The organism is Campylobacter concisus (assembly GCF_002914005.1).
In the GTDB taxonomy this organism is placed as follows: domain Bacteria; phylum Campylobacterota; class Campylobacteria; order Campylobacterales; family Campylobacteraceae; genus Campylobacter_A; species Campylobacter_A concisus_N.
Genome location: NZ_POZU01000069.1, coordinates 1 through 57,671 on the forward strand (window position 1 = coordinate 1; position 57,671 = coordinate 57,671).

Here is a 57,671-nt window from a genome sequence, read left to right on the forward strand (position 1 = left end):
GTGTACAATGAAAGTAAATATGACTCAGAAGAAACAATTCAAAAATCTCAGTCTAGGGAAGCAATAATAAAAAAGATAGGCAAGTTATCTAAAAAGCCAATTATAAAATTTGGTTTAGAAGATTTTGAGCAGTATTGTTTTAAAAATGTTTTTACATATTCAGAAGTAGAATTTGAAAAAAATTACATTCAAAAATATGGACTATAAGGACGTAAAATGAGTAAAATTTACAATCTAAACGCCGATACGAAAGTCGTCGCGAAAAGCGTCGTTAGCAAGAGAATTTTTGATTGCGAGAACGCTCACGTCGACGTATTTGCTTTCGATACGGGCGAGGAGCTAGATCATGAGATGCTGTTTTGCGACAGCCTCGCATGGGTTGTAGAAGGCGGCGCTAGCCTATACTACGGCGAAAAGCAGATGCATATAGGCAATGAGCAAGCTTGCCTGATAGAGAAAAAAGTGTGGCGCAAGCTAGTTTTTAACGAACCAACGAAATATATTTCAATTGATTTTAAGGAGGATTTAATGATAGATCATTTACCTAAGGCAGCTATTTTTAGCTTAGTTGATGAAGTCGAATACGAAAAAGGCAAAATCGTGAGCAAAACGCTCGTAAAGAACGAAAACGGCTCAATGTCATTGCTTAGTTTTGACACAGACCAAGAGCTCTCAACCCACGCAGCACCAGGCGATGCCCTACTTATCGCACTTGATGGCGAGATGAAGCTAACTATTGGTGATGAACATTTTGATATCAAAAAAGGCGATACCATCGTGCTTCCAGGCAAAATACCACACGGACTAAAGATAAAAGATAAATTTAAAATGCTCTTAATCGTCACTAAAGACAAAATGTAATACTAAGCCCTAATTTTAGGGCTTTTATATTTTATAAATCACGTTAAATTTACCCTTAATAACCCAAAAAGCAAAGTCATAATATAATCTCTTTTAAAATTTAAAGAAAAACTATGAAAAAAGAAAATTCCAAGCTATTTTTGTTGCTATTTTTAGGTGCTCTCTCTGCCTTTGGACCATTTGTTACAGACCTTTATTTGCCAGCACTTCCGGCTATTACTGAGTGGTTTAAAACAAGCGTCACAGCTACACAATTAACGATCACGACATCGATGGCAGGCTTAGCCATAGGTCAGCTCATAGTTGGCCCAATAAGTGATAAATTTGGCCGAAAACTGCCACTTACCATTTCGCTCATCGTCTATACGATAAGCACTATTTTTATATTTTTCTCGCAAAATATCCAGTTTTTTATCTTTATGAGAATTATTCAAGGGCTTGCGAGTGCTGGTAGTTTGGTTATTTCAAGGGCTGTCGTGAGTGATTTATATAAGGGTCATGAAATGACCAAATTTTTTAGTCTTATGATGGTCGTAAATGGTCTAGCCCCGATACTCTCGCCAATTGGCGGCAGCTTACTACTTAAATTTACCGACTGGCGTGGTATCTTTATGGCACTTACTATCATTGGTATTTTGCTTTTTATTGCAAATTTTTATTTCAAAGAGAGCTTGAGTCAGTCAAATCGCTTAAAAATGCCTTTGCTAGTGACTTATAGTGTTTTTGGCAAAATTTTAAGAAAGAAAAAATTTATGCTTTTTGTAAGCATTCAGACATTTGCGATGGGTGCGATGTTTGCTTATATAGCGTCATCTTCGTTTATCTTTCAAGAATTTTATTCTCTAAGTCCAGTAAGTTATAGCTTTTGCTTTGCTTCAAATGGTTTAGGGCTTGTTATAGGAGCAAGGCTTGCCAGTCTTTTAAATGAGAGAAAAGCGCTCAAAACTGGGCTTTTTGGCACCTTGTTTGCTAGCATTTTTATTGCTTTCATGCTTTGTTTTAAATTTGAAGTAATCGGCGTCATTATCGCATTTTTCTTATTACTTCTTTTTACAGGATTTATCTTGCCAACTGCTTCATCGCTAGCTATGAACGAAGGCAGAGAATACGCAGGTTCAGCCTCAGCGATACTTGGATTTTGCCCATTTTTCTTAGGCGGTGTAGTTTCTCCGCTAGTTGGGCTTGGTGATATATTTTACTCGACTTCTATTGTTATTTTAGCTTGCACATTACTTGCTTTGATATCTTTTTTAAGGTTAAAAAGGGTTGCGTAAAATTTATCTTATTTCAAATACAAAAACGACTGATGAGAGTGTTATAAATTTAAGCGTAAGCAAGATCGAGTTTTTAAAATTTGAACTAAATTTAAGTGACTATGATGAGCTGGTAGCCACTTCTAAAAATACTTTTAATGCATTAAAATTTAATGGCATTTCGCCTATAAATTTGCCAGTCTTTGTCATCGCAAATAGTTGTGCGTCGGCTGCAAGAGAGTTTGGATTTGGCGAAATTTATACCGGAAAGAACGCTCACGGAGATGACTTTGCAAGAGAAATTTTGCCACTTTTAAAAGGTAAAAAGGTTATTTATCTAAAAGGTAAAGATAGTGCTTCAAATTTCTTAGAAATTTTGCAAAATGGCGGCATAAATATAAAAGCGATCATCGCCTATGAAAATGTCTTAAATCCTTGCAAAATGGAGCTAAAACCACCAAAAAATAGTATCTTGATCTTTGCTTCTCCACTAAATGTCAAAAATTTTCTTAGTAATTTTGGCTGGGATGAGAGTTATCAAGCGATAAGCATTGGAAAGGTCACTGCAAAAGAGCTAAAATTTACCGAGCCAATAGTGAGCCAAAGTCAAGATATAAACGCCTGTATCGCGCTTGCCAAAACATTACTTTAAGCAAAGAATTTATATAATTTTATTGCCTGAGTGAAGCGAGTCAGCATTTTACGGGGTCCAACACTTTTTTGTTAGCGAAAAGGTATGGGTGCCTTGTGATGTGGCTTCGTTTGAGTCTGAAAAGGCGAGAAGTTGCAACCGTTTGGTATCCATCTATTTGCAAGATTGGCTTTGTTTATGGGCCACTCTTCTATGCGACGCCCACTCGGGTTTTTTAAATTTACGGAGATGAAATGAATATTCTCATAATAGGAAGTGGCGGCCGCGAATACGCCATTGCTCTAAAACTAAAAAACGAAAAAAATATAAATTTATACTTTGCACCTGGAAATGGTGCGACTTCACGCCTTGGCGAGAATTTGAAGATAAAAGATTTTTATGAGCTTGCAAAATTTGCTAAACAAAATGATATTGCTCTAACTATTGTAGGCCCTGAAGCGCCGCTTAGTGAAGGCGTAGTGGATATCTTTAAAAAAGAGGGCTTGCTTATATTTGGACCAAGCAAAGCAGCAGCTAGACTTGAAGCTAGCAAGGCGTATATGAAAGACTTTTTAGCTAGAAATAATATAAAAACTGCAAGATATTTAAACACAGACGATAAAGAAAAAGCATTTAAATTTATTGATACCTTAAGCGCGCCGATGGTCGTAAAGGCCGATGGTCTTTGTGCCGGCAAGGGCGTAATCATCGCAAACTCCAAAGAAGAGGCCAAAGAGGCAGTTAGCGACATGCTAAGTGGAGCTAGCTTTGGCGAGGCTGGTAAATTTGTGGTGGTTGAAGAGTTTTTGGATGGCTTTGAGCTTAGCTTTTTTGCTATTTGCGACGGCGAAAATTTTGTAAGCTTGCCAGTGGCGCAAGACCACAAACGCCTACTTGATAACGATGAGGGTCCAAATACTGGCGGTATGGGCGCTTATGCTCCGAGTCCGCTTGCTTCAAAAGAGCTGATAAAAAGAGTCGAAGAAGAGATTGTAAAGCCAACTTTAAAAGGGATGAAAAACGAAGGCAGTCCGTTTTGTGGAGTGCTTTTTGTAGGGCTAATGATCGTGAAAAATGAGCCTTATGTGCTTGAGTTTAACGTAAGATTTGGCGATCCTGAGTGCGAGGTATTGATGCCATTAATTGATGGAAATTTAAGCGAAATTTTACTAAACGCTGCAAAAGGCGAGCTAAAGCCTATTAGTTTAAAAGATGAATTTGCAGTTGGCGTTGTGATGGCTAGTAAGGACTATCCGTATAAAAGTAGTCCAAAAGCTAAAATTTCAGTTTTAAATGATGTAAAAGATGCTCACATCGCTTATGCTGGTGTTAGCGAGCAAGATGAAGAAATTTATGCAGATGGTGGCAGAGTATTAGTCTGCGTGGCCACTGCGAAGAGCATAAAAGAGGCACGTGATAGAGCTTATGAGCTTTGCGAAAATGTAAAATTTGACGGAGAACATTATAGAAAAGATATTGCCTGGCAGGCATTAAAATGAGTATGCAGATAGTTGAAAAACTTGAAAAAGAAGAAATTTCGCTAGCGCCATTTTCAAAAAGAGTACTAGCTTACTCAATTGATGAATGTATTGTTTCTTTTTTGTTTTTGATCATTTACTGGGATGCCTTTTTGTCGGTTATGAGCTATGATGAAGCCAGAAATTTGACTTTAAATTTCTTTTGGCAAATAGTCGCATTAAAGATTATATATCATGCATTTTTTGTTTGGTATTATGGTGCGAGCCTTGGACAAATGCTAACAAAGACGATGTGCATTAATGTAGAAATTTTAGATAGACCAGATTTTATTTCAAGCTTGGTAAGAGCGATTTTTAGGTTAGTTAGTGAAGCTTGTTTTTATCTTGGTTTTGCATGGGTATTTGCAAATCCAGCTAGGCAAACTTGGCAAGACAAAATAGCAAAAACAGTGGTGATAAATGCGTAAAATTTTATTTTTAGTTCCGGTTTGTATTTTAAATCTAAGTGCAGCTGTGCAAGATGTACAGCTTTTAGCCGATGATGTAAAGCAAGATAAAGGCATCGTCACGGCCAATAAAAATGTTGTTGTGTATTCACAAGATTACCTTGTGACAGCTGATTGTGCAGTTTATGATCAAAATAATTCGGTTATAGAGCTTTTTGGTAACGTCAACATGATGAAGGGCAAGAGTGAAGTCTCTCGCTCAAACTATGCAAAGCTAAATTTAAAAAATAATGACACTGCTTTTGAGTCGCTTTTTATGATGAATAAAGACATGGAAGTATGGATGAGAAGCGATGAAAGTAGCTCTGATAGTGAGTACTATAGAGTAAAAAAAGCGATGGTTTCAAGCTGTAATGTCCAAGATCCTGACTGGAGTATCACTTCAAGCTCAGCTATGCTAAATAAACAAAGCAAATTTTTACACCTTTTTAACCCAGTCTTTCGTATAGCTAATGTGCCAGTTTTTTATTTGCCATATTTTGGTTTTTCAACAGATACCACAAGAAGAACAGGCCTTTTACCGCCTGAGCTTGGATACGGAAAATCTGAAGGTTTTTATTACAAACAGCCGATTTATTTTGCGCCTTATAATGAGTGGGATTTCGAGCTTGATCCGCAGATAAGAACAAACAGAGGTGCTGGAATTTATGGTGCGTTTAGATTTACTGAGTCGCCTGATTCAAGGGGCGAAATCAGCTTCGGGTCATTTACTGATAAAAGCAGCTATCAAGCCAAGCAAAAAGGAGAGACTTCAAATAAGGCTGAACTAAAAAATAAAACACATAAAGGCATTGGACTAAAATACGAAAGAGATAAGCTTATAAGATACCTTAGTGAAGCGGATTTGCAAGAGGGAATTTGGATAGATGCAACGAAGCTAAATGATATAGATTATTTAAATTTAAAGGGCAGAGATGATGATTATGATTCGCTTGTAACTTCTAAATTTAACTATTTCATCGCAAACGACGATCATTATTTTGGTGCTTATGCAAAATACTACATAGACACTGAAAAAATTGGCTCAAAAAATGAGAATAAAGACACGCTTCAAGAGCTTCCATCGCTTCAGTATCATAAATTTACAGATGATATTGTCTTGCCAAATATCTTATATTCATTCGATCTTCAGTCACATAGATATGATAGAAAGATAGGCGTTAGAGCGACTCAGTATGAATTTACGCTGCCAGCTTCAGTGCATGTGCCACTGTTTGATGATAGCTTAACGTTTTCATTTTACGAGTATCTATACGCTTCAAGAATAAATTACGAGAATAAGATAAATTCATTTGATGATAAAAGAGAAGATAAGCATACAAATTTTGTAAATAATTACCACAAATTTGCCCTTCACACTGACCTTGCAAAAGCGTATGAAAGCTTTTATCACACTCTAAATTTTGGAGCCGAATACCTACTACCAGGTTATAGAAAAGGAAATTTAGATGATGAGTTTATCTATGATAAAAATCTAAATGAATATGAAAATTTCTTGGCTCAAGAGCAGAGTAAGGAAGAAATTTCTGGTTATTTGACACAGTATTTATTTAACTCTAATGGTAGAAAGATTATAAAGCTTAGTATTTCTCAAGGATATTACACAAAAGAAGATGAATATTCGAATTTAAAAAATGCTATCTATCTATATCCATTTGAAAATTTAAGCCTTTATAATAAGCTTGAATATTCACACAAGAGTAAAGAGCTTAAAAAGATACAAAGCGGATTTTCATACGCGAATGATCTATTTTGGCTAAATATGCTTCACACCATGAAGAAAAATGATAGCAAAATAAAAAATAGTGCGACAAAAGATAGCTATTTTACAAGTGGTCTTGGAGTAAAATTACCTCATCAATACAGCCTTATTGGCGGCTGGCAATATGATATTGAGCGAAGCTACACAAAAAGCTGGAGAGTTGGCGTGCTTCATCAAAGAAAATGCTGGAATTACGGGATAATTTATCAACAAGATGTCGAGCCAACAACAACAATAAACGGCTCAGCATCAACTAGAAAAAATGGTATTTATTTCACGATAAATTTCTATCCAATGGGCGGTTTGCACTATGACTTTTCGCAAAGCAGTACAAAATCGAGTGCCAACTAAATGATAACGGCTAAATTTAAGGATCAATTAGAAGCAGCTAGCAAACTAATTGAAATTTTGCCAAAAAAGGAGCTCGTAGATAAAAAAACGATAGTTGTTTGTATGTCGCTTGAATCAGTTATACTCACAGATGCAGTTTGTAGAAGTTTAAATTTAAGCTACGAGATGCTCTTTAGCGAGCCAATACCTGCGCCAAATAATAGCGAATGCGACGTTGCAATAGTTAGCGAGACAGAAGATATAGTATTAAATGATAAACTTATAAAAGCTTTTAATATAAGCTATGACTATATTTATGGCGAAGCACATAGAAAATATGAAGAGAAAATTTTAAAAAACGTTTATAAATACCGAAAAGGAAATTTGATAGGAGAGCTAAAAGATAAAAATATTTTACTAATCGATGAGGGGTGCGAGACTGGTATGACGGCACTCATTTGCATAAAGACGTTGCTTGATGTGAAGGTAAAATCCATCTCATACGCAACGCCAGTGATTGCTACTGATGTCTTTACAAATTTAAATGATATGGTTGATGAAATTTACACGATAAATAAGATCGTTGATTTTATTGAAGTGGATTCGTATTACGAAAAAAAGATCGAAGCTACGAGTGAGCGTATAATGTCAATATTAGAAGAGAGCCCTTATTATTTGCCGTTACAAAAACAACAAGGAGATAAAAATAATGCAATATAGTATAGAAGTCAATAATCAGGTTGAAATTTTTGACCTTAATAAAGTAGCGAAACAAGCTAGCGGAGCAGTGCTTTTAAGGGTAAAAAATACCGTAGTTTTAGCAACTGTTGCAAGAGAGGACACACAAGTTGAGGAGGATTTTTTACCTCTAACGGTGCAGTATATAGAAAAAGCCTACGCCGCTGGTAAAATTCCAGGTGGATATGTTAAGCGCGAGACAAAGCCAGGCGACTTTGAAACGCTAACAGCTCGCATCATTGATAGATCTCTTAGACCACTCTTTCCAAAAGGTTACGCATATCCAACTCAAATAGTTGTAATGGTACTTTCAGCCGATCCTGAGGTTGATTTACAAGTTGTAAGTTTAAATGCAGCCTCAGTTGCACTATATCTTAGCGACATCCCAGTAAATCGCCCAGTTTGTGGCGTGAGAGTTGGTTACATAGATGAAAAATTTGTGATCAACCCAAGCAACTCTGAACTAAAACAAAGTGCGATCGATCTATACGTGGCTGGCACAAAAGATGAGCTTTTGATGATCGAGATGAGAAGCTTACCTCAGCAAACTACGCAGCTCATCCCGATGGTTGCGATTGAGCCGATGATAGATCCGAGCTTAAGTGATAGTATGGCTCAAAAACAGCTGATGAATGAATTTAGCGAAGATATGATGGTTGAGGCGATTGATTTTGCTGGTAAGGCGATATTAAGAGCTAGCAGTGCTTACGAAGAAGCTTTCAAAGAGCATAAGAAAGAGGACGCTGCGCTTGAGCTAAAACCTGAGATAGAAAACGAAAATATCGCTATTTACATCGATAAATTTTATAAAGCTGAAGTCAAAAATGCTATCAATCAAATGGCAAAAAGCGAGCGCGCAAGCGAACTTAGCAAGATCGCAAAACAAATTTCAAGCGATGAGGTCGCTCAAAAAGAGGGCTGGGACGAGTCTGTCATTACAAATGTCCTTGGCAAATATAAAAAGAAAATCGTAAGAGAGCAGATCATAAACGAGGGCGTAAGGGCCGATGGACGTGGTCTTGAAGAGGTTAGGCCTATTAGTATCGAAACAAATGTGCTTCCAAATGCACATGGCTCATGCCTCTTTACAAGAGGACAGACACAAGCCCTAGTTGTCACTACTCTTGGCACTGACAGCGACGCTCAAATGTATGACATCCTCACTGAAAAAGTACCTTTTGTAGAGAAATTTATGTTTAACTACAACTTCCCAGGCTTTAGCGTAGGTGAGGCAAGCCCACTAAAAGCTCCTGGTAGACGTGAGCTTGGACATGGAAATTTAGCCAAGCGTGCCCTTGCACCAAGTATCGATCTAGCTTCACCATACACAATAAGAGTCGTTTCAGAAATTTTAGAGAGCAACGGCTCAAGCTCGATGGCTAGCGTTTGCGGTGGCTCTCTCGCACTTAGAGCAGCTGGCGTAAATACTTTAAAACTTGTCGCAGGTGTCGCTATGGGTCTTATATTTGAAGGCGATAAGCATGCAGTGCTAACAGATATCATGGGGCTTGAAGATCATGACGGCGATATGGACTTTAAAGTAGCAGGCACAAGTGATGGCATCACAGCACTTCAGATGGATATTAAGCTTGGTGGCATTAGTTTAGAAGTGCTAAAAGAGGCACTTTATCAAGCGAAACGTGGTAGAGAGCATATCTTATCTTTGATGACAGAAGCGGATAAAAATATAGAAATAAATGAAGATGTGCTTCCAAAGCTTGAATTATTTAGTGTCGATCCAAGCAAGATCGTAGATATCATCGGACAAGCTGGCAAGACCATAAAAGAGATCATTGAGAAATTTGAAGTCTCAATCGATCTTGATAGAGAAAAAGGCGAGGTGAAAATCGCAGGTGGAGCAAAGAAAAATGTTGATGCTGCAAAAGACTACATCATCTCTATAACCTCAAAAGATAATGGACGTTCATTTGGCAAAAAGCCGTTTAAACACGACAAAGAGCGTTCAAAACCAAATTTTAATATCGGTGATGAGTTTTTAGGAACCGTAAAGAGTGTGGTTGATTTTGGTGTATTTATCGAGCTAAAAGATGGCATTGATGGTTTGCTTCATATCTCAAAGATAAAAACTCCATTAAATGTAGGTGATCAGGTCAAAGTGTGTGTGAGCGAGCAAAAAGGAAATAAAATTTCGCTCTCTTTGGTTGAATAAATTTTAAAGGACAGATGATGAAATACAAAAAGTTGCTTTTTCCAATAGGAGCAGGAGACGATATCGAGCCAAGAATTTATGGTGCCCTAAAGGTTGCTCAGTGGTTTAACACACATATGGAAATTATGACTTGTCAGCTTGACCCAAGCGTAGTTTATAATATGAAAATGACGCTTCGTGGAGGAGTGCTTTTTGAAGAATTTCTAAAATCAGCTAAATCTGAACTAGCTGTCGAGCATGAAGAGAATGAGAAAATTTTCAATAAAATTTGTGCTGAGCTTGGCATAAAAGTAACTAGTGAAATCATTGAAGATGTTTGCACTGCAAATTTTACGATTCACAGTGGCAAAAGAAGCGCGATAGTGGAGCAAGAGAGTAAATTTTGCGATCTAGTGGTGGCTGCTGTGCCACTTGATGGAAAGATCACTGGTACATTTGAGTCAGCTGTTTTAAAAAGTGGTAAAAATGCGATTGTAATCCCTAGAAAAATGCGTGAGTTTAAAGCCGATAATATCCTTGTTAGCTGGACTGGTACGACGCAAAGCTCAAGGGCATTAACAGGCTCGATAGATCTTTTAAAAAAGGCGAAAAAGGTTCAGTGCATTACCTCAAAAGCAAGTCTTGGCGATAATGCCGAGCTAAATCTTAAAAAGCTTGAAGAGTACTTCAAAATTCATGGCATATCAGCCACTTTTGAAGTGATCGCTACTACGATGATACCTGGTGAAGCACTTTTAAAAGCAGCTATTGATAGAAGTGCCGATCTTATCGTTGCTAGCAGATATGGTGAAAATGGTCTTATGGAAATGGTGCTTGGCGGCACTTCGAGATTTTTCTTAGAACACACAAATATCCCAGTTTATCTATAATGGATTGCGGCTTAGTCCGCGATCTAATTCTTTTAAATTAATCTAATTTTTACTCATTCGCAAGACTTGACTACTAAAATTGTTAAAATCTCTTGACTTCTATCTTAAAATCTTGGCTTCACTGACCGCTTAGCTTAAATTTTAGAGCTGAAATTACTCGTTTAAAATTTACAAGACTTTAATAGCATAGTGCGTCAGATGGCAGCGCGCTTCGTTCTTAGCCATAAACTACAAATTTTATAAATTTTTAAAGCTCACATTAAGTTTTCATCAAGCACCTTATTAGCCAAAATTTTGTAAAATCCACTCATTAAAAAAGGATAAAAAATGAGTGAAAATTCTAGCTTTACACATCTACATTTACACACCGAATACTCCCTTCTTGACGGAGCGAACAAGATAAAAGAGCTAGCTCACGTGCTTCATGATAGAGGCGACACAGCAGCGGCGATTACTGATCACGGCAATATGTTTGGAGCGATAGATTTTTACAAGGCGATGAAAAAAGAGGGGATAAAACCGCTAATTGGCATCGAAGCTTATGTGCATAATGGCGAGCAGCTTGATGACAAGAGCACCAAGCAGCGTTTTCACCTTATACTAATCGCCAAAAACGAGACTGGCTATAAAAATTTAATGTATCTTAGCTCTATGAGCTACATCGAGGGCTTTTACTACTATCCTCGTATAAATAAAAAAATTTTAAAAGAGCATAGCGAGGGCTTGGTTTGTAGCTCTGCTTGCTTGCAGGGTGAGGTGAGTTGGCACTTAAATTTAAGCGATCGTAACGTCAAATTTGGCGCAAAGGGCTATGAGAGAGCAAAAGAGGTCGCACTTGAGTATAAAGAAATTTTTGGAGATGACTTTTATCTTGAGATCATGCGTCACGGCATCGGCGATCAAAAACGCATTGATGATGATATTTTGCGCATCGCTAAAGAAACTGGCATAAAGGTCATCGCCACAAACGATACTCACTACACTTTTAAAGAGCGAGCCGACGCGCATGAGGTTTTTATGTGTATCGCGATGAACAAAACTTTAGATGATCCAAACCGACTTCGCCACAGCGTCCATGAGTTTTTTGTAAAAAGCAAAGAGCAGATGAGTGAGCTATTTTTAGATATCCCTGAAGTGATAGAAAACACCCAAGAGATCGTGGATAAGTGCAATCTTGAGATCAAGCTTGGCAACCCAACTCCGCCAAATTTTAAATTTACACTTGAGTATGCTAAAGAGAGAAATTTAACACTTCCAGAGCCTGAAAATAGATATAGCTTTAAAAATGATGCTGTGTTTTTTGAATATGAATGCAGAAAGGGGCTTGAAGAGAGGCTAAAATTTGTCCCTGAAAATTTACATGACGAATACAAAAAGCGCCTTGAGATAGAGATTGGCATCATAAATAAAATGAATTTCCCAGGCTATATGATGATCGTTTGGGACTTCATAAATGAGGCTAAAAGTAGAGGCGTGCCTGTTGGTCCAGGACGTGGTTCTGCGGCCGGTAGCTTGGTCGCTTACTCGCTAAAGATCACCGACCTTGATCCGATCCCATACAACCTACTTTTTGAGAGATTTCTAAACCCGGAGCGTGTTAGTATGCCAGATATCGACGTGGACTTTTGTCAAAGTAGGCGTGGCGAGATAATTGACTATGTTACGCAAAAATACGGAAAATTTAACGTTGCTGGCGTTATTACATTTGGTAAATTGCTTGCAAAAGGTGTCATTAGAGATGTTGCTAGGGTTTGTGATATGCCTTACGCCGAAGCCGATGCGATGGCAAAGCTAATACCTGATGAACTTGGTATTACGCTAAAAGATGCTTATGAAAAAGAGCCAAAGATAGCTGAGCTCATCAGCCAAAATCCAAAGGCAGCTAAAATTTGGAAATTTGCACTTGATCTTGAGGGGCTAAATAGAAACGCTGGTCAGCACGCAGCAGGTGTCGTTATCTCAAATGAGGAGCTGTGGAACAAAACCCCGCTATTTCGTCAGCCAAACAGCCCAGAAGATCGCTATGTTACGCAGTATAGCCTTAAGTATCTTGAGGATGTGGATTTAATTAAATTCGACTTTCTTGGACTAAAAACACTAACGGTTATCGATAATGCCATAAAGCTGGTAAAACAACGAACTGGCAAGGATATCATTTGGGAGCAGATCGATAAAAACGATTCTAATGTTTATAAAATGATACAAAGCGGACAAGCGATAGGAATTTTCCAAATCGAGGGCGAGGGCATGAGAAAGCTAGGAACTAGCTTGCGTCCAGACTGCTTCGAGGATATCGTCGCGATGCTAGCACTCTACCGACCAGGACCGATGGAGAGTGGCATGCTCGATGACTTTGTCAAAAGAAAACATGGCGAGGCAGAGATAACCTACTCATTTAAAGAGCTTGAGCCGATCCTTGCGCCAACATACGGCGTCATCGTCTATCAAGAGCAAGTTATGCAAATCGTTCAAGCCATAGGCGGCTTTAGCCTTGGCGGGGCGGACCTTGTACGCCGTGCGATGGGTAAAAAGATCAAAGAAGAGATGGATAGGCTAAAGGGTGAGTTTGTAAAAGGTGCTGAGGCAAAAGGGCTAAATGGACAAAAAGCAGACGATCTTTTTGAGCTAATTGTAAAATTTGCAGGATATGGCTTTAATAAATCTCACTCCGCAGCTTACGCTTATGTTACCTTTCAAACAGCTTATCTTAAGGCTTATTACCCGGCTGAATTTATGGCGGCACTTCTTACGAGCGAAGAGAGCAACGTCGATAAGATCGTTCGCTATATCGATGAGATAAAACGCATAAATATAGACACTTTGCCACCATCTATCAACAAATCAACTAAAGAATTTAGCGTTGTTAAAAATGGCGATCATGACGGCATTATCTTTGGGCTTGGTGCGATTAAAGGTGTTGGTGGAGCGGCTATTGAAAACATTATCACTGAGCGTGAAGCAAATGGCGAATTTAAGAGTATGGACGACTTCGTCTCAAGGATCGATCCATTTAAGGTCAATAAAAAGGTCTTTGAAAGCCTCATAAAAGCTGGATGTTTTGATGAGTTTGGCTTTAGTCGCAAGATGCTTATGCAAAATGTAGAAAATATCATAGAAGCTTGCAAAAGTGCAGCTCAGATCCGTAAAAATGCTGTTGAGAGCTTGTTTGGTGAAGATGAGAGCATGAACGATGTGAAGATAAATTTTGTCACGATAAATGACGAATTTGACATCAAACAAATTTTAAAATTTGAGCAAGAGAGCGTTGGTATCTATCTCTCAGGCCACCCGCTTGATGATTATAAAGATGAGATTAATAAGATAAAATACACTCTAAGTTCAGAATTTGAGAGCTTGCCACAAAGCGCTGAAATTTTAGTCGTTGGTAAGATCGAGGACTTTAGCACAAGGATAACCAAAAGTGGCAAGAAAATGGGCACTATAAACGTGCTTGATTTTCACGGAAATATCGAGATCGCAGTCTTTGAAAGAGAGCTTGGTAATATCGAAGATATAGTAAAAGATGAAGCAAAACGCGACCTGCCTTATGCTTTTAGGATAAATATCACAAAAGATGATCAATTTGTAAGGACAAATTTAAACGAGGTTTATAGCCTAGAAGATGCACAAAATTTAGACTTTAAGACAAGAAAGCTAAAACAAAACTCTAAATTTTCTAAAAATGAAGAAGCTAGCACGCCTCAAAGAGCAAGAGAGTATGCTGAGCTAGAGGTGCTTTTATGCCTTAGTGAGCTTAGCAAAGATAAGATAACTAGCCTTTATAATCTTGGTTATAACGAACATATAAAAAGTGGTACACACAACGATAAACGCCTTGTTATTAAGATAAAAAATGAAAATACGGCTCAAATTTTTGTCTATAAGACAAAATTTGTTGTAAATGATAGCTTTAAAGAAAAAGCACTTCAAGCAATAGCTTGCTAAGGCTTGGAAAGCGATGTTTTTAGATAAGCTTGGCATAGATAAAAGTAACTGGAGCGAGCTTTTTAGCGCATGTGTCGGCAAATCGACATTACTTCAAAAACGTGCATTTAAGCTACTTGTTGAAGGTAGCAATTGGCAGGTTGATTTTGATAGTGGCAAAATTTACTTTGATGGGCGTGAGTTTGACATGCAGTTTATCGGCTCTGAAAGCTTCTCGTCAAATACGTGGCTTTGGGGTTATGAAAATATAAATGGCTTTGATGAGCGGTTGCTCAAGCTTGCAAATAAAGCACGTGAGTTTGGCGAAAAATTTGGACTTAGTGCATTTAGCACGCCACGATTTGAGCTGGATGAAAATTTTAATGGTCACACGATTAGTATGGTTCTTTGCGCCGCTTTTGATGAACAAAATTATTATAGGATAGAGTACGAGGGAGGAGCAGCGTATGTGGCTTTTAGATCAGATGTGGTCTTTAAAGAGCCAGTGCTAGCAAATGAGCTTTTAGGCGCAGTAAATGAGTGTTTAAGCACTTACGAGCTAGATCATAAAATCTTTATAAAAGGACTTTTGCTAAGCTGTGATATGAAATTTAGCGAAAGTCCTAATGAAATCGTAGCGAATAAATACGAGCTTAGCTTTAAATTTGACGAGCTAAATAGGCTCATAAATATTTCAAGCAAGCTTTAAAATTTAATACTCTTTACCACATCAGCACCAAGTGCTAGCTTCATATGAAGAGAAAACATCTCGTGGTAAAAATCGCCATTATGTCCTGGTATATCGTACGTTTGCGTAAGATCAAACGGCACGATAACTCTTGCTTTTTTATTATATTCATTGGCTCGTAGTTTAAGATAACTAACGCACTGATAAACGCACATATCAGTGCAATCTCCGGTGACTATAAAGGTGTCTAGCTCCGAATGCTCTTCTAAAAATTTCTCAAATTCTTTATTAAATGCGATGCTTAAAGAGTTTTTATAAAATGTCTTGAACTCTTTAAAAAAGCTTAGATTTTCTATCTCTTTTACGGTTTTTATCTCATTTGTATCAAGTATGGCATGTGGCAAAAAGTTCTCAAATTCTTTTGAATCACTGGTGTGCCTATCTTCTATAAGGATAAAATTTCTAAAGCCAAAATCTCTCCACGCTCTATCAAAAAGTGTCGCGATCCCTTTTGATAAGGCGGCTACTCTTTGACTAGCGAGCGCACCACTTCCAGCAAATGCTTCTATCATATCGATACAGATAAATGCAACGTTTTTTGCTCCATCGTTTGAAATTTCTCTTAAATCAAGCGTTTGAAGAGATTTTTTAAAAGCCTCAAGTTCGTTTTGTATGTTCATTCTTACTCCTTTATTGGTAAATTTATGCAAAATGTTTTTGGATTTAGTGTGATCTCGATACTGCCTTTGTGAGCCTCTATGATCTGCAAGCAAAGGTGCAGTCCAAGGCCGTTTCCTTTTAGCTTGCTACTTTTAAATGGCTCAAAGACTATGGCTTTATCTTTGATAGGCTCACCACTATCGTAAACGATAAATTTATGCTCACTTGGTGTTTTTTCATAGCTTAAAATGATCTCTCCCTCATCATCATCGCTCTCTTCGATGGCGTCAATGGCATTAAATAAAATATTTTGAAAGACGATGGCTAGTAGATCAAGGTCGCCCATATATTTGCCATCTGGAAATTCTAGGCTAAATTTAATATCCTTTGAATAGTCATAAAAATTTATAGCCTCTTCGCACTCTTTTTTAAGCTGCGAAAAGTCAAAAATTTGTGCATTTATATTAAGACCTTTTGTGAAAAGTAGAGTGGCTTTGATTATGCGTTCGACTCGCCATGTAGCTTTTTGTATTTGATTTACGATAGGCTTTGTGCGCTCATCAGCTCTTTTAAGTAGTGTTGATGCTAAAAGCGAGATAGAGCCTACTGGATTTCTGATCTCGTGGGCTAAGTGAGCTGCCACTTGACCCATCGAGGCAAGACGCTCGGTACGTTTTTCTACGGTTATGTTTGTTGCAGAGATTATTAGTTTATTATCTTTAGAGCTTGTTTTAAAAAGATAAATTTGCCCATCTACATTTATCTCGCCCTCTTTTTTTGGTATCTCTTTAAAAATTTTACCAAGTCTTACTGCTTCTGAGTTTTGTAAAAAAATCTCATCATTTTCATCTAACACCCAGATAGCATTTGGCAAAATTTCTACAATATCTTTAATGAAATTTTGCAAGTTTGCGTAAGATGATGTTAAATTTTTATATTCGTTTTCTATCAGATAAGTCTGCTCTATCAGGCTTTTTAAGCCAGCTTGGATATCGTGTTCGTTCATTTTAAAAGTTCCTCAAAATCGCTAATTTCATAAAGCCTTAGCCTTTCATCCTTTAAATTTCTTAGCTCGCTACTAAATCCACTCTTTGAAAAAAGAGCAATAATATCTGGCCTGATATTTAGTTTTTCGCATTTTTTTAATAGTAAATTTAGCACGTTTTTACAAACCTTTCTCTCTTTGTATTTTGCCTCGCCGACTATGATCTTGCCACCTATATTTAATAGCATATCAAGCTCTATATTCCTGCTCCAAAAGCTACTTAAAAATATGCCATTAATCATAAATTTTTTTGCCATGAGCTCACCGCACAGAATTTCAAATCCAAGGCTTGCATATTCGTCAAATTCTTTTTTTATAGTGGCTAAAATTTCATCATTTTTACCAGCTTTTAGCAAGCTTAAATTTGGCTCTATAAATCTAAACCAAAACCTTGAAAAATGGCTATTAAAATGTATTTTATCCTCAACTTTATAGCCCCTTTCTTCTTTTTTTAACATCTGGTTTTTTGATCTTTTTGGTAGTACTTCTCTACTTTTTTCTAGCAGTAAAAAATTCTTTTCAAAAAGCTTTGCGTAGACTTTGCTAGCTAGGCTTTGAGGTAAAATTTTATTTACGCTAAATTTTTTTCTATCGCTTCGTGCGAGTTTTATGAGGGCAGATTTTATAGCATCGTTTGTATCGGATTCGAAGTAAAATTTTGGCATCAAGGCTATAAAGTTGTTTAAAATTTCAGCCTCGATCGCTTCAAAAACATCATAATATGAGTGCTTTAAATCAAACTCATCAAAGACGAGATGAAATTTAATAAGTTCATTTATATCGAGGTGTTTCATTCGCTCAAATGTTGATTTTAAAGCTTTTATATCGGCTCCTTTATTTGGGCATTGTAGTATATTTTAGCTAAAGTAATCTATAATGCTACGCAAAAAACAAGGGTTGTGATTTGGTAAATTTAGAGCATATTAGAGAAAATATAATTTTAAAAAATGGCATTTATTATTTTGACTTTACAGCTTCAGGACTAGCTTATAAACCTATCGAAGATGAGATGGCAAAAATACTTCAAACATACGCAAATACGCACTCTATCAGCTCATCAAACGCCTATAAAACCGCTCAAACTTATGAAGATTCAAGACGTGAATTAAAAAGCTTGCTAGGACTTGATGATAGTTTTTATCTTTTTACTTGTGGCAATGGAGCTACCGGTGCGATAAAGAAATTTCAAGAAATTTTAGGAATTTATGCACCGCCAGCACTTAAAAAAAGATATGCCCTAAAGCCAGATGAAAATTCTCCGCTCGTGGTGCTTGGCCCTTATGAACATCATTCAAATGAGATAAGCTTTAGGCAAGCACTTTGTGAGGTTGAGCGTATCAGGCTTGATAAAAATGGAGGGATCGACTTTAATCATTTGGAGCAAATTTTAAGGATAAATATCGGTCGTGAGATCATCGCAACTTTTAGTGTGGCTTCAAATGTGACTGGGGTTTTGAGCGATTATAGAAAAATTTATACTATTATAAAATCTTATGGCGGCATTGTGGCATTTGATGCTGCAAGTTTTAGCGCTTATGGAAATATTGATTGTGACTATTTTGATGCTCTTTTTTTATCTCCTCATAAATTACTTGGTGGGGTTGGAAGTTGTGGGCTTCTTGCTATAAAAAAGATACTTGCAAACTCAGATGAACCGACATTTGCTGGTGGTGGAACGGTAAGTTATGTTAGCAAAAACTATGCTATATTTGTAAAAGATAGCGAACAGCTAGAAGAGGCTGGCACACCGCCTATTTTAGGACTCATAAGAGCAAATTTAGCTTATAGGCTAAGAAATGAGATAGGATTTGGGACAATATATGAAAACGAGAGCGAGCTTGGAGAGTATTTTGAGAAAAGACTAGCAGAAATTCCTGAGCTTACGTGCTATCATCCAAATAACATAAAGCGTTTGCCGATATTTTCTTTTAACGTGACTGGTGTTTCGCCTTATGAACTAGCCAAAGTTTTAAGCAAAGAATATGGCATTCAAACGCGTGCAGGGTGTTCTTGCGCTGGGCCATATGGACATGATCTGCTTCATTTAAAAGAGGACTCACTCTTTACTCGCAAGCCAGGTTGGGTCAGAGCTGGACTTCACTATACGCATACACTAGAAGATGTGAATTATCTAGTGGACGCATTAAAAAATAGCATTAAGAAGTATTCAAGTAGTTGGAAGGTCGATGATCCTTTTAGTGTTGATAAAATTTCAGGTTGTATGGGAGATAGATGAAAAATATATTAATAATTGCAGGAAGTGATAGTGTTGGTGGTGCTGGCGTGCAGGCTGACATAAAGACATGCGAGGCGTTTTCTTGCTACGCAGCGACGGCTATCACGGCTCTTACAGCACAAAATACAAATGGCGTTAGCAATATCTTTGCTACAAATGTTACAAATCTAAATGAACAAATAAAAATGGTAGACGAGGAGCTAAATATAGACGCTATCAAGGTTGGAATGCTTTTTAATAAAGAGCTTATATCTTGCGTTGGTTTTTGGCTTGAAAAATTTTATAAGCAAGGCATTAAAATAGTAATAGACCCAGTTTGCATAGCAAAATCAGGCTCAAAGCTTCTTGAAAATGACGCGATAGCAAGCTTAAAAAAACTTTTTAAATTTGCAGACATTATCACGCCAAATATCGATGAAGCCAAAGTTTTGGAGCTTGATAGTAAAAATTTACCTTGCGATATGATCTTAAAGCGAAGCACGGTTGCAGAAATTTGTGAAGATACTCTTTTTAAAAAAAATGGTGACGTAATTAAATTTAAAGAGCCACTAATAAAACCAGAGATCATGCATGGGGCTGGGTGTAGCTTTGCAAGTGCGCTGGCCTGCTTGCTGGCAAATGGACACACCAAAGAAGAGGCCATAAAACTAGCCAAAGGATACATTTTAAATGCTATTAAAAATGCAATTACGACAAAATTTGGCAAACGTCTACTAAATCATAAAGTTGGCATAAGTGATTGAAATTTACGCGATTAGCGACGATGTGTTGATGCCTGAAAATTTAGCCTTGCAATATACTAAAGAAATTTTAGAGTGTGGGGTGAAATTTTTTCAATTTCGCTCTAAAAAAATACTCAAAGATGAGAGGTTGGCTAGTGAAATTTTCAACTTATGCGAAAAATTTGGAGCCAGATTTATCGTAAATGATGATATTTTATTTGCTGCTCGTATAGGGGCAAAGTCCGTGCACTTGGGAAAAGATGATGCGAGCATAAAAGAAGCATTTGAAATTTTAGGGGATGACGCTTACGTGGGAGTTAGCTGCTATGATAGCTTGGAGCTTGCCCTTAGGGCAAAACAAAATGGTGCTAGCTATGTGGCTTTTGGAGCGATGTTTAAAAGCCCAACAAAACCAAATGCGCCGCTTTGCAAGGCTCAAACTATATCACAAGCAAAGGAAATGGGAATGAATGTGTGTGTCATAGGAGGCATAAACTCTAGCAACATTGCAAGCGTCGCTAAAGTAAAGCCAGACATGATCGCCTTAATATCTGCTATCTATAAAGATGGTACGATAAAGAAAAATATAGAAAATTTACAAAGAAAATTATTGCTTTAAAAGATGCTTATTTTGCAAGCTTTTTTATGAAAATTTCATTATAATCCCTGCTTTAAAAAAAGGAAAACATTGCTAAATATCGATGAAGTAAGAAAAAATATCATTTTAAAAGAAGGCCTTTACTATTTTGACTACACAGCTTCAGGTCTTGCTTACAAGCCCATCGAAGATGAAATTTTAAAATTTTTAAAAACCTACGCAAACACTCACTCAGATAGTAGTTCAAGCGCAGCGTTAACGCAAAAATGCTATGAAAATGCAAGAGCTGAGCTAAAAAGATTATTAGGTCTTGATGATAGTTTTTATCTTATTGCGACTGGTCAAGGAGCAACGGCTGCGATAAAGAAATTTCAGGAGATAGTGGGAATTTATATCTCACCAGCTACAAGAGCTTTGATCGGCGAAGCAAATTTAAGAAATTTAAACTTGCCATTAGCAATCATTGGCCCTTATGAGCATCACTCCGTTGAAGTTAGCTTAAGAGAAGGGCTTTGTGATATAAAACGTATAGAGCTTGATGAAAATAATGAGATAGATTACGCGATGCTTGAGAATACATTAAAGCAAAATGCAAAAAGAAAGATAATGGCTAGTTTTAGTGCCGCCTCAAACGTCACTGGCGTTAAAACTAATTATAAAAAAATTTACTCGCTAATCAAAAAATACAATGGCATTTTAGTACTTGATGTGGCCACTCTTAGTGCTTATGAAAATGTTGATTGCAGATATTTTGACGCACTGTTTCTCTCGCCTCACAAGCTGCTTGGCGGAGTTGGGAGTTGTGGGCTTTTGGCCATCAAAAAAGAGCTTTGTAAAAATTTGCCTACATTTGCAGCTGGAGGCACAGTCAAGTACGTAAGCAGGACATCACATATTTTTACTAATGAAGTTGAAAATTTAGAAGAGGGCGGCACGCCACCGATAATACAGCTAATGCGTGCAAATTTAGCCTATAAACTAAGAAATGAAATCGGACTTAATAATATAAAAGTAGCTGAATGTGAGCTAGGTGAGATGTTTTGCAAAGAGCTAGAAAAGATAGATGAGGTGATAAATTATTGTCCTGAAAATTTAGACAGATTGCCTATTTTTGCATTTAATGTAAAAGGCATTTCGCCTTATGATTTTGCTGCTAGTTTAAGTAGTGATTTTGGTATACAAACGCGTGCAGGCTGTGATTGCGCTGGGCCGTATGGACATGATCTGCTTAATTTAAAAGATAATACCATTTTTGAAGCAAAACCTGGCTGGGTACGTGTTAGCATTCACTATACGCATACAAAAGAGGATATAAAATATCTTATAAATGCCATAAAATCTTGTATCAAAAAATACAAAGAAAGATAGAGCAAAAACTATATGCTTGATATTTGCGGAGAAAATTTTAGAAGTGAATTTTTATAAAGCTATAGGTTCTATCAAATCTAAAAGTTAGTAAATTTTGCAAAATTCCAAAAAGTACCATAAACGTAACAAAGCTGCTTCCGCCGTAACTAAAAAATGGTAGTGGCACACCTACAACTGGTGCAAAACCGATCGTCATTGAGACATTTACGCCGACGTAAACGAAGATTAGCGCAGCAATCCCCGTGGTGGTAACTTGCGTAAAATAGTCGTTTTTTAGGCCGTAATTTAAACTTAAAAGATGTGTTATAAGTGCTCCATAAAGTCCAAGCAAAAATAATCCACCATAAAAACCAAAACGCTCGATATTGTAGGCAAAGATGAAGTCACTTGTGGCGATTGGTAAAAATTTAAAGTGCGTCTGCGTTGCTTCGTCCTTTGGCTTGCCCTTTAATCCGCCGCTACCTATGGCGATGATGCTTTGTTTGACGTGATAGCTTGGCTCTTCAGCGATGAAATCGTGAATCCTCTTTTTTTGATAATCATGTAAATTTTCATACAAAACCGGCGCCAAAAAGCCTATCGCAAGGATGATGGTGATCCAAATTTTCTTATTTACGCCGATTACAAAAAGGATGGTGTAGCCAACTATCAAAAGTATGAGCGCAGTGCCAAGATCAGGCTCTTTCATGATGAGTACAAATGGCAAAAGTATATAAAAACTAAGTCTTAAAAAATCTTTTACTCCGTATCCATTAGCTTCTGGAGGACGCTGTTTAATGAGATAGGCTAACATCAGCAAAAAGGCTGGCTTCATCAGCTCTGATGGCTGAAGTGTGAAGTGAACAAAGGGAATTTCTAGCCAGCGCCTAGCTCCTAGCTTGCTAACGCCAAAGAGATCGACACTTAAAAGTAGCACGATGCAGACCCAGTAAAACATCGGAATAATCCAGTCGATACGTCTAATAGGAAGTAAAAACGCTACGCAAAATGATGCAAAACCTATGCCAAAATACACAAGCTGTTTATTTGCTAAAATGTCGTTTGCTTCGGAGACTAGGATATATGAAATTATGATGATTGGGATTATTAAAAACGGCTGAATAAAATCAAAATGTGTTAAAATACGCCGATCTAGTTTTATCAAGAAGCAAACCTTAATTTTTGGGCTAGATTATATCACAAACAAGGCTTTGATTTTGGTTAAATTTAATGTTTTAAATAGCTCAAGACTCGACATAGCAGTAGCACATGAGCTTCAAATTTCACGTAATCAAGCTTTAAATTTGATAAAAGACTCCCTTGTAAGCGTAAATTTAAAACCAATCTCAAAACCAAGCTTTGTTTTAAGCGAAAATGATGAAATTTGTATAAATTTTGCTCCAAAAAAAGAGGTGCAAAACGAGTACGAAGTAAATTTTGATATACCAATAATCTACGAAGATGATGATCTAATAGTGTTAAATAAGCCTCCTCAAATCGTCGTTCATCAAGCCCCAAGCGTCAAAGAGGCAACACTTGTTGAGTGGCTAAATAAAAAAGGATTTATGCTCTCAAATTTAAATGGCGACGTAAGAGCTGGCATAGTTCACCGCCTAGATAAAGGTACTAGCGGCGCTATCGTCGTTGCTAAAAACAACTTTGCTCACGCAAAACTTAGCGAGCAGCTAAGTGATAAGAGCATGGGACGAATTTATCTAGCACTCACTGATCTTCCCTTAAAAGAGGATGTTATCATCGAAAAGCCAATCGGCAGAAACCCAAACAATCGCCTAAAAAAAGCGATCGTCAAGGACGCTAAATTTGCAAAAAGTGCTTTTGTAAATTTACTAAGCGAAAATGGCATAAATTTAATAGCAGCAAAACTTTTTACAGGCAGGACCCATCAGATAAGAGTGCACCTATCTAGCATAAACCGCCATATTTTAGGCGATGATTTATACGGATTTAAGAGCCAAGGCGATAAAATAAGCAGAGTTATGCTTCACGCTTATATGCTTTATTTTATCCATCCACGAACTGGCAAAAGGGTAGAATTTATCGCAAAAACGTATGATGACTTTAACCAAATAATTTACAAAAAAATTCCCAAGGAGATTTTTGATGAAAAAATTTGCCCTACGCATATTGACACCATTTTTAGTAGCTTTATTGGCGGGATGCGGCTCTAGCGTACCGACTCAGCAAAGCACGTCACTACCGACTATTACAAGCTTAAAAACCATTTCAGACATGACAGAAGTTGGCTTCGAGTGGAATCCAGTGACCGACGAAAGCGTCGTTGGCTACTATCTTTACCGCTCAAATCCAAATGACGCAAACTCAAAAATGCAACTAGTTGCAAATATAAAAGACCGCTTTGCAACGCACTATGTGGACCGCAATCTAGCTCCAGAGACAACCTACTCGTACCAAATGAGAACCTACTCAAGTAATGCCATCTCTCAACCGGGCACGATCGCAACAGCAACTACAAAGCCACTGCTTGACTCAGTACCATTTTCGCAAGCTATTACAGGGCTTCCAGGACGTGTAAAAGTGATCTGGAGACCACATCCTGATAGCACCGTGGCAAGCTATATCATTCAAAGAAGTGATGCAGGAGCTAATAAATTTAGCCAAGTAGCAGAGGTAAATGGCAGACTAAATGCTGAATATATCGACACTGAGGTAAAACCTGGTAAGTCTTATGAGTATAGAATTTTAGTTAAAACTTCTTCAGGCGTTGTTTCAAAACCAAGCCAAAACATAAGTGCAACGACAAAGGAGTTACCCTAAATCAGTAACAAACCTTCAGGCAACAAAAAATGCACCAAAAAAGATAATTTTAACTTGGGATTACGTGCCGGCTGAGGATTTTGCTTATTTTAAGGTTTATAGAACAGTGAGTAAAATTTTGCCTTACACATATCTGGCAAAAACGACTAGCAACACCTATGAGGATCTCATAAACACAAATGCAGCGACTAGGTATTACAGAGTCACAGCAGTCGATAAAGACGGCCTTGAGAGCTTAAAACAAGAAGAGCCAATTGTGGGGATAACGCTTGGTGCACCAAAGACTCCAAATATTAGCGCTAGCTACGATGGTAGCGGAGTAAATGTAAATTGGAGTGCAGTTGATAGAGCTAGTTCGTACACTGTTTATAGAAGTGGCGCAAGTGAGAAAATTTTTAGTGGCATAGATGGTACTGGGCTTAGAGATGATAGCGTGCAAAAAGGAGCTAGCTATTCTTACAGCGTCGTAGCTATCGATGAGTACGGCATCGCCTCTGATAAGTCATCAAAAGCAGAAGTTAGCATAAAATAATGCCAAATTTCATCGCTTCGTCTTTAAAAGAGCTCTCGTTTCCATTTGGTAATGACAAAGTCAAATTTCTTTGGCAGGCAAATGGGCGAAACGAGAGGCTCATATACACAAAAAATGAAGAAGAGAGCTTTTTCCTAGTTGTAAAGCCAGGTAAAAATGGCGTCGTCGTAAAAGGTGAAAAGCTTACAAAGCCAGCTAAAGTTGGCCTTTTGCAAGAGGCACTTGAGCTTTTTAAAGAGCAAAATTGCAATGATGTAATCAGTCAAGCATTTGCCGTAAAAAAGACAAATTTGACTAAAAAAGTGAGTGAAATTTTAAGCCTTGAAGAATTTGTGCCAGCATTTTGCGAGCTAAAAGATAAATTTAAAGAGATTTTCATCGAGATCGGCTTTGGTTCTGGTAGACACTTGCTTTATCAAGCTAAAAACAATCCAAATGCCCTAGTTATCGGAATAGAAGTCTATAAGCCAAGCATCGAGCAAGTAGCAAAGCTAACTAGAGCAAATGCGCTAGAAAATGTGCGTCTAATCAATACTGACGCAAGGCTTTTACTTTCGCTTGTTAGCTCAAATTTAGTTGATAGGGTATTTTTACATTTTCCAGTGCCATGGGATAAAGCAGAGCATAGACGTGTTGTCTCGTCGGCGTTTGCACTTGAATGCGAGAGAATATTAAAAGTAGGCGGTAAATTTGAGTTAAGGACTGATAGCAAGGAGTATTGCGACTTTAGTTTGAGTAAATTTTTAGAGCCTACAAACTCAAAAATGGAAGCTTTTAAAAATAGAAATTTAGAAGTAACTAGTAAGTACGAAGACCGCTGGAGACGCCAAGATAAAGATATTTACGATGTTATCTATACTTGTGAGATTGAAAGTGGTGAGAGTGTTTTAGCTGGAGATTTTAGCTTTAAAGAAAAGTCTAGCGTAAAAAATATCATTAAAAATTTTAAAAATTTTATCATCAAAAAAGAAGATTATTTTTTACACTTCGAAGAAATTTATATCATAAATAAAGATGAAATTTTGCTAAAAGTTGCTTTTGGAGCTTTCAACAAACCTGAGCAATGTTTTATCAAAATAAGCGATGAAAAAAGCGAATATTTTATAAAAAAACCGATCTTAATTCGTGAGAATTTAGCTGCACACGAGCTTTTGAAGGAGTATTTGGCTGATGCAAGAGATAATTAGTGCAAGGAATTTGAGCCTAGCTTATGAACGCGATGAAATCGTAATTAATAGCGTCAATTTAGATATTTATGCAAATGATTTTGTCTTTATCACAGGCAAGAGTGGAAGTGGAAAAAGTACGCTTTTAAAATCATTTTACGGAGAAATTTCGCCCCTTGCAGGTGAATTAAATGTCTGCATGACGCAAATGGACGATATCGATGACAAAAGACTTTGCGAGCTTAGGCAGCGAGTTGGCATTATATTTCAAAACTATCGCTTGATAAATGAGTGGAATGTCGAAAAAAACGTTATGCTGCCCCTCATCATCAAAGGCGTCAATCAAAACGTAAGTAAAAAGCAAGTGGCTAAACTTTTAAAGCATGTAAATATGCTTCATAAAGCTGATAAATATCCAATGGAGCTAAGCGGTGGTGAGCAGCAAAGAGTAGCGATGGCAAGGGCACTAGCACATAATCCAAATTTACTCTTATGTGACGAGCCAACGGGAAATTTAGACGAATACTCAAGCGACGTCATCTGGTCGCTTTTAAAATCAGCTAGGGAATTTTTAGGCACTAGCGTAGTAGTTGTCACGCACCATATCCCATCGACACTTCGTATCCCATACCGTCACTTCGTCATAGAAAATGGAGGCGTGCATGAGATCGCTTAAAAATCATCTTGGATTCATCCTGCCGCTGATCGCGCTTTTGTTTTCCGTGCAGTTTAGTCTAACTGCCGATAAGGTTGTGAGAGATTATGAAAGGCTCATGGGAAATGACTACAACATCGTCATAGTTTCAAGTAAAGAGCTCAGTGATGCTATTTTAAAGCCAGTGGTTAGCAATCTATCTAGCATCGAGCCACTAAGTCCGCAAAAGATAATTGACCGCCTTTCAAATGATATCTCTGCTAAAAATTTATCCATACTGCAAAATGCGCTACCTAAATTTTACTCACTAAAACTTAGCGAATTTCCGACGCCGCAGTACATGGATGATCTAAAGCAAAAACTTTTAAAATTTGATGGCATCACAAAGGTCGAGACATTTTCAAAGACCCATGACAAGGTCTTTAAAATGCTAAATTTAGCCAAAAGTATATCGTATACTTTTATGGCGATACTTTGTGTTGTTGGGCTTATGCTTATGCTAAAGCAGGCTAAAATTTGGCTGTTTGAGCATAGGGAGCGCATCGAGATTATGACGCTTTTTGGAGCACCTTTTTGGCTAAAATCAGCCATGCTCTATAAATCAGCTATGGTTGATAGCCTGGTTGCGACCACAGTAGTTGGTGCATTTTTCTTTTTCTTGCCTAGCATTGAAATTTTTAGAGAAAATGCCGCAAGCATCGATGTAGTATTGCCTAGTCTTGATCCCTCAAGAGATATTTTTATTTTATTTGGCGTGGCTATGTTTTTAAGTATTTTTGCTGTTAGTTTGGTAATGAGTAAGGCTAGAAAAAGCACGATATGAGAAAAGGAATTTTTATATTTTTGCTAGCTTTTAGCTTAGCTTTTGCGTCAAATACCAAAGAGAAGATCAAAGACTCCAAAAACTCGCTAAGATCGAGTCAGGCGATGAGTGAGCAGCTTAGTAAAAAGCTAGATGATTTGGCTGGTGATATCGTAAATGGCGAAAAAAAACTTCGAGGTATAAGTGGCGATATCACAAATTTAAAGGGTCAAATTTCAGTCCTTGAGACAAATGCTTCAAAAGCACTTCTTGAGCTTGATGACCTAACGAAACAAAACAAAGAGCTAGAACGCACACAAAAAGAGCTTGAGCAAAATATGATAAGGATCATCGCAGAAGATCTTTCGTTTGATCTTTTGATGTCTGCAACTGAGGGCAAGCAAAGCGAGGAGAGCATCATTTCATCTCAAATTTTAACCAAGCTAAATGCCATCACAAAAGAGGATTTTAAAAGGCTTAGCCAGAACTATGAAGATACGATTGAGAAGATAAAAAATAAATCAAACAAAATAAGCGAGATAAACTCAAGTATTAAAAACTATAGACGCAAGCAAAGTGACTTGCAAAATTTAGAGAGTACGCAGAAAAATACTATAAACGGACTAAAGCGTGATAAAGAAATTTATAGCAAAAAGCTAGCCAAACTTCAAGCTCAGCAAGATGAGCTAAGAAAGACGCTAGAGCAGCTCGCTATCATGCAAAAACAAGAAGATGAAGCAGCACGTGCTGCTAGAGAAAAACAAGAAAAAGCGGCTGCAAGCAAAGGTGGTAAAAAAGGCGAAAAAAGCCAGCCAATGGGTGGAGGCTATCAAACAAGCTCGGTCAAAAAATATTCAGGTGCAAAGACAATCGCTCCTCTTGATAGCTACACTGTAAAACAAAAATTTGGTAACTATGTAGATCCAATATATAACATCAAAATTTTTAATGAGTCAGTCACGCTTCGCTCAACAACGCCAGATGCCAAGGTCAAAAGCGTGCTAAATGGTAAAGTGGTCTTTGCAAAAGCAACTCCGATGCTTGAAAATGTAGTCATTATAGAAAACGAAAATGGCATCCATACGATCTACGCTCACCTAAGCCAGATCGCACCAACCGTAAAAGTCGGCTCAGTTGTGCAAAAAGGCTACGTTATAGGTCGAGTTAGAAATGATCTAACCTTTGAAGTGACGCAAAGAAACTACCACATTGATCCACTTGAGATGATCTCAAAATAGCCGCTTTGCAAGTACTATTAACTAAATTTAAAGCCTTTTTGGCTAGAATGCGTGAATTTTAAGGAGCAAGACAATGAGTAAAAGAAAACGCGTATTGGTTAAATTTTCAGGCGAAGCTTTAGCGGGAGAGAATGGTTTTGGCATAGATACGGCGGTGCTTAAATTTATAGCAAATGAGATAAAAGAGCTTGTCGAAAATAGTATCGAGGTTGGCATCGTGATAGGTGGCGGCAACATTATACGTGGTGTGAGTGCTGCAAAAGATGGCATCATCAAACGAACGAGCGGCGATCACATGGGTATGCTAGCAACTGTTATCAACTCAATCGCGATGCGTGAAGCTTTAGAGCGAAGTGGGCTAGAGGTGAGAGTGCAAAGTGCAATCAAAATGGAAGCGATCTGTGAGACTTTCATCGTTGGACGTGCGCAGCGTCATTTGGAAAAAGGCAGAGTCGTTATATTTGCTGCAGGTACTGGTAATCCATTCTTTACAACTGATACAGCAGCAACTTTAAGAGCTATTGAAATCGGCTCAGATATGATCATAAAAGCAACAAAGGTTGATGGCGTTTATGATAAAGACCCGAAAAAATTCAAAGATGCAAAACTTTTAAAATCGCTAAACTATGAAAAGGCAATGAGCGATGATATCAAGGTTATGGACGATACTGCCATAGCTTTAGCTAAAGATAACTCACTGCCGATTTTGGTTTGTAATATGTTTAAGGCTGGAAATTTATTAAAAATAATAAATGAAGAAGAAGCAGCCCTATACTCAGTAGTAAAATAAATTTTAAAAAGGATAAATATGAGAACAGAACAAATAACAGCAAGAGCGTTAAAACAAGTTGGTGATGATAGATATAAACTTTCACTTATCGTAGCAAAGCGTGCAGAAGCACTAGCAAATGGAGCAGTGGTACTTGTAGAAGCCGATACTTCAAAGATGAAATTTGCTGACATTGCACTACTTGAAGTAGCTGAGGGCAAAATAGGCTTAGAGGCAATAGTTGAAGGAAAATAGTCTTTTTTTAGAGCAGCTAATAGAACAAATTTTACCTTGTAAAAATGTTTCAGAAGCTATAACGTTGCTCTTTTCTCTTTGCGAACGAAGCGAGAAATTAGACAAAGCTATAGATAGCTGTGTCACATCTCATGCTGGTCAATATCGCAAAAGTGGCGAGCCATACGCAATCCATCCTATATTGGTAGCATCAATAGTAGCAAATATGGGTGGAGATGAGAGCATGGTCATAGCTGCACTACTTCACGATGTAGTTGAAGATACTGAAGTTACGCTTAGTGAAGTCCAGGCTGAATTTGGCGATGAAGTGGCAAAGCTGGTTGAAGGGCTTACGAAGATAGTTGCTATAAGAGAAAACAAGCTTGCAAGCTCAAGTAGTAACGAAAAATTAGCAAGCTCGGCGCTAACTTTTAGAAAAATGCTTTTAATCTCCATTGAGGATGTTAGAGTTCTTGTGGTTAAGCTTTGTGACAGGCTTCATAATATGCTAACCCTTGATGCATTAAAAGTAGAAAAACAAAAACGTATTGCAGAAGAGACGCTTATGGTCTATGCTCCGATCGCTCATAGGCTTGGAATTTCATCGATTAAAAACATACTTGAAGATCTAAGTTTTAAATATGCGATGCCAGAAGAATACGCCAAGATCGATAGCTTTTTAAATAAAAATAAACAGCAGCTTAGCCTTAAACTAAATGCTTTTTACGAAAAAGTAAATCAAATTTTACTTGAAAATGGCTTTATTGAGGGCACTTTCGAGATTCAAAAACGTATAAAACATTACTATTCGATTTATTTAAAAATGCAAAGAAAAGGTATCTCGATTGAAGAGGTACTTGATTTGCTCGCTATTAGAATTCTTGTACAAAAGCCGCTTGATTGCTATCTTGCGCTTGGAAATTTGCATATAAATTTTAATCCTCTTATTTCGAGATTTAAGGATTATATTGCACTTCCAAAGCAAAATGGCTATCAAACGATACATACAACTATTTTTGATAATAAGAGTATTTTTGAGGCGCAAGTTCGCACTTACGATATGCACAAAACCGCTGAATATGGTGTCGCAGCTCATTGGAAATACAAAAACGGCGAGGGCAGTTTACTAAATCCAAAACTTGACTGGCTAAACGACATTGGTATGCAAAACAATGAAGCTGAAAGTAACGTCGAAGAGCTTTATGAATATGCAAAAGATAGTCTTTACATAGAAGATATTGCGGTCTATTCGCCAAAAGGTGAGGTTTTTACGCTTCCACGCGGGGCTACTGCACTTGATTATGCTTATGAGATTCACACAGAGATCGGACTTTACGCAAAAGAAGCTTATATAAATCGCGTCAGAATGCCACTTTTAACAGAGCTAAAAAACGGCGATATTGTAAGGATTGTAACTGGCGAAGAGGCAAAATTTCGCTGTTCGTGGATAAATAGCGTTCGAACTGGTAAAGCAAGGGCTACAATAAGAACATATTGCAAGCAAAAGATAAAAGATATAAATTATAAAATCGCAGTTGATATTTTAAAGTCGGTTTTTGGCGTTTCAAAAGATAGAATTTTAGACTGGATAGAGCATGAAAATTTAGGCAAAAAAGTTTTTCGTGCTGCAACTGAAAGCGATTTTTTGCAAGAGGTCGTAAATATGCTTAAAAAGTATATAAAAAAAGAGCGTCCTTTTATGATCTCTTTGGGCGACAAATATCAGGTTAAAAAGCAGAAATTTGAAAATATCGTAATCTATTCAAATCATAAAATTTCAAATGTCGAGTTTGACTATTGTTGTAATCCAAAAAGAGGTGATAGTATAGTTGGCTTTAAAAATGGGCACAATGTGACAGTGCATCACAAACTTTGTGAGCGTGCTGGGAAACTTATGGATAAGGGCAATGAAATCATCTTTGTCAAATGGACTAGAAATGCCCCACATAGATATAAAATTTTATTAAATCTTGAGAACCGAAAAGGCGCGTTGGCTGAATTTTTAACATATCTTGCTAGACTAGATGTAAATTTGGCTACAATCTCGCTAAATGAAGCAAATGACCTTAGCGGTGACACATTTGAGATAAGTGTTGAGATGGCTGAAAATATCGATGCAAACGAGCTAAGAGAGAAGATCAAAGATAGATATAAGATTATAGATTTCGTTTCGCAAAGCGATCCATACCATAACTAGGAGAAAGATAATGCAAGATATAGCTGAAATTTTACAAGAGATAAAACGCGGTGTTGCCGAAATTATTGACTTTGAAAGAGTTGAGAATTTAATAAAAAATTATTATGAAAAAGGTGAAAATTTCTATGTAAAGGCTGGTTTTGATCCAACTGCTCCAGATCTTCACTTAGGACACACAGTCGTTTTAAGCAAGATGGCACTACTTCAAAAGCATGGTGCGATCGTGCAGTTTTTAATAGGTGACTTCACTGCTCAAATAGGCGATCCAACTGGCAAATCAGTAACTAGAAAAAAGCTAGATCAAGAGACGGTTTTAAAAAACGCTAAAACCTACGAAGAGCAAGTTTTTAAAATTTTGGATCCAAAAAAGACCGTGATAATGTTTAACTCAAAATGGTCAAATGAGCTTGGAGCTGCTGGAATGATAGAGCTAACTAGCACATTTTCAGTCGCTAGAATGCTAGAGCGCGATGATTTTGAAAAAAGGATAAAAGCTGGCAGCCCAATTTCAATTTGTGAATTTATGTATCCACTTCTTCAAGGTTATGATAGCGTTGCGATGAAGTGCGACATCGAGATGGGCGGTACGGATCAGAAATTTAACCTTCTAATGGGTAGAACTTTGCAGAGAATTTATAACGTCGGCAAAGAGCAAGCTGTAATCATGATGCCTCTTCTTGAAGGGCTTGATGGTGTAAATAAGATGAGTAAAAGTCTTGGAAACTATATCGGTGTAACTGAAAATGCAAATGATATGTTTGCAAAAACGCTTAGTATAAGCGATGAGCTAATGTGGCGTTGGTACGAGCTTTTAAGTACAAAAAGCCTTGGTGAGATAGAAAATTTAATGAACGACGTAAAAAACGGCAAGTATCATCCAAAAAAAGCAAAAGAGGACCTTGCTTACGAGATAACAGCAAGGTATCACGGCGAGGAGGCTGCAAAGGCTGCGATGGCTGAGTTTAATAGTGTGCACTCTCAAAATCAGCTCCCAACTGATATAAAAGAATTTAGCCTAAAAGCACCAGCGTGGATAGTGGAAGCTTTATCACAGTGTGAGTTAAGTGAGTCAAATTCTCAAGCAAGGCGTGATATAAAGGCAAATGCGGTTAGCATTAATCAAGAAAAGATCAGTGATGAGCAACTAAAATTAGAGGCAGGTGAATATATCTTGCAAGTAGGAAAGCGTAAATTTGCAAAAGTAAAGGTTGAATAGATGGAGTTAAAGCCATTAAAAATAGGAAAATATGAGATAAAGTATCCGATATTTCAAGGCGGTATGGGACTTGGTATCAGCTGGGACAAACTAGCTGGCAACGTCAGCCTTGAAGGCGGTCTTGGGATAATCAGCTCAGTTGGCACAGGATATTATGAAAATCGTAAATTTATAAACAAAGAGCTAAATGCAAAGCCATTTGGAAGTGAAAATTTCTACTCAACAAGAGGTCTTAGAGCAATTATTGAGAATGCACGAAAAATTTGTGGAGATTTGCCACTTGGCGTAAATATAATGTATGCTGCAAATGACTACGCAAGAGTGGTAAAAGACGCTTGTGAAGCCGGTATAAATATCATCGTATCAGGCGCTGGGCTACCTACGAATTTGCCAGAATTTACACAAAATTTTAAAGAAGTCGCGCTAGTTCCTATTATCTCAAGTGCAAAAGCACTAAAGATCATCTGCAAACGTTGGCTACAAAGATATGATCGCTTGCCAGATGCAGTTGTGCTTGAAGGACCACTAAGCGGCGGACACCAGGGATTTACATACGAGCAGTGCCTTGATCCTGAGTTTTCGCTATTTAATCTAATCCCACAAGTAAAAGCTGAGATAAAAGAGTGGGGTGACTTTCCGCTCATAGCAGCCGGCGGAATTTGGGATAAAAATGACATAGAAAAAGCGATATCGTTAGGTGCAGATGGTGTTCAAATGGGTACACGCTTCATCGGCACTCATGAGTGCGATGCAGATATTGGCTTTAAAGAAGTGATACTAGCAGCCGAGGAAAAGGACATAGAGCTTATAAAAAGTCCAGTTGGTTATCCGGCTCGTGGGATTAGAACAAATTTGATAAATTTGGTAGAAAAAAGGATGGGACCAAAGATTCAGTGTATAAGCAACTGTGTGAGCCCTTGTCAAAGGGGCAAAGGTGCTAAAGAGGTTGGATATTGCATCGCTGATAGGCTTTTTGACTCATTTAGTGGCAAAAAAGAGACCGGGTTATTTTTCACGGGAGCAAATGGATATAAACTAAAAGAGCTAATAAGCGTAAAAGAGCTAATGCACAAGCTGGTACATGGTGAATGAAACTAGCGATAATCCTCTTTTTTATTGTTTGTAATTTTCTTTTTGCTGCGACAAATTCTGAGATATTTGCAAAATTTGATAAAAATTTTGCCAGCTCAAGCAGAAGTGCAAAGATTAAATTTAACAACGATATAAAAGACATCTATGTCGATGCGATCATAAAAAATGACAAAAATATAAAAAAACAAGCACTCACAAGACTCATAACCAGCTCGAAATCGCTTGGTTTTGATTCAAGTGGGTATATAAAAGATCTAAATGCACTAAATGGCGTGAAGAGCGCTAGTATGCCTAGTAATGCTACTTTGACGCTGCTTAGTGCAACCAAGGTAAATGACACTTTGGTGCTTAAGTTTAATACAAAAATTGATACTGCAAAACTAAAAACATCCTTTTTAAAGCAACAAAATACATATAAAAACATTATGGATATTGATGGTAGATTAAATGGCAATTCGCTAACTTATAAAAATTTTATATCTGATTACATTCACATCTCGCAGTATGATAAAAACACTGTTAGAGTTATTTTTTCTGATAAGATCCAAAAGACTATAAAAGCAAATGCAACAAGTGATCTGCTTGTGATCAGCGCTCAAAATTTTATCTCAAACGAAAATGTAAAAACACCACTTCATAAAACTAAAAACAAAAATGAAGAAGTGCCACACAAAGAGCCTGAGCCAAATTTAAAGCCTCAGCCTGCACAAAGTGAGCCAGTGGTAGCACCTTTGCCACCAGTTGCGACTGGTAAATTTTCACGCAATAAAACGATCGTTATCGATCCAGGTCATGGTGGCACTGATCCAGGTGCAGTAAATGGCAAGCTTCAGGAAAAAACAGCGGTTTTAGGTGTAGCCAAAAAACTTGGCGATATACTAAAAGCGCGTGGTTACAAGGTCTATTTTACTAGATCAACCGATGTCTTTATAAATTTAAGAACAAGAACAAAATTTGCAAATGATAAGATGGCTGATCTTTTTGTTTCCATTCACGCAAATGCCGCCCCAAATGCCACAAAGGCAAAGAGCATGCATGGCATTGAGACATTTTTCTTATCGCCTGCAAGAAGCGAACGTAGCAAAAACGCAGCCGCGCTTGAGAACAAATCAGATATTGAAGAGATGAATTACTTTTCACAGCAGACGTTTTTAAACGTGCTAAATCGCGAGAAGATAATCGCGTCAAATAAGCTTGGCATTGATATCCAAAAAGAAATTTTAGCAAGTGCTAGAAAGGTCTATGCTGCAAGTGACGGCAGTGTGAGAGAGGCGCCGTTTTGGGTACTTGTAGGTGCTCTTATGCCAGCAATTCTTGTTGAGATCGGCTATATCACGCATCCAGTCGAGGGTGAAAAGCTCTTTAATGATGCATATCAAAATGCCCTTGCAAACGGCATCGCAAATGGCATCGATGGATATTTTGCAAAAAATAGATGAAAAATGCAAATTTAAGCTTTAAAGGGCAAATTCCATTTAACGAGGAGTTTGGTGACATCTACTTTAATACCGACAAACCTTGGCTTGAGAGTGAATTTGTCTTTGCAAGAGCGCTTGATGAAATTTGGCAGATCAAAGATAGCTTCATTATCGCTGAAACTGGCTTTGGTGCTGGATTAAATTTTTTCACAATTTGTAAGAAATTTAAAAATAGCTCTAAAAAACTTCACTTTGTTAGTATCGAAAAAAGCCCTATTAAAAAAGAAGATCTTTTAAAAATTTATGAAAATTTAGGCATTTTTAAAGCTTATGCCAAAAAGCTGGTTTCGCTCTATCCGCCGCTAATCTCAGGCATACACCGTATAAATTTTGCCCCAAATATTACACTTGATCTTTGCTACGGCGAGGCTAAAGAAATTTTACCTGAGCTTGATTTTATTGCCGACATCTGGTTTCTAGACGGCTTTGCTCCAAGTAAAAATGGCTCAATCTGGAGCGAAGAAATTTTTAGGCAGATCGCAAGACTAAGCAGGGTTGGCACGATTGCTAGAACCTACTCGTGTGCAAAAATAGTAAAAGACGGGCTAAAGGGTGCTGGCTTTTTGCTAAGCCTAAAAGAGGGATACGCTAGAAAACGCCAGATGAGTAGCGCCGTGCTAGAGAAAAAAGATAAAAATTTAAAAGATGCTTGGTTTGCGAGATGCGAGCCAGCCTCTAGCGTAAAAGGCAAAACAGCGCTCATCATAGGAGCAGGAGTGGCTGGACTTGCAACAGCTGGCGAGCTAGCCAAAAATGGCTTTAAAGTGGTGATCGCCGAGGCAAATGGTGAGGTCGCAACAAATGGCTCAGGCAATCACTGTGGCGCTTTGATGCCGCTAGTTACGAAGCCTGGGGTAAATTTAGGCCGCATGCATTTAAACGCATTTTTGCAAGCAGTGAGATTTTACAAGGTAACTTTGCCAAAAAGCCTTATCAAATTTAACGGCTGCATCGACTACGCATTTGATGATGAGCTCGTTAAAAGGTACGCCTCATGGCAGGATCAAAATGCAGAGGATATTTTTAAATTCGATGAGAACTTAAAACCATATCCTGGCATATTTATAAAAGATGGTGCATACGCTAGACCAAGAGAAATTTGTAAATTTTTATCAAGCAACTTTGAAATTTTATTTAACCATGAGTACGAGAGCAGAGAGTACCTTCAAAATGGCAAGATCAGCGTTAAATTTAAAAATGGTAAAAATTTAGAGACCGATATTTTAATCTTTTGCACTGGCAGTAAGAGCAGTGAAATTTTTAAGGACTACGACATGCAAATAAGCAGTGTCCGAGGCCAAGTCACGCACCTAAAACCAGTGCTAAAAAATGCCATGCCGCTAAGCGCAAAAGGCTACATCTGCCCAGCTGTCAAAGGTGTGCAAGTTATCGGCGCTACTTATGCCAGAAATGAAATTTGCGATATACCTAAAGTTGAGGATAATGCTAAAAATTTAAGCGATGTAGGCGAGTTTTTCGACATCAAAAAAGCCACCATTATCGGCTCACGTGTGGGATATAGAAGCTATAGCGGAGATAGGTTTCCGATAATTGGCGCCTTGCATGATGAAGAATTTTACAAGCAAAACTACAAAGGGCTATTTTGGAGCAAAAATAAAGATAACAATCCAAAGGCAAGCTACGAAAAAAATGTCTTTGTAAATTTTGCTCATGGCTCACGAGGTCTTGGCACAGCGATACTTGGAGCAAATTTGATAGTTGATCTTGTGCTTGCTCGCCCACTTTGCATAGAAAGATCGCTATTTCACGAGCTTCATCCAGCTAGATTTTTGATAAGAAAACTAAAAAAGGGATTAAAATTTTAAGAAGGAATTAGCAGAAATTCCTAGCACAAGATACTAGGAATTTCTTATAAGATAAGGTTTAAAGCCTTGTTTTCATCTTTTCAAATTCATCTTTTATGATTTGCTCGTGAGGTTCGCTCGTCATTTTATTTATCGCATCTCCCCAGATACTTACGCTAATGATCGCTATACAAGAAGTTATGATGCCAGGTAAAATTTCATAAACATAAACGTTTAGCCCTGACGTGATCCAAAATATTACTGTCGCACCTCCAGCTATCATACCAGCTAATGCTCCAAGTGCACTCATGCGCTTCCAGTAAAGGCTAAAAAGTAGCACCGGTCCAAAGCTCGCACCAAATCCAGCCCAAGCGTTGCCAACGACGTTTAGAACATTATCTGTTGAGATAAAAGCAAGTATAGTAGCAACTATGGCTACTACTACGACAGCATAGCGACTGATCGCTGTTTGTGTATTTTGACTGATCTCTTTTTTATAGAATGCAAAGATAAAATCCTTTGTTACCGAGCTAGATGTAACTAAAAGCTGACTTGAGATAGTACTCATGATCGCTGAAAGCACAGCTGAGATGATAATGCCTATAAAAAATGGTGGGAAAAGTAGCTCGCCAAGCTTTAGAAATACAGTCTCAGGATCGCTAAGTCCGCCTCTTTGGCTAAAATATACAAAGCCGATAAGTCCGCTCATAATTGCGCCTAGTAGGCCGATCGTCATCCAGCCAATGCCGATCCTTCTTGCCTTAGCAAGCTCTTTTGAATCGCGTATCGCCATAAATCTAACAATGATGTGTGGCTGACCAAAGTAACCAAAACCCCAAGCTAGAAGACCCAAAATGCCCCAGAAAGTCTGATCTCTAAATGGATTTAGGTGATTTGCGTCAAGCCTGCTTATCTCTTTTATCAAATTTGTATCGCTTGGCAAGTCTAAATTTAGATATGCCACGACTGGGATCGAGACCAAGACACAAAACATCAAAAGCCCCTGAAATGCATCAGTTATGCTCACAGCCTTAAATCCGCCAAAAAACGTGTAAAAGACCACGATAACAAGTGTAAAGACCGCTCCGTAGGCAAATTTTAAACCAAAAAAGCTCTCAAACGTCTTGCCACCAGCGATGATGCCGCTACTTACATAAAGTGTGAAAAATATCAAAATGATAAGACCAGAGATGATTCTTAAAATTTTAGTCCTATCTTTAAAGCGATTTTCTAAAAAGTCTGGTATCGTGATGCTATCACTCGCAACTTCAGTGTAAATTCTAAGCCTCTTTGCTAAAAATAAATAGTTGCAGTAAGCTCCAATGATAAGACCGATTATCATCCACACATTTGCTATGCCAGTTGCGTATAATGCTCCGGGCACACCAAGTAGCATCCAACCACTCATATCAGAAGCACCAGCACTAAGTGCAGTAACCACTGGACCCATTCGACGGTTATCTAGCAGATACTCGTTCATACTTGCATTTTTATCGTAGAAATATCGTCCGATAAAGAGCAAAAAGCCAAAATAGATGGCGATGGCTAAATAAGACCCAAAGCTCATAAATTTCCTTTCAAATTAAGATAAATGACTTATGTTAATATAAATTTTTTTAAATTACAACATTCAGCGCCGATCCTTAAACGCTTTTAAGCAAAATGATATAAATTTTTTCGTATTATTTAAAGCCATATTTTAAAGAGAAGGACGAAGTTGAAGGCTCAAAATTTAGCTAAATTTCTATTTTTTATAATAATCGTCTCACTTGGAGCATATTTTTTCTATCCAAGAGATCTTAGTGAGGCTCAAGAGATCGCTTATATCAAAAGTTATGGAGTGACTTTAGGGCTTACTATAGGTGGTATTGTCATAGGCATAACGCTTGGATTTACCTTGGCGTTTATTAAATTTTTAAACATTAAAGTCTTAAATTTTATAATTGATGAATATATCGATATCTTACGTGGAACACCTGTAATACTTCAACTTTTAATTTTTTCAGTTGTCATTTTTGCAACATGGAGTGATAATTTTTATGTAGCTCTCATCGCACTTGGGCTAAATAGTTCTGCTTATGTGGCCGAGATCGTGCGAAGTGGTATAAATAGCGTCGATAAAGGACAAATGGAAGCAGCTCGTGCGATGGGCCTAAACTACTATGTTTCGATGCGCGAGATAGTTTTTCCACAAGCTACGAAAAATATCTTGCCAGCTCTTGCAAATGAGTTTATATCACTATTTAAAGAGACCTCAGTCGTTGGCTATATAAGCGTCGTTGATATCACGATGCAAAGTAAGAGCTTGCAAGCGGTCTTTTATAGTCCAGAGCCAGTCATTTTTACAGGCATTGTCTATTATGTAAGTGTTAAATTTTTTACACTTTTGACAAAACTACTTGAGAGGAGATTAAACCGCCATGATTGAGATTAAAAATTTAAACAAAAGTTATGGCGATTTGCGAGTTTTAAATGATATTAGCGTAGATATAAAAAAGGGTGAAGTTATAGCGATAATTGGTCCAAGTGGTGGCGGTAAAAGTACGTTTTTACGTTGTATAAACCGCCTTGAGGAGTCAGATAGCGGGCACATAAAGATAAATGGTAAAGATATTTTAGATAAAAAATCAGACATAAATAAAATTCGCCAAAAAGTGAGCATGGTTTTTCAGCACTTTAATCTTTTTGCAAATAAAAATGTCTTGCAAAATTTAACTCTAGCTCCGATAAAAGCAGGAATTTTAGATAAAGCAAGTGCAGAAAAAAGAGCTGATGAGTTGCTAAAAAGTGTTGGGCTAAGTGATAAGAAATTTGCCTATCCGCACAAGCTTTCAGGCGGACAGAAACAACGTATTGCGATCGCTAGAAGTCTAGCGATGGAGCCAGAAGTGATACTTTTTGACGAGCCGACAAGTGCGCTTGATCCTGAGATGATCGGAGAGGTTCTTGATATTATGAAAGATGTTGCCGCAAGGGGTATAACGATGCTTGTTGTGACCCATGAAATGGGCTTTGCAAGAAATGTGGCAAATAGAATTTTCTTTATGGATAAAGGCAAAATCGCAGTTGATGATACACCGAAAAATGTCTTTACAAATCCGCAGCACGAGCGTCTGCAAGAGTTTTTAGGTAAAATTTTAAATCATTAAAGGAGTAGAAAATGAGTAAAATTTTAAAATTTTTGATGGCAAGCTTAGTTTTATTTTTACTAGGTTGTGGCGATGATGCTAATAAAAAAAATGCAGCAAATAATGCCGAAGAAGCTAGTAAAAATGTAGTTTAAAAAGTTGGCTCGAGCGCTGATTATCCACCTTTTGAATATCTTGATGAAAACAATAAAATTGTTGGCTTTGAGATAGATTTATTAAATGAGATCACCAAAAAAACTGGAATAAAATTTGATGTTGCAAATATGAGCTTTGATGGACTGATATCAGCATTAAAAACTGGTAAAATCGATATTGCCATAAGCGGAATGAGTGCAACTGATGAGAGAAGAAAATCGGTTGATTTTACCAAGCCATATTATTTTTCAGAAAATTTATTTATCCGCAAAAAAGGCTCAGATGCAAATAAAGACAACCTTAAGGATAAAAAAATTTCAGCTCAAGTCGGAACATTGCAAGAAGAAGCAGCCAAAAGCATAACTACTAAGTCAATACCTGCTGAAAATGTAGCAGCTGCCATCATGTCACTAAAAGCCGATAAAATCGACGTTGTACTAACTGATAGTCCGATAGGGGTTGAGTATTTAAAACTAAATCCAGATTTGGAAGAATTTTTAAGAGTTCCTGATGGCACAGAAGGATTTGCGATGGCGTTTGATAAAGGCAAACACACTGAGCTTATCAAGAAGATAGACGCAGCGATCGATGAGCTGCAAAAATCTGGCGAATTTGACAAAATGCTAGATAAATATGGATTAAAGAAATAAATCTAAATACAAAATTTGCAGAGAAGCAGGAATTCTCTGCAAAAACTCACTTTTTTCTAATTTTTAAAATTTAACATCTTTTAAAAGTAAAATTAATAAAATGACTTAACTATTTTCAAGGAGAAAAAATGAAGCTTCTCAGGATGAGAACGGCATTTATTTTAAATGTGCTATTTTCTATTTGCTTGCATAATAACTTTGTTAAAAAACTACTACTATTTAATAAAGCTAAATATAAATTAAAATTTTACATAAATGCGTTAATCAATATTTTTTATAAAAATAACCAAAAGTATTTTTTGGTTGATAAATTTTAAGTATTAAAGTCATACGACTTTATTTTTGAAGCAGATATTAAGAAAAACTAAAAGGAGAGAAAATGAATAATCTAGGTATTAAATCTAAGATTATGGCGATAGTTATCGTCAGTCTTATTGGCCTTGGTATCATGAGTGCATACATGCTAAATGGTATCTTAAAGACTCGCTCAAAAGCAGAGTTTAGTGAGAAAATCGTGGATACAATCATAAATCAAAATAATTTTATCCATGAGATGCAAAAAGAACGCGGATTTAGCTCAGGTGTGCTAGCAGGAGGGGATAATAAAAATTTATTAGAGCAGCGTAAAAAAGTAGACGCTATGCTTGATAAACTTGAAGAGAAAAATGAAATAGTTTCAGAGATAAATAGTATCCGCTCAAATGTAGATCAAAAAAGTGGCAATGATCTAATTAGCCGTATAACAAAAATTTTAAGAAAAGAGGTTATTGCTATAAATGGATATAGCGATAAGCTCGAGCCTAGCTTGGTAGATGATCTAAAGCGTATAATTATTGTTGGTGAGATAAAAGAGTCTTTTGGTATTTTGCGTGCTACTTTAAATGGAGTTTTTACTAAAAAAAGTATAAACAAAGAGGACTATAACAAAGTAGTTGCACTAAATAGCGTTATAAATAAATTTATGCAGGACTTTGACGATTACAATCCAAAAGAATTTAGCGATGAATTTGATGCTATCGCTAGAAAAAAGGCTGATTTTATAGATGCGATGAATATTATTAAAAATGTAGTTGCCACTGAAGATGCATCTTATGATGCAGCGAGTTGGTTTTCAAAGATAAGCATTTCAATAGATGCGATGAGAGAGCTTGAGCTTAAACTACTTGATAGTATGCAAAAAGATGCAAGGCGTATTAAGGGTGATGCAAATACCGAACTTATTATAAGTTCTATTGTGATTGCGATTTGTATTTTACTTATGTTGCTAGTATCTACATTGATAGGTAAAAATTTGATCTCTGGCATAGATCAGACTAAAAATGGCTTAGTTAAGTTTTTTGACTTTTTAAATAATAAAACTAATAAAGCTGAATTTTTAGATCGTAGTGGTAGCGACGAGATCGGACAGATGAGTGCGCTGATAAATGAGAATATCAAACAAATCGAGGCAAATTTATCTGAGCAAAATAATTTCATTAAAGAAGCAAATACTTTTGTAAATCAAATCGGCAAAGGTAACTACGTAGCTCAGCTTAATGCAGATACTTCAAACCCTGCACTTAGCCAGCTAAAACAAACTTTCAAAGACTTACAAATCGCACTTAAACATGCTATTGCGGAAAATGGCGATGACGTGTTAAATCTACTAGAAAGCTTTAAAAAACAAGACTTTACTAAAAGGCTTGAAGATGATGGCAAAATGGCGGCTGGCATAAATGCTCTTGGTGAAGAGATAGCCAAGATGTTAAGGGCAAATTTAGATCAAGCTCATGTGCTAGAAGAAAAGGCTGAGGCTTTAAGTCAGTCAATGAAAGAACTAACTCAAGGCGCAAATGTACAAGCAAACTCACTTCAAGAGTCTGCTGCCGCAGTAGAGCAAATGTCAAGCTCTATGAATGCAATATCTCAAAAAACATCTGATGTTATTAGACAAAGTGACGAGATCAAAAACATCATAACTATTATTAGAGATATAGCTGATCAAACAAATTTACTAGCTCTTAATGCCGCGATCGAGGCAGCACGTGCAGGAGAGCATGGTAGAGGCTTTGCGGTTGTTGCAGATGAGGTTAGAAAACTAGCAGAGAGAACTCAAAAATCTCTAACAGAGATAGAGGCAAATACAAATGTACTAGCTCAATCAATCAATGAAATGAGCGAATCTATAAAAGAGCAAAGTGAAGGAATCAACATGATAAATCAATCAGTTGCTCAAATAGATACTCTCACAAAAGATAATGTAACAATTGTCAATAAAGCAAATGAAGTAACATCTGATGTTGACGACATGGCTAAGGCGATAGTAAACGAAGTTAGAAAAAATAAATTTTAATCTTTGACTTACTCTTAGAGCTCCTATTATTCTATCCCTTAAAATAATTAAGGGATAGAACTTATCTATAAAAATTTATATGCTACTTTGTTATACGATTATTTGTAGCATTTTTCTTTTATTACGGATTTAAACGATTTTTAATAGAGAAATACTGATAATTAAGCCACTAAATCACTTTAAAGGACACTATTATGAAAAAGATCTTTGCTCTTTTACTCACAGCTTTTGTTGCTCTTTGTGCAAACGAGCTAAAATTTGGCACAGCGGCGAACTATCCGCCATTTGAATATATCGATGAAAATAACAAAATAACAGGCTTTGATATCGAGTTAATTGATAAAATTTCAAAGCGTGCAGACTTTTCATATAAGATCATAAATATGAGTTTTGACGGCCTTATCCCAGCGCTTAAAGCTGGCAAAATAAATGGCATTATAAGTGCGATGAGTGCGACTTCAGATAGACTAAAGTCGATTGATTTTACAAAGCCATACTATCTAACTGAAAACCTCTACCTAAAGAAAAAAGATAATGACGCATTAAAAGCTAAAGAAGAGCTAGCTGGCAAAAGAGTTGGCGTGCAACAAGGCACCGTCCAAGAGCTAGCAGCAAATGCTATAAATGGCGTAAAAGTAGTGCCTTCAGAAGATATTGTGCCACTTATCATGGGATTAAAAGTTGGTAAATTTGACGCAGTCATCCTTGATAGCTCTATCGGATACGGCTTTATCAAGAAAAATCCAGAACTTGAAGCATTTTTTAAAGAAGTTGATGGCAGCGAGGGCTTTTCAATAGCTTTTGATAAAGGAAAAGAGAGTGCGTTAATAGAAAAAATAAATCAAATTTTAGATGAAATGAAAAAAGACGGAAGCTACGAAGCTTTACTTAAAAAATACGATCTAAAATAATCTTCTAGCCTGCAAATTTGCAGGCTTATGCTAAATTCTGCTTTGTCTATCGATTAAAATTTAAAAGGAAAATAATGAGAAAAATTTTGTTGTTTTTTTGTCTAGCAATGGGTCTTTTTGCGCTTCAAAACGATAAAGATATGTTAAATGGAGAGCTAAAAAACGGGCTAAAATACTATATCAAAGAGAATAAATTTCCACAAAAAACAGCTATTTTTTATCTTGTTATAAATTCTGGTTCAACTGATGAAAGAGACGGCGAGCAAGGTCTTGCTCACTTTTTGGAGCACATGGCATTTAATGGCAGCCGTGACTTTAGTAAAAATGAGCTAATTAAGCAGCTTGAGAGCCTTGGTGTAAAATTTGGAGCTGATCTAAATGCGCAGACGAGCTACGATCAGACGAGTTATATCTTAACGATTAATGTAAATGAGAAAAATTTACAAGATACGTTTAAGGTCTTTTCGAATTGGATAGATGGTGTTAAAATCGATCCTAAGGAGCTTGATAAGGAGCGCGGCGTCATAATGGAAGAAGAGCGTCAGAGAAATACGCCAGGGTATAGGCTTTATTTGGCTCAAACAAAGGATATTTTTGAGGGCAGTATCTATCTAAAAAGAGTGCCAATAGGCGACATGAACGTCATCAAAAGCGTAGATGCTAAGCACATGCAAGAATTTTACGAGAGGCTTTATCAGCCAAGATTTATGAGCTTTGTTGCTGTTGGCGACTTTGATAAAAATGAGATAAAAAGCTTAATCGAAAAAAGCTTTAGCCAGGCAAAAAATACAAATTCTTACATTCATCCAGAAAAAAATATCAGCTTTAAAAATGGTTTAAATATTTTTAACTATGACTCGAATGAAACTGGAATGGAGCTAGTTAGACTTAGCTATTTTGATAAATTTAGTCCAGTTTTAAATGAAGCTGACGCAAAGAGAAATCTAGAAGACGCACTTATCGCAAGCCTAATAAATATGCTTTATGAGCAAAAAAATGCAAATAATTCATCAAATTTAAGCACTGATTTTATAGCTCAAACACTTCAAGCAAAGCAGAAAATTTATAGTTTTGAAACAAACGTACTTGGAGGCGATTTTAACGCAAGCCTTAAAGATATGCTTGGCGTTATAAAAGGTATTAAAGAGTTTGGCTTTAATAAAGATGATTTTACTGATGTGAAAAAGGCGTTTGTGGCAAATATAGATGCAAAATTTAAACGCTCAAAGACTAAAAAATCAAGTGCTTACACAGGGCAAATTCTAAACATGATAGAAAATGGTGGCTTTGTGTTAAGCGACGAAGACGACAAAGAGCTTAGTTTAAAGCTATTAAACGAGATTACGCTAGCTGACGTGAATGATAGATTTAGGCAAATTTTGGCCATTTCTGATGAGCGTGTAAGAATTTTTAGCAAAGATGGTTTTAAGCTTAGCAAAGATGAGTTTTTAAAGCTTTTTGCTAAGACGCCTGCTTATAATACAAACCTATCTGCTAGCAACAACGACAAGAGTCTAGGCAATGAAAATTTAGAGCCAAAAGAGATAAGCTCAAGAAGCTTTGATGAAAAAAATGAAATTTATACCTACAAAATGCAAAATGGCTCGCAAGTTATCTTTAAGCCACTAGCTACTAAAAAAGATAGTATTTTGTTTGCGGCCGTCAGCAAAGGAGGTATATCAAATTTGGCTGATCCAAAGCTTGGTAGCTTTGCAGTTGCGCTCACAAATGAAAGCGGCGTTGGTAAATTTAATAACTATGAGCTCTCAAAGGCACTAAATGGAAAAATAGTAAGCTATGAAAAGGGTATAGAAGCGCTTACGCAAGGCATTTATGGCTCATCAAGCACCAGCGATCTTAGCTCGTTGCTAGCTATTATAAATTTAGAGTTTAACTCCCCAAGAGCCGATGCTCATGTGCTAGAGCGTATCAAGCAAAGAGCAAAAGACGAGCTAAGCAAAGAGCAAAATTTGCCTGAATATAAATTTAGCACCGAATTTAGCAAGTTTTTTTATGAAAACAATAAACGTGTCACACCACTTGAGATGGCTGATATCGATGCGCTAAAGCTAAATGAGCTAAAAGCAATTATCAAAGATAAGTTTACAAATGCTGCCTCATACACCTTCGTAATCATCGGCGATACCGACGAAGAGAGGCTTTTGCCGCTTGTTAAAAAGTATATCGCCACTTTGCCAAAGCTTGACGAGACTGAAGAGTTTAAAGACGATGGCGTGCGAAGTATCAAGGGTCAGCACACCTTTAAAAGGGAGTATCAAAGCACAAAAAGAAGCGATGTTGGCATAAATATCATAAATTCTGACGCTAAATATAGCTTTGAAGGAGCGATTAAACTAAGGGCATTAAGTGAAATTTTAAAAACAGCGCTTCGAGAAAAGATTAGAGAAGATAAGGGCCAAACATACGGTTTTAGCTTAAATGCCAAGCTCTCGCGCTATCCTTTTGAGCATTCAGATATACTAATTAGCTTTACTTGCGATCCTGCAAATACGGACAAGATCATCGCTGAGATAAAGCAGATAATAGCTAGTATCAAGCGTAGTGGTGCGATTTTGCCAAAGCATTTGGAGGATTTTAAGGCACAGAGTGAAATTTCTATAAAAAAAGATTATGAAAAGCCTGAGTTTTGGCAAAAGCTCATCATCTCAAATAAAATTTTTAACACGCCACTTTATACGGCTGATGAGTACATAAGTGCGGTAAAAGCCATCACAAATGACAACATCAAAGAGGCTGCAAAGCTATATCTTGATGAGAAAAATATGGTGATAAGTATAAATAATCCAAAGTAGAAATTTGGTGAGCCAAGCTGGCTGCTTAAAATTTAAACGCGAGTAAAATTTATTAAGATAAGCTAGCTTTTTAAATTAGTTGGCTAAATTGGCTTTTTAAATTCAAATCTAAGTAGAAATTTAAAGAGCTAAGCAGCCCCAAAATTTCAGCATAAAGCCAAAGCTAAGCGAGAATGTCCTTTGGCTTTAGCTTGTTTAGCTTTTGCACTAGATCATCAAAGCTCGCTCCATTTTCGACCTCGCGTCTGATAAATTCCTCAAAAAACTCACGTTTTATATCTTTATCCGTGTAAGTTACGCTCTTTTTGGTAACTTGCATAGGCTTAAATTTCTCTTCTTCCATCTCTTCATCGCCATTTTCTCTAACTGGCGTAAGAGCGATATTTTGAAGCACATCAGCGATGCTCTCGCCCTTTTGATAACTTGTTTTTAGAAATTTTAAAAACTCATCTTTGCTGTTTTTATCAGCGTAGCTTACACGGTGTAACATGGGCTGACCTAAGAATTCTATACGTTTTTTATCCGAGCTTTGTTCGTAATGTAAAGCCCCGTCTTTAAAAGAAATTTTCACATTTGCGTGCTCGCCAAGTATCCTTTCGGCGGTAAATTCCAGCCATTTATCTTTAAACTCATCGATACTTAGATCAGAGTCTAGCAAATTTGTAGCCTCACGGCTTAGATAAAGAGCACCAAAAGCATTGTTAGTTATTTTGTTATTTACGTTCATTTTGTGATTTTTGATGAACTCATCTACGCTAAAGCCGTTTTTCTCGCTAGTGATGATGGAGTTTAGTCGCCAAAGCTTCGTGCTATCAATGAAATTTTTAAGGCTAGAGATTTCATCTTTGCTCGCTCCGCTATCAAGGCCATTTATCTTGCCCCAGATAGAAATTTTGTCATTTGATGAGTAGCCAGAGAGCGGTAGATGCTTGATGTCCGCAGTTTTGGTGGGAATTTCTACTTTGTCTAATTTTGTGCTTGTGGCTTGACGCTTACTAAAAGCGTCTTGGTAGTTAAAGTTTTGATTAAATCCATTTAGCGCGTTTATCATGTCAAAATCCTTTAATACAATATCGGCAAGTAGATTTAAATTTTAAGTGGATTATTTTTTATTGCGGTATTTTTCAAAAATGGCGATCATTTGGTATGAGTTTTGCGCGATTTTAAATTTATTTGGATTTTTGCCAAGTAGCTCTTCTCTTAAAGAGTCGATAAATTCTCTATCTTTTTTGCAAGCCTCAAAGCTCACTCGCCCTCTAAGTACAGCCATAAATATAATATCAGCAGTCGCATTTATCATCTCAAGCATTTTTTCTTCGCTCATTTTTTGTGGATTTTGACCTTTTTAAAGCAAATATTATTCCTTTACGCTCACAAAATTTACTATTTTTACCTCTTGGCTCTCTTTGCAAGCCTCCAGCGCAGCCGCATTTTTTACCATATGAGCGCTTTTCATATGCTCTTTTTGGCTTGCAAGATCTTCCCAGATCTCCATAAAACAGTATTCGTTTTCACCGCCCACAACTGCGCCGCACTCGTAGCTTATGTAGCCTTTATCTTTTCTTGAAGCTGGCACGATCTCTTTTAAAATTTCTTCAAATTTCGCTTCACATCCAGCTTTTAACTTTACATTTACATAAAATCCAATCATCTGCCCATCCTTTAAAAATTTTTGGCTAAAATAGCGCAATTTAGACGCAAGTTTGCGCATTACATTACAAGGCCTTTAAACGATGAAATGATACAAAATCCTAAATTTATAATTTCTAAAACCAACTAAAAACAATAAATTTAACCAAAATCGGAGAAAGAATGAAAAGACGAGACTTTTTAAGATTAAGCGCATTAGGCGCGGCTAGCCTTCAAGCAAAAGAGCTTGGAAGTGCAGAGCAAGCGTTATTTGACAAACAAAGCGGACTAAGTGCAAATAAATTTGGCCCATTTTACGTAAGAACTATCGCAGGGCGCGTGGTTGAGACCGTGCCATTTGAGGGCGATGCTTATCCAAACGAGCTAAATAACGCAGTCATTGACTACATCCAAAACGAGAGCAGAGTAAAATATCCATTTGTTAGAAAGAGCTTTTTAGCCAATCCAAACAACCCAAAACCTGAGCTTCGTGGTAAAGAAGAATTCGTGCGTGTGAGCTGGGACGAGGCTATAAAGCTAAGTGCAAAAATTTTAAAAGACAATTTTGATAAATACGGTGCTGAAGCGATCTACGGGCAGGTTTATCAGTGGGGTAGCCTTGGCAAAGTTGGCCACAGCCAAAAGACCGCAAAAAGGCTACTTAACGTGCTTGGCGGCTACGTAAATGAGCTAGGTGGCTACTCATACGGCGCAGCGACTGTCATCATGCCTCACGTCACTGGCTTTGTCGATCCTGCGCTAGCGCCAACAAAGTGGGAGGCGATCTTAAAAAATACCAAAACGATCGTATTTTGGGGCACAAACCCGGTCGTTTCAAATAAAATCGCCATTGGCGTGCCGCTTCATAACTCATATAAATACTATGACGAGATCAGAAAAAAAGGCGAGAGCGGTGAGATGAAAATTTATAGTGTTGACGTTTATCACAACGATAGCGCAAAGTACTTTGACTCAAAATACCTTGAAGTCGTGCCTTGCACCGATACGGCAATGATGATAGGTATGTGTAATTACCTTTATGAAAAAGGACTTTACAGCAAAGAATTTATAGAAAAATACACCGTTGGCTTTGATAAATTTAAAGAGTACATGCTTGGCAAAACTGACGGGATCAATAAAAACCTAGCTTGGGCAAGTAAAATTTGTGGCGTTAGCGAGCAAGATCTTGCGAAATTTAGCGAGGATCTAGCTAAAAATAACTCAGTGATAATTAGTGGCTACGCCATTCAAAGACAAGATCACGGAGAGATGGCATACTGGGCGCTCGTGACGCTAAATGCGATGCTTGGACACATCGGCAAAGAGGGTTGCGGCTTTGTCACAAATGACGGTATGCACAAAAATGCTGATGAGAGCTTCATAGCACCTAAACTAGCGGCGTTTGAGACGAAGGTGCCTCAAAAATTTATTGATAGCGGGCTGGTACCAAAGACAAAGGGCTACGAAATGCCAAACTCAAGGCTCATAGACGCACTTCTAAGCCCAGGCAAGGAGATAACAAGAAATGGCAAGAGCTATAAACTGCCAAAGATTAGAGTGATGTTTAACGCAAATGGTTCGACTTTCACAAGGCATCCTGACGCAAATAGAGCTGTGAAAGCTATGCGAAATGTCAATGCTATCATTACTTGCGAGCCGTTTTGGACAAGTACAGCTAAATTTAGCGACATTGTCTTGCCAGCTGCACTTGAGTACGAGCGAACAGACATTGAAATGGCAAACTCTACAAGCGAGTATCTATTTGCGATGAAGCCACTTGTTAAGCCATTTGGCGAGAGTAAAAGTGACTTCGAGATCGCAAGGCTGATCGCCAAAGAGTGGGGCAGAGAAGAGGCATTTAGCGAGGGTAAAAGCGAGCTAGAGTGGGTCAAGACAATATATGAAGATGCCGTTAAAAAGGCTGCTGAGCTTGGGTATGAGAGCATGCCTAGCTTTGAGGAATTTTGGGAGAAGGGATATTTTAGATTTGATAAAGTCGATGAGAAAAAACGCTACTTTACAAACTACAAGAAATTCCGCGACGACCCAGTGGCAAATCCGCTAAAAACGCCATCTGGCAAGATAGAAATTTACTCTGAAACGGTCGCTGGCTTTGGCTATGATGACTGCCCACCGCATGCAGCTTGGCTTGAGCCATTTGAGTGGCTTGGCGCAAAAAATAAAAAATATCCTATCGCAATTAGCGGCGCGCACTCTAAATTTAGGCTTCACTCACAGCTAAATAACTCCGTGCTTCGCAACTTTAACGAGATCGCAGAGCGCGAGCCAGTGCTTATAAATCCAAAAACAGCCGAGTCTAGAGGGATAAAGATGGGCGACGTGGTGCGCGTGTTTAATGATAGAGGCGAAATTTTGTGCGGTGCCTTTGTGACTGAGGACGTGCCACAAAATGTCGTAATAGTAAGCGAGGGCGCTTGGTACGACCCTGAAGAACCGGGCGAAAAGAGCCTTTGCTTGCACGGAAACTTAAACGTGCTAACAAAAGATGTACCATCAAGCAAGATGAGCCAGAGCAACACCGCTCACACAAGCCTTGTGAATGTCGAGAAATTTAAAGGCGTGCCAAAGCGCGTGACAGCATTTGCGCACCAAAGATTGGCATAATGCACGCATAAAATAAAAGCTATCCTTAAATGGATAGCTTCTAAGCTTTAAAAAATTTATTTATCTTAATAGCAAAATGAATTTTCACAAAGGTCTTCGATCTTTGAGATTTGCTCTTTAACTCTTTCTTTTAAGCCATCAAGCATTGCTATTTTTAAAGTATAAATTTCATTAAAATCGCTTTCTATATCAAGCAAAATTTTATTTAAAAACGAGCTGTTTGAGCACATTAAAGCTTCAAACTCATAAAGGCTAAACGCATCAAGCATACGCTCATAGACATCTTTTGCACTTGGGATATAAAGTGGAGTATTCATCTGCAGGTGCGATTCTAGCGTCTTTTCTATCTTTTGTTTTATGAAATAAACCGCGAGTTTGAGCGCATTTTCATAGTTTGAGGCTAGCTTTATATCAAGCTTTTCAAAAAACAAAGAGACCTTTTGTATAGCCTTAAATTTAGCCGTTTCATACTCTCTTAAAAAATTTTCATATGTCCGTCCAGCATAGGTATTTATGGATTTTGTTTCGTAAGCTATGACTTGATCATCAAAGCTAGCGTAATTTTCATAGCGAGATTTGTATATTAAAAATTTATCCTCTAAATTTTTATAAAGCTCATTAAATGCTGAGGTTATTGCATTTTCTAGCTCTTTTAAATCTTTTTTGTAGCGTTTAAAAAATTTATTAAAAACCACATCTTCGTAGATAAGTTTTGAAAAGACTTCGTCGCTATCAAGACTTATTACCTCAAAATTTTCACGCTTATAAATTTCTTTGTTTAAAAGCGTCTTTGAAGCGTTAAATTTTGTCTTTGAAAAAGGCTTAAGTAGCTTAAATACCTCATCAGCAGCAAGTTTTATAACTTCACTCATTTGACTATAACTTAAAGCGATCTTTGGTTTAAACTCCTCTTTTATCGCCTCTAGCCTCTCATCTAATGAGCCACTAAATTCATCTAAAATAAACCGCGCATTATCATAAATTTCTAGATGTTTTTCTTGCTCGTTAGTTAGGAGTTTTACGATCTTTTTTGCCCTTGCTTTTATGAAATTTTCTTTAAAGCTCTTGTTCAAAAAGCACTCTTTAATAGCCTTTAGAGCTTCGTTAAAATTTGAAGCTTCAAGTAGGCTTTTGTCATTATTTGTGATGCCAAGGAGTGCTTGCTTTGATGAGATAGCGATGATATCCTCAAAAAGCTCGCCATAAGTTTGCCTAGCGTGCTTTAGCAAACTTTCAAGCTCCTCCTCGCTTAACTTGTCTTTTTGGTTGATTAGGCAGATCGCTTTTAGATCATTGACTTTTAAGATTTCTTTGATACTTTCAAGCTCGCTTGCCTTTGCGGCGTTGTTTGCAAGGCTTAGCCATATCGCACCACTAACCTTTTTTAGCGTATTTTTTGTCTCTTTTGTGTCAGCATCTCTTAGCGAGTTTAGGCCAGGAGTGTCGATGAAATTTATCTCTTTTAAAATTTCACTTGGCGCATAAAGCGTCATACTAGAAACTTGCTCACCTAACTTATTTAGCTCGGCTAGATCGCTACTTGCTAGCAGGCTTTCGCTACCGTTTATAAATTTCACGCTTAGAAGTGGCATCTTTGCAAATTTTAGCCTCACAGCCTTTGCAGTAACTGGAGTTAGTCCTGATGGCAAGATATCTTGGCCAAGAAGTGCGTTTAAAAATGTTGATTTTCCACTTGAAAATTGACCGATAACAGCTATTAGTGGTGGCTCATTTAGAGTGTCTATTAGTAAATTTAAGCTCTCTTTTATCTGCTCGCTTATATGCAAGCTAGGATCGTTTAGATCATTTACGAGCCTAGCTAGCTCGCCCTTAAAATCATTTGTAAAGACCTTAAAATATCTCGCTTTGTAGGCATTTATAAACTCATTAAACATTTTTAATATCCTCTAAAAGTGAGCAAATTTCATCTTGTAAGGAGGTCTTTTGTTTAAGCTTTGAAATTGAGCTTTGATTTTGTAAATTTAGCTCATTAAGTTTTTTATTGAGAACTAAAAGCCTTTTATTTAAAGCCTCTTTTTGGCTCATCTCATAAGCCTTTACTCGCTCTTTTAGCAGCTTTTTTTCATGTTCTGCTAGCGTCTCACAAAACTGCGATATGCTTTTATTGTTAAGTAAATTCTGTCTTAAACTTAAAAGCGCCTCATCTGGCTCACTTTTGCTTAAAACTTTAGCTTCAAGCTCATCTAAAAGCTCGCTAAAATCAAGCTCTACGCCCATTTGCTTTAAAAAGTCATTTATACTAAAAATTTTATTTTCACTCACCTTAAAGCCATCAAAACTTAAAGAGATATTTTGCTCGCATGACTTTGTCTGCACTAAAGTTTCATTTCTGGCCTCTCTCATGAGTGCCGCAACTCCGTCACAAAGTGTAGTTTTTGCTATTTGTGTAAGACGCTTTAGATTTAAATTTTCTCTTTTACTTTTACAGTAAGCGATCTCACTCTTAATCTTTTCATTTAAATTTTGTAGTAACGCTTCAAGCCCCATTTTATAGATATCTTTTGCATTTTTATCATCGAGTTTTTTTAGCTCGCCTTCTAAAAGCCTTTCAAGTTTTGTGAAAATTTCATTAAGAGAATTTTTGATATTTGCTTGTTCGTTTTGCAAAGCTTCTAGCTCTAAACCAAATGCTTTAAGCTCTAAAATTTCAGCCTTTGTGGCTTCGAGTTTTGTTTTTAAAATATTTTGCAATTCTTTTTGATATGAGCTTAAAATGAGAGCTGATTTTTTAGAGTCTTTGCCAAAAAGTACATCGTAAAGATACTCTTTAAACTCCGGCACGCCACTATTTAAAGCGCCATCAAGATAAGCTTTTGCACTAAGGGCAAAATAGTCTATCTTAATATCATTTATCTGTTCGCCGATCGCCTTTTTTACGTAGTTAAGCGTTTCGTTAATATCCTTTGTGTCTAACTCGTCAGCGTGAGTTAGTACGATAGCAACTCTTACGATGTGCGAGTTTTCAAGGCATTTTTTCAAAAATAGTGCGTCTTTTTGCGTTGCACTTTGCGAAGCATTCATGAGATGAGCCAAAAGGTCGCACTCTTTCATAAAATTTGTAGTTATTTGCTCTCTTAAAACGATCGCATCATCTATGCCCGGAGTGTCTATAATGCAGACATTATCTCTTAAAAGCTCCAAGTCATCATAAAGCTCAACGCTTTTTACGAGATTTGCCGTTTTTGAGCTTGAAGATGTATAGTTTTTTATCTCATCTAGGCTGATCTCTACGCTACTAGCTGGTAAATTTTCACTTGAAAGTCCAAGCTTTTCTAGCTCGTCTGGGCTATAAAAATTTACCTTTGCATGGCTAGTTGTTGCGTGCTTTAAGATGGTTAAATTTATGGTCTCAGGCACATTTGAAGTGCCTAGGACGGATTTGTTTAAAAGCGCATTTAAAAGGGTTGATTTGCCAGAGTTTATGACGCCACTTACTGCGATGTTAAAAAGCGTTTCGTTTGATCTTTTTTTAGCGTTTTTTAAAGCTAGTAAAAATTCTTTATCTTCATCAAGCATGCTTGCTTTTTCATTTATCTCGTTTAGAAAATCCAAGCTCTTGTGAAAATGATCTTTTGGCTTCGCATTAGAAATTTCAGCCTTATTTTGATTTGAGTTTTTGCTTATAAATTTTATTAAAAAATCAAATTTTTCATGGCTAATTATCTTTTCATCACGTAGCTTTTGTAAGTAGGTTACAAGTTCATCGCTTGAAATTTTTGCCTCATTTAACGCTTTTAGCGTGGCTAGCTGAGCACTTTGTATGCTAAAGATATCAAGTCCAACGCCTAGCTTTTTTAAGATAGTTCTAAACTCGGTAAGAGCCATAAACTCATCTAAATTTTTCTCATCACAAGATAAAAGAAGCGCCAGTAGATCTGGGTAAAAAGGTACGCTCGCATCAGTGTTGGCGTAAATTTTATTTAAATGCCAAGCGTGATTTAAAAACTCATCCATTAAAGATTCTTTTTTTAAAATTTTTTAGATTTTATTACGTTTTTACTTACGAAGCTATCAAGATTTAGGCGCAAAATTTTATATTTTTTAAAAAGTTTAATTTAACTCAAGCTTTTTAAAGCTAACTCTTGGATTTATATTTAGCTCGCTATGGTTTACAAACTCGCTTTTTAAGTACTTTTCACGTCCAGCTCTTGCTATCATCAGTGCGTTATCAGAGCAAAACTCAAGTGGAGCTAGCAAAAGCTCGCACTCATTTTTTTGACAAAGCGTTTCAAGCCTTTTTCGTAAATTTAGATTTGCACTTGCGCCGCCAACTACACCAAAACGCTTGAAATTTCTTAACCAAAATACTTTTTCAAGCTTGTTTAAAATGTGCTCACAGGCAGTATTTTCAAAGGCATAGCAGATGTCAGTGATATCCTTTTGTGTGATATTTTCTAGCTTTGAAATTTCGACTCTGACTTGGTTTTTAAGCCCTGAGAAACTATATTCAAGGCGTTTATCATGAAGAAGTGGAATGGTAAAATGAAACCTCTCTTTGTCTTTGCAAAGTAAGGCATTTTGCTGCACCACGACACCGCCTGGATAACCAAGATCAAGCATTTTAGCAACCTTGTCAAAGCTCTCACCAAAGCTATCATCACTAGTGCTTGCTAGCTCAGTGATTTCACCATTTTCGTCAATCTCTAAGATCATCGTATGTCCGCCACTTACTAGCAGTACGCCAAGTGGAAAGGTGGCTTCGCGATCTAAAAATAGTGAGTAAATGTGGCCAACTAAATGATTTACGGCAATTAGCGGAATATTAAGAGCCACGCTTAGCGATTTTGCCATGCTGACACCGCCTATTAGGCTCACACTAAGACCCGGCTCATTTGTTGCAGCGATCGCTTTTATATCTTTAAAATTTGGCAAGATATCCTCTAAAAGTGCTGGCAGTGCCTTTGTATGAAGTCTAGCTGCAAGCTCAGGAACCACGCCACCAAAGATAGCGTGCTCCTCCTCTTGAGAAATTTTTTTATAATAAATTTTCTCTAAAGTGCGTTCATCTATGAGTGCAACCGAGCTATCATCGCAGCTACTTTCGATGCCAAGTATCATCTAAACTCCGCTAAGATCATGCCAGCAAATTTCTCTTTGCCATCTTCGTTTTTATAAAACTCGACTCTATAAATTTTGCCATCTTTATCGATGCTATAGCTTTTATTTAGGCTATTTTTAGTTACTTCTTGCTCGCTCTCATCAATACTTTTTGTGCCATACCCTATGACATTTACGCGCACGTTTTTGAGTGATTTTATTTTAAAGCTCTTTTTCACGCTAAATTTATCGCCACTTTTTAATGTAAGCTCGCTACCGTCACTTATTAGTGAAATTTCATCAAGTGGTTTTGCAAACTCAAAATATTGTGGCTTTAGCCTAGTAACAAAGCGGTTGCCGTACTGCACTTTGAAGCTACCATTTTCTTTTATGACGGCTATTAGCGGATTTGGTGAGCTATAGTTTAACTCACCTTTTTTAAGTGGGACAAAATTTATTAAAGGTTTTAGATTTTTAAGACTTATCGCGTATGAATTTTCAAGCTCGAGTCTGATCTCTTTTTCGATCGCCTTTTTTACGCTTTTAACATCAAGATTAAACGGCCTAGTAA

Annotated in this window: 47 protein-coding genes and 3 pseudogenes (1 of these 50 running past the window's edge); 38 read left to right on the forward strand and 12 right to left on the reverse strand. The window is 37.2% G+C overall.

Annotated features, from left to right (window positions below; genetic code table 11):
* The 12 genes from CYP54_RS09935 to CYP54_RS08010 form a co-directional block, all read left to right on the forward strand.
* Window positions 1-207, forward strand: a 207-nt coding sequence (locus tag CYP54_RS09935) for a hypothetical protein (RefSeq protein ID WP_219810472.1), incomplete at its 5' end; no start/stop codon positions are given.
* A gap of 9 nt (window positions 208-216) precedes the next feature.
* Window positions 217-861 carry a cupin domain-containing protein gene (locus tag CYP54_RS07955; RefSeq protein ID WP_103604840.1) on the forward strand — a complete coding sequence of 215 codons (645 nt, stop codon included), beginning with the start codon at window positions 217-219 and terminating at the stop codon, window positions 859-861.
* Window positions 862-974: 113 nt separating this feature from the next.
* The gene (locus CYP54_RS07960) at window positions 975-2,135 is read left to right on the forward strand and encodes a multidrug effflux MFS transporter (protein ID WP_103604841.1); all 1,161 of its coding nucleotides are present in this window, start codon (window positions 975-977) and stop codon (window positions 2,133-2,135) included.
* Window positions 2,128-2,766 (forward strand): uroporphyrinogen-III synthase, encoded by a 639-nt coding sequence (locus CYP54_RS07965; protein WP_103604842.1) that lies wholly within the window; start codon window positions 2,128-2,130, stop codon window positions 2,764-2,766. Before CYP54_RS07960 ends, CYP54_RS07965 begins: the two co-directional genes overlap by 8 nt.
* 233 nt (window positions 2,767-2,999) lie before the next feature.
* Window positions 3,000-4,244, forward strand: a complete 1,245-nt coding sequence (purD, locus tag CYP54_RS07970; protein ID WP_103604843.1) for a phosphoribosylamine--glycine ligase — start codon at window positions 3,000-3,002, stop codon at window positions 4,242-4,244.
* Window positions 4,241-4,690: an RDD family protein gene (locus CYP54_RS07975; protein WP_103604844.1), complete on the forward strand. Its 450-nt coding sequence runs from the start codon at window positions 4,241-4,243 to the stop codon at window positions 4,688-4,690. The genes purD and CYP54_RS07975 overlap by 4 nt, the downstream gene beginning before the upstream one ends.
* A complete protein-coding gene (locus CYP54_RS07980) occupies window positions 4,683-6,842 on the forward strand; it encodes an LPS-assembly protein LptD (RefSeq protein WP_103604845.1) in 2,160 nt (719 codons plus the stop codon). Before CYP54_RS07975 ends, CYP54_RS07980 begins: the two co-directional genes overlap by 8 nt.
* Entirely contained in the window at window positions 6,843-7,541 is a 699-nt protein-coding gene (locus tag CYP54_RS07985) for a sodium:proton antiporter (RefSeq protein ID WP_087577597.1), read from the forward strand.
* Window positions 7,531-9,729, forward strand: coding sequence for a polyribonucleotide nucleotidyltransferase (locus tag CYP54_RS07990; protein WP_103604846.1), 2,199 nt, complete (start codon window positions 7,531-7,533; stop codon window positions 9,727-9,729). The genes CYP54_RS07985 and CYP54_RS07990 overlap by 11 nt, the downstream gene beginning before the upstream one ends.
* 17 nt (window positions 9,730-9,746) lie before the next feature.
* Window positions 9,747-10,598, forward strand: coding sequence for a universal stress protein (locus CYP54_RS07995; protein WP_087586243.1), 852 nt, complete (start codon window positions 9,747-9,749; stop codon window positions 10,596-10,598).
* 327 nt (window positions 10,599-10,925) lie between these two features.
* The gene (gene dnaE / locus CYP54_RS08005; protein WP_103604847.1) at window positions 10,926-14,543 is read left to right on the forward strand and encodes a DNA polymerase III subunit alpha; all 3,618 of its coding nucleotides are present in this window, start codon (window positions 10,926-10,928) and stop codon (window positions 14,541-14,543) included.
* 13 nt (window positions 14,544-14,556) lie between these two features.
* Window positions 14,557-15,231, forward strand: coding sequence for a DUF6882 domain-containing protein (locus CYP54_RS08010; RefSeq protein ID WP_103604848.1), 675 nt, complete (start codon window positions 14,557-14,559; stop codon window positions 15,229-15,231).
* Here CYP54_RS08010 and CYP54_RS08015 read toward each other — a convergent pair.
* From CYP54_RS08015 to CYP54_RS08025, 3 genes are read right to left on the reverse strand one after another with little or no spacing between them, the layout of a single operon-like run.
* Entirely contained in the window at window positions 15,228-15,890 is a 663-nt protein-coding gene (locus tag CYP54_RS08015; protein WP_103604849.1) for a cysteine hydrolase family protein, read from the reverse strand. The two genes, CYP54_RS08010 and CYP54_RS08015, sit on opposite strands and share 4 nt — an antisense overlap.
* Before the next feature lie 2 nt (window positions 15,891-15,892).
* A complete protein-coding gene (locus CYP54_RS08020) occupies window positions 15,893-16,876 on the reverse strand; it encodes a sensor histidine kinase (RefSeq protein ID WP_021091858.1) in 984 nt (327 codons plus the stop codon).
* Window positions 16,873-17,709, reverse strand: a complete 837-nt coding sequence (locus tag CYP54_RS08025) for a DUF234 domain-containing protein (RefSeq protein WP_103604850.1) — start codon at window positions 17,707-17,709, stop codon at window positions 16,873-16,875. Before CYP54_RS08025 ends, CYP54_RS08020 begins: the two co-directional genes overlap by 4 nt.
* Window positions 17,710-17,819: 110 nt before the next feature.
* Here CYP54_RS08025 and CYP54_RS08030 point away from each other — a divergent pair, with 110 nt between their 5' ends.
* The 4 genes from CYP54_RS08030 to CYP54_RS08045 all read left to right on the forward strand — a co-directional run bounded on the left by CYP54_RS08030 (window position 17,820) and on the right by CYP54_RS08045 (window position 21,839).
* Window positions 17,820-19,151, forward strand: a complete 1,332-nt coding sequence (locus CYP54_RS08030) for an aminotransferase class V-fold PLP-dependent enzyme (RefSeq protein ID WP_103604851.1) — start codon at window positions 17,820-17,822, stop codon at window positions 19,149-19,151.
* Window positions 19,148-19,894 (forward strand): hydroxymethylpyrimidine/phosphomethylpyrimidine kinase, encoded by a 747-nt coding sequence (locus tag CYP54_RS08035; protein ID WP_103604852.1) that lies wholly within the window; start codon window positions 19,148-19,150, stop codon window positions 19,892-19,894. The genes CYP54_RS08030 and CYP54_RS08035 overlap by 4 nt, the downstream gene beginning before the upstream one ends.
* Window positions 19,887-20,492, forward strand: a complete 606-nt coding sequence (thiE, locus tag CYP54_RS08040) for a thiamine phosphate synthase (RefSeq protein ID WP_103604853.1) — start codon at window positions 19,887-19,889, stop codon at window positions 20,490-20,492. The genes CYP54_RS08035 and thiE overlap by 8 nt, the downstream gene beginning before the upstream one ends.
* Window positions 20,493-20,561: 69 nt before the next feature.
* On the forward strand, window positions 20,562-21,839 hold the full coding sequence (locus CYP54_RS08045; RefSeq protein ID WP_103604854.1) for an aminotransferase class V-fold PLP-dependent enzyme: 1,278 nt from the start codon (window positions 20,562-20,564) through the stop codon (window positions 21,837-21,839).
* Window positions 21,840-21,876: 37 nt separating this feature from the next.
* Here CYP54_RS08045 and CYP54_RS08050 read toward each other — a convergent pair whose 3' ends face one another.
* Entirely contained in the window at window positions 21,877-22,983 is a 1,107-nt protein-coding gene (locus CYP54_RS08050; protein WP_087577608.1) for an FtsW/RodA/SpoVE family cell cycle protein, read from the reverse strand.
* Between the two features lie 52 nt (window positions 22,984-23,035).
* Between CYP54_RS08050 and CYP54_RS08055 the strand changes: the two genes are divergently transcribed.
* The 14 genes from CYP54_RS08055 (at window position 23,036) to mnmC (ending at window position 37,819) form a co-directional block, all read left to right on the forward strand.
* A complete protein-coding gene (locus tag CYP54_RS08055; protein ID WP_103604855.1) occupies window positions 23,036-24,007 on the forward strand; it encodes an RluA family pseudouridine synthase in 972 nt (323 codons plus the stop codon).
* Complete coding sequence (locus CYP54_RS08060; RefSeq protein WP_181001560.1) at window positions 23,940-24,614, forward strand: fibronectin type III domain-containing protein; 675 nt, start codon at window positions 23,940-23,942, stop codon at window positions 24,612-24,614. The genes CYP54_RS08055 and CYP54_RS08060 overlap by 68 nt, the downstream gene beginning before the upstream one ends.
* Complete coding sequence (locus CYP54_RS08065) at window positions 24,589-25,146, forward strand: fibronectin type III domain-containing protein (protein ID WP_223154623.1); 558 nt, start codon at window positions 24,589-24,591, stop codon at window positions 25,144-25,146. Before CYP54_RS08060 ends, CYP54_RS08065 begins: the two co-directional genes overlap by 26 nt.
* Window positions 25,146-26,333: a tRNA (guanosine(46)-N7)-methyltransferase TrmB gene (trmB, locus tag CYP54_RS08070; RefSeq protein WP_103604856.1), complete on the forward strand. Its 1,188-nt coding sequence runs from the start codon at window positions 25,146-25,148 to the stop codon at window positions 26,331-26,333. Before CYP54_RS08065 ends, trmB begins: the two co-directional genes overlap by 1 nt.
* Complete coding sequence (locus CYP54_RS08075) at window positions 26,317-26,988, forward strand: cell division ATP-binding protein FtsE (protein ID WP_103604857.1); 672 nt, start codon at window positions 26,317-26,319, stop codon at window positions 26,986-26,988. Before trmB ends, CYP54_RS08075 begins: the two co-directional genes overlap by 17 nt.
* Window positions 26,975-27,790, forward strand: coding sequence for an FtsX-like permease family protein (locus CYP54_RS08080; protein WP_103604858.1), 816 nt, complete (start codon window positions 26,975-26,977; stop codon window positions 27,788-27,790). The genes CYP54_RS08075 and CYP54_RS08080 overlap by 14 nt, the downstream gene beginning before the upstream one ends.
* Window positions 27,787-29,007, forward strand: a complete 1,221-nt coding sequence (locus CYP54_RS08085; protein ID WP_103604859.1) for a murein hydrolase activator EnvC family protein — start codon at window positions 27,787-27,789, stop codon at window positions 29,005-29,007. The genes CYP54_RS08080 and CYP54_RS08085 overlap by 4 nt, the downstream gene beginning before the upstream one ends.
* Window positions 29,008-29,080: 73 nt before the next feature.
* A complete protein-coding gene (gene pyrH, locus CYP54_RS08090; RefSeq protein ID WP_103604860.1) occupies window positions 29,081-29,797 on the forward strand; it encodes a UMP kinase in 717 nt (238 codons plus the stop codon).
* Between the two features lie 18 nt (window positions 29,798-29,815).
* Window positions 29,816-30,031 carry a DNA-directed RNA polymerase subunit omega gene (locus CYP54_RS08095; RefSeq protein ID WP_021091717.1) on the forward strand — a complete coding sequence of 72 codons (216 nt, stop codon included), beginning with the start codon at window positions 29,816-29,818 and terminating at the stop codon, window positions 30,029-30,031.
* Complete coding sequence (locus CYP54_RS08100) at window positions 30,018-32,207, forward strand: RelA/SpoT family protein (RefSeq protein WP_103604861.1); 2,190 nt, start codon at window positions 30,018-30,020, stop codon at window positions 32,205-32,207. Before CYP54_RS08095 ends, CYP54_RS08100 begins: the two co-directional genes overlap by 14 nt.
* A 10-nt stretch (window positions 32,208-32,217) precedes the next feature.
* Window positions 32,218-33,423 carry a tyrosine--tRNA ligase gene (gene tyrS / locus CYP54_RS08105; protein ID WP_103604862.1) on the forward strand — a complete coding sequence of 402 codons (1,206 nt, stop codon included), beginning with the start codon at window positions 32,218-32,220 and terminating at the stop codon, window positions 33,421-33,423.
* Window positions 33,424-34,515 carry a nitronate monooxygenase gene (locus CYP54_RS08110; RefSeq protein ID WP_021091713.1) on the forward strand — a complete coding sequence of 364 codons (1,092 nt, stop codon included), beginning with the start codon at window positions 33,424-33,426 and terminating at the stop codon, window positions 34,513-34,515.
* Window positions 34,512-35,954, forward strand: coding sequence for an N-acetylmuramoyl-L-alanine amidase family protein (locus CYP54_RS08115; protein WP_103604863.1), 1,443 nt, complete (start codon window positions 34,512-34,514; stop codon window positions 35,952-35,954). The genes CYP54_RS08110 and CYP54_RS08115 overlap by 4 nt, the downstream gene beginning before the upstream one ends.
* Entirely contained in the window at window positions 35,951-37,819 is a 1,869-nt protein-coding gene (gene mnmC / locus CYP54_RS08120) for a bifunctional tRNA (5-methylaminomethyl-2-thiouridine)(34)-methyltransferase MnmC2/FAD-dependent 5-carboxymethylaminomethyl-2-thiouridine(34) oxidoreductase MnmC1 (protein WP_103604864.1), read from the forward strand. The genes CYP54_RS08115 and mnmC overlap by 4 nt, the downstream gene beginning before the upstream one ends.
* Window positions 37,820-37,877: 58 nt before the next feature.
* Here the strand turns inward: mnmC and putP are convergent, their stop codons facing one another.
* Window positions 37,878-39,365 (reverse strand): sodium/proline symporter PutP, encoded by a 1,488-nt coding sequence (putP, locus tag CYP54_RS08125; RefSeq protein ID WP_103604865.1) that lies wholly within the window; start codon window positions 39,363-39,365, stop codon window positions 37,878-37,880.
* A 150-nt stretch (window positions 39,366-39,515) separates the two neighbouring features.
* Between putP and CYP54_RS08130 the strand changes: the two genes are divergently transcribed.
* The 7 genes and pseudogenes from CYP54_RS08130 (at window position 39,516) to CYP54_RS08160 (ending at window position 47,788) form a co-directional block, all read left to right on the forward strand.
* Complete coding sequence (locus CYP54_RS08130; RefSeq protein ID WP_085658195.1) at window positions 39,516-40,226, forward strand: amino acid ABC transporter permease; 711 nt, start codon at window positions 39,516-39,518, stop codon at window positions 40,224-40,226.
* Window positions 40,219-40,947, forward strand: a complete 729-nt coding sequence (locus CYP54_RS08135) for an amino acid ABC transporter ATP-binding protein (protein WP_103604866.1) — start codon at window positions 40,219-40,221, stop codon at window positions 40,945-40,947. Before CYP54_RS08130 ends, CYP54_RS08135 begins: the two co-directional genes overlap by 8 nt.
* Window positions 40,948-40,958: 11 nt before the next feature.
* A pseudogene (locus CYP54_RS08140) lies at window positions 40,959-41,732 on the forward strand (transporter substrate-binding domain-containing protein).
* Between the two features lie 553 nt (window positions 41,733-42,285).
* Window positions 42,286-42,897, forward strand: a pseudogene (locus tag CYP54_RS10335) (nitrate- and nitrite sensing domain-containing protein); the annotation flags it as partial.
* 555 nt (window positions 42,898-43,452) lie between these two features.
* Window positions 43,453-44,064 (forward strand): annotated as a pseudogene (locus tag CYP54_RS10340) (methyl-accepting chemotaxis protein); the annotation flags it as partial.
* Between the two features lie 194 nt (window positions 44,065-44,258).
* A complete protein-coding gene (locus CYP54_RS08155; protein ID WP_103604869.1) occupies window positions 44,259-44,975 on the forward strand; it encodes a transporter substrate-binding domain-containing protein in 717 nt (238 codons plus the stop codon).
* A gap of 74 nt (window positions 44,976-45,049) precedes the next feature.
* The gene (locus CYP54_RS08160; RefSeq protein WP_103604870.1) at window positions 45,050-47,788 is read left to right on the forward strand and encodes a M16 family metallopeptidase; all 2,739 of its coding nucleotides are present in this window, start codon (window positions 45,050-45,052) and stop codon (window positions 47,786-47,788) included.
* A 163-nt stretch (window positions 47,789-47,951) separates the two neighbouring features.
* On the opposite strand, the gene CYP54_RS08165 is transcribed toward CYP54_RS08160, so the two are convergent.
* Genes CYP54_RS08165 through CYP54_RS08175 form a run of 3 tightly spaced genes read right to left on the reverse strand, consistent with a single transcriptional unit; the run spans window position 47,952 to window position 49,439 of the window.
* Complete coding sequence (locus tag CYP54_RS08165) at window positions 47,952-48,839, reverse strand: Cj0814-related protein (RefSeq protein ID WP_103604871.1); 888 nt, start codon at window positions 48,837-48,839, stop codon at window positions 47,952-47,954.
* 51 nt (window positions 48,840-48,890) lie between these two features.
* Complete coding sequence (locus tag CYP54_RS08170) at window positions 48,891-49,112, reverse strand: hypothetical protein (RefSeq protein WP_021091847.1); 222 nt, start codon at window positions 49,110-49,112, stop codon at window positions 48,891-48,893.
* A 33-nt stretch (window positions 49,113-49,145) separates the two neighbouring features.
* Window positions 49,146-49,439, reverse strand: a complete 294-nt coding sequence (locus tag CYP54_RS08175) for a putative quinol monooxygenase (protein ID WP_103604891.1) — start codon at window positions 49,437-49,439, stop codon at window positions 49,146-49,148.
* Between the two features lie 161 nt (window positions 49,440-49,600).
* Here CYP54_RS08175 and CYP54_RS08180 point away from each other — a divergent pair, with 161 nt between their 5' ends.
* The gene (locus CYP54_RS08180; protein ID WP_103604872.1) at window positions 49,601-52,042 is read left to right on the forward strand and encodes a molybdopterin-dependent oxidoreductase; all 2,442 of its coding nucleotides are present in this window, start codon (window positions 49,601-49,603) and stop codon (window positions 52,040-52,042) included.
* A gap of 65 nt (window positions 52,043-52,107) precedes the next feature.
* Here CYP54_RS08180 and CYP54_RS08185 read toward each other — a convergent pair whose 3' ends face one another.
* The 4 genes from CYP54_RS08185 to CYP54_RS08200 form a co-directional block, all read right to left on the reverse strand.
* Window positions 52,108-53,937 (reverse strand): dynamin family protein, encoded by a 1,830-nt coding sequence (locus CYP54_RS08185; RefSeq protein WP_103604873.1) that lies wholly within the window; start codon window positions 53,935-53,937, stop codon window positions 52,108-52,110.
* Window positions 53,930-56,017, reverse strand: coding sequence for a dynamin family protein (locus tag CYP54_RS08190; RefSeq protein WP_103604874.1), 2,088 nt, complete (start codon window positions 56,015-56,017; stop codon window positions 53,930-53,932). The genes CYP54_RS08185 and CYP54_RS08190 overlap by 8 nt, the downstream gene beginning before the upstream one ends.
* A 96-nt stretch (window positions 56,018-56,113) precedes the next feature.
* Window positions 56,114-57,121, reverse strand: a complete 1,008-nt coding sequence (tsaD, locus tag CYP54_RS08195) for a tRNA (adenosine(37)-N6)-threonylcarbamoyltransferase complex transferase subunit TsaD (protein ID WP_103604875.1) — start codon at window positions 57,119-57,121, stop codon at window positions 56,114-56,116.
* Window positions 57,118-57,671, reverse strand: the final stretch of a protein-coding gene (locus CYP54_RS08200) for a M99 family carboxypeptidase catalytic domain-containing protein (protein WP_103604876.1). Its footprint extends 739 nt past the window's final position; 554 of the gene's 1,293 nt are visible here — the last part of the coding sequence; its start codon lies beyond the right edge, outside the window; its stop codon occupies window positions 57,118-57,120. The genes tsaD and CYP54_RS08200 overlap by 4 nt, the downstream gene beginning before the upstream one ends.

What these genes read in the sequence shown, in the direction of transcription:
- CYP54_RS08180 (WP_103604872.1), top strand. Translation starts at nt 49,601, where the DNA reads ATGAAAAGACGAGACTTTTTAAGATTAAGCGCATTAGGCGCGGCTAGC.
- CYP54_RS07980 (WP_103604845.1), top strand. Translation starts at nt 4,683, where the DNA reads ATGCGTAAAATTTTATTTTTAGTTCCGGTTTGTATTTTAAATCTAAGT.
- mnmC (WP_103604864.1), top strand. Translation starts at nt 35,951, where the DNA reads ATGAAAAATGCAAATTTAAGCTTTAAAGGGCAAATTCCATTTAACGAG.
- trmB (WP_103604856.1), top strand. Translation starts at nt 25,146, where the DNA reads ATGCCAAATTTCATCGCTTCGTCTTTAAAAGAGCTCTCGTTTCCATTT.
- CYP54_RS08095 (WP_021091717.1), top strand. Translation starts at nt 29,816, where the DNA reads ATGAGAACAGAACAAATAACAGCAAGAGCGTTAAAACAAGTTGGTGAT.
- pyrH (WP_103604860.1), top strand. Translation starts at nt 29,081, where the DNA reads ATGAGTAAAAGAAAACGCGTATTGGTTAAATTTTCAGGCGAAGCTTTA.
- CYP54_RS08115 (WP_103604863.1), top strand. Translation starts at nt 34,512, where the DNA reads ATGAAACTAGCGATAATCCTCTTTTTTATTGTTTGTAATTTTCTTTTT.
- CYP54_RS08020 (WP_021091858.1), bottom strand. Translation starts at nt 16,876, where the DNA reads ATGAACGAACACGATATCCAAGCTGGCTTAAAAAGCCTGATAGAGCAG.
- tyrS (WP_103604862.1), top strand. Translation starts at nt 32,218, where the DNA reads ATGCAAGATATAGCTGAAATTTTACAAGAGATAAAACGCGGTGTTGCC.
- CYP54_RS07995 (WP_087586243.1), top strand. Translation starts at nt 9,747, where the DNA reads ATGAAATACAAAAAGTTGCTTTTTCCAATAGGAGCAGGAGACGATATC.
- CYP54_RS08185 (WP_103604873.1), bottom strand. Translation starts at nt 53,937, where the DNA reads ATGTTTAATGAGTTTATAAATGCCTACAAAGCGAGATATTTTAAGGTC.
- CYP54_RS08060 (WP_181001560.1), top strand. Translation starts at nt 23,940, where the DNA reads ATGAAAAAATTTGCCCTACGCATATTGACACCATTTTTAGTAGCTTTA.
- CYP54_RS08135 (WP_103604866.1), top strand. Translation starts at nt 40,219, where the DNA reads ATGATTGAGATTAAAAATTTAAACAAAAGTTATGGCGATTTGCGAGTT.
- CYP54_RS08160 (WP_103604870.1), top strand. Translation starts at nt 45,050, where the DNA reads ATGAGAAAAATTTTGTTGTTTTTTTGTCTAGCAATGGGTCTTTTTGCG.
- dnaE (WP_103604847.1), top strand. Translation starts at nt 10,926, where the DNA reads ATGAGTGAAAATTCTAGCTTTACACATCTACATTTACACACCGAATAC.
- CYP54_RS08015 (WP_103604849.1), bottom strand. Translation starts at nt 15,890, where the DNA reads ATGAACATACAAAACGAACTTGAGGCTTTTAAAAAATCTCTTCAAACG.
- CYP54_RS08025 (WP_103604850.1), bottom strand. Translation starts at nt 17,709, where the DNA reads ATGAAACACCTCGATATAAATGAACTTATTAAATTTCATCTCGTCTTT.
- CYP54_RS08010 (WP_103604848.1), top strand. Translation starts at nt 14,557, where the DNA reads ATGTTTTTAGATAAGCTTGGCATAGATAAAAGTAACTGGAGCGAGCTT.
- CYP54_RS07985 (WP_087577597.1), top strand. Translation starts at nt 6,843, where the DNA reads ATGATAACGGCTAAATTTAAGGATCAATTAGAAGCAGCTAGCAAACTA.
- CYP54_RS08155 (WP_103604869.1), top strand. Translation starts at nt 44,259, where the DNA reads ATGAAAAAGATCTTTGCTCTTTTACTCACAGCTTTTGTTGCTCTTTGT.
- CYP54_RS08175 (WP_103604891.1), bottom strand. Translation starts at nt 49,439, where the DNA reads ATGATTGGATTTTATGTAAATGTAAAGTTAAAAGCTGGATGTGAAGCG.
- CYP54_RS08110 (WP_021091713.1), top strand. Translation starts at nt 33,424, where the DNA reads ATGGAGTTAAAGCCATTAAAAATAGGAAAATATGAGATAAAGTATCCG.
- CYP54_RS07975 (WP_103604844.1), top strand. Translation starts at nt 4,241, where the DNA reads ATGAGTATGCAGATAGTTGAAAAACTTGAAAAAGAAGAAATTTCGCTA.
- CYP54_RS08080 (WP_103604858.1), top strand. Translation starts at nt 26,975, where the DNA reads ATGAGATCGCTTAAAAATCATCTTGGATTCATCCTGCCGCTGATCGCG.
- purD (WP_103604843.1), top strand. Translation starts at nt 3,000, where the DNA reads ATGAATATTCTCATAATAGGAAGTGGCGGCCGCGAATACGCCATTGCT.
- CYP54_RS08190 (WP_103604874.1), bottom strand. Translation starts at nt 56,017, where the DNA reads ATGGATGAGTTTTTAAATCACGCTTGGCATTTAAATAAAATTTACGCC.
- CYP54_RS08035 (WP_103604852.1), top strand. Translation starts at nt 19,148, where the DNA reads ATGAAAAATATATTAATAATTGCAGGAAGTGATAGTGTTGGTGGTGCT.
- CYP54_RS07955 (WP_103604840.1), top strand. Translation starts at nt 217, where the DNA reads ATGAGTAAAATTTACAATCTAAACGCCGATACGAAAGTCGTCGCGAAA.
- CYP54_RS07990 (WP_103604846.1), top strand. Translation starts at nt 7,531, where the DNA reads ATGCAATATAGTATAGAAGTCAATAATCAGGTTGAAATTTTTGACCTT.
- tsaD (WP_103604875.1), bottom strand. Translation starts at nt 57,121, where the DNA reads ATGATACTTGGCATCGAAAGTAGCTGCGATGATAGCTCGGTTGCACTC.
- CYP54_RS08085 (WP_103604859.1), top strand. Translation starts at nt 27,787, where the DNA reads ATGAGAAAAGGAATTTTTATATTTTTGCTAGCTTTTAGCTTAGCTTTT.
- CYP54_RS07960 (WP_103604841.1), top strand. Translation starts at nt 975, where the DNA reads ATGAAAAAAGAAAATTCCAAGCTATTTTTGTTGCTATTTTTAGGTGCT.
- putP (WP_103604865.1), bottom strand. Translation starts at nt 39,365, where the DNA reads ATGAGCTTTGGGTCTTATTTAGCCATCGCCATCTATTTTGGCTTTTTG.
- CYP54_RS08170 (WP_021091847.1), bottom strand. Translation starts at nt 49,112, where the DNA reads ATGAGCGAAGAAAAAATGCTTGAGATGATAAATGCGACTGCTGATATT.
- CYP54_RS08075 (WP_103604857.1), top strand. Translation starts at nt 26,317, where the DNA reads ATGCAAGAGATAATTAGTGCAAGGAATTTGAGCCTAGCTTATGAACGC.
- CYP54_RS08165 (WP_103604871.1), bottom strand. Translation starts at nt 48,839, where the DNA reads ATGATAAACGCGCTAAATGGATTTAATCAAAACTTTAACTACCAAGAC.